The organism is Helicobacter sp. 11S03491-1, assembly GCF_002272835.1.
Taxonomy (GTDB): Bacteria; Campylobacterota; Campylobacteria; order Campylobacterales; family Helicobacteraceae; genus Helicobacter_J.
In genome coordinates, this window is sequence record NZ_MLAO01000003.1 from 57,672 (window position 1) to 115,342 (window position 57,671).

52 protein-coding genes and 1 pseudogene (1 of these 53 only partly in view) are annotated in these 57,671 nt (G+C 33.9%); 19 read left to right on the top strand and 34 right to left on the bottom strand.

Annotation, left to right across the window (positions count from 1 at the left end; genetic code table 11):
• From BKH45_RS02495 to ribD, 16 genes and pseudogenes are all read right to left on the bottom strand, one after another.
• Nucleotides 1-226, bottom strand: the start of a protein-coding gene (locus tag BKH45_RS02495; RefSeq protein WP_095273897.1) for a thioesterase. 242 nt of this gene lie to the left of the window's left edge; the window shows 226 of its 468 coding nt (coding positions 1-226); it begins with the start codon at nt 224-226; its stop codon lies beyond the left edge, outside the window.
• A complete protein-coding gene (cmoB, locus tag BKH45_RS02500; protein WP_095273898.1) occupies nt 219-1,139 on the bottom strand; it encodes a tRNA 5-methoxyuridine(34)/uridine 5-oxyacetic acid(34) synthase CmoB in 921 nt (306 codons plus the stop codon). The genes BKH45_RS02495 and cmoB overlap by 8 nt, the downstream gene beginning before the upstream one ends.
• Before the next feature lie 10 nt (nt 1,140-1,149).
• Nucleotides 1,150-2,151, bottom strand: a complete 1,002-nt coding sequence (locus tag BKH45_RS02505; protein ID WP_095273899.1) for a hypothetical protein — start codon at nt 2,149-2,151, stop codon at nt 1,150-1,152.
• Nucleotides 2,152-4,074 (bottom strand): annotated as a pseudogene (gene metG, locus BKH45_RS02510) (methionine--tRNA ligase); the annotation flags it as partial.
• A gap of 39 nt (nt 4,075-4,113) precedes the next feature.
• A complete protein-coding gene (locus BKH45_RS02515) occupies nt 4,114-4,362 on the bottom strand; it encodes a sel1 repeat family protein (RefSeq protein ID WP_095273901.1) in 249 nt (82 codons plus the stop codon).
• A gap of 318 nt (nt 4,363-4,680) precedes the next feature.
• Nucleotides 4,681-4,830: an SEL1-like repeat protein gene (locus BKH45_RS08805; protein WP_180675599.1), complete on the bottom strand. Its 150-nt coding sequence runs from the start codon at nt 4,828-4,830 to the stop codon at nt 4,681-4,683.
• 428 nt (nt 4,831-5,258) lie between these two features.
• Nucleotides 5,259-6,407: a capsular biosynthesis protein gene (locus tag BKH45_RS02525; RefSeq protein ID WP_095273903.1), complete on the bottom strand. Its 1,149-nt coding sequence runs from the start codon at nt 6,405-6,407 to the stop codon at nt 5,259-5,261.
• Nucleotides 6,404-7,108, bottom strand: coding sequence for a prepilin-type N-terminal cleavage/methylation domain-containing protein (locus tag BKH45_RS02530; RefSeq protein ID WP_095273904.1), 705 nt, complete (start codon nt 7,106-7,108; stop codon nt 6,404-6,406). The genes BKH45_RS02525 and BKH45_RS02530 overlap by 4 nt, the downstream gene beginning before the upstream one ends.
• Nucleotides 7,105-8,370 (bottom strand): glycosyltransferase family 39 protein, encoded by a 1,266-nt coding sequence (locus BKH45_RS02535; protein WP_095273905.1) that lies wholly within the window; start codon nt 8,368-8,370, stop codon nt 7,105-7,107. The genes BKH45_RS02530 and BKH45_RS02535 overlap by 4 nt, the downstream gene beginning before the upstream one ends.
• A gap of 14 nt (nt 8,371-8,384) precedes the next feature.
• Nucleotides 8,385-9,596, bottom strand: coding sequence for a threonine ammonia-lyase (gene ilvA / locus BKH45_RS02540; protein WP_095273906.1), 1,212 nt, complete (start codon nt 9,594-9,596; stop codon nt 8,385-8,387).
• 1 nt (nt 9,597) lies between these two features.
• Complete coding sequence (locus BKH45_RS02545; RefSeq protein WP_095273907.1) at nt 9,598-10,008, bottom strand: CoA-binding protein; 411 nt, start codon at nt 10,006-10,008, stop codon at nt 9,598-9,600.
• Nucleotides 10,001-10,909, bottom strand: coding sequence for a DMT family transporter (locus tag BKH45_RS02550; RefSeq protein ID WP_095273908.1), 909 nt, complete (start codon nt 10,907-10,909; stop codon nt 10,001-10,003). The genes BKH45_RS02545 and BKH45_RS02550 overlap by 8 nt, the downstream gene beginning before the upstream one ends.
• Nucleotides 10,910-11,251: 342 nt before the next feature.
• Nucleotides 11,252-12,007 carry a HugZ family heme oxygenase gene (locus BKH45_RS02555; protein WP_095273909.1) on the bottom strand — a complete coding sequence of 252 codons (756 nt, stop codon included), beginning with the start codon at nt 12,005-12,007 and terminating at the stop codon, nt 11,252-11,254.
• Between the two features lie 125 nt (nt 12,008-12,132).
• Nucleotides 12,133-14,523: a heavy metal translocating P-type ATPase gene (locus BKH45_RS02560; protein WP_095273910.1), complete on the bottom strand. Its 2,391-nt coding sequence runs from the start codon at nt 14,521-14,523 to the stop codon at nt 12,133-12,135.
• Complete coding sequence (locus BKH45_RS02565) at nt 14,523-15,275, bottom strand: methyltransferase (protein WP_095273911.1); 753 nt, start codon at nt 15,273-15,275, stop codon at nt 14,523-14,525. The genes BKH45_RS02560 and BKH45_RS02565 overlap by 1 nt, the downstream gene beginning before the upstream one ends.
• A complete protein-coding gene (gene ribD / locus BKH45_RS02570; protein WP_095273912.1) occupies nt 15,257-16,273 on the bottom strand; it encodes a bifunctional diaminohydroxyphosphoribosylaminopyrimidine deaminase/5-amino-6-(5-phosphoribosylamino)uracil reductase RibD in 1,017 nt (338 codons plus the stop codon). The genes BKH45_RS02565 and ribD overlap by 19 nt, the downstream gene beginning before the upstream one ends.
• A 253-nt stretch (nt 16,274-16,526) precedes the next feature.
• Here ribD and BKH45_RS02575 point away from each other — a divergent pair, with 253 nt between their 5' ends.
• On the top strand, nt 16,527-18,005 hold the full coding sequence (locus BKH45_RS02575; protein ID WP_095273913.1) for a SulP family inorganic anion transporter: 1,479 nt from the start codon (nt 16,527-16,529) through the stop codon (nt 18,003-18,005).
• Between the two features lie 44 nt (nt 18,006-18,049).
• Here the strand turns inward: BKH45_RS02575 and gltS are convergent, their stop codons facing one another.
• Nucleotides 18,050-19,279: a sodium/glutamate symporter gene (gene gltS, locus BKH45_RS02580; RefSeq protein WP_095273914.1), complete on the bottom strand. Its 1,230-nt coding sequence runs from the start codon at nt 19,277-19,279 to the stop codon at nt 18,050-18,052.
• 156 nt (nt 19,280-19,435) lie between these two features.
• On the opposite strand from gltS, the gene BKH45_RS02585 reads away from it, so the two are divergent.
• Complete coding sequence (locus BKH45_RS02585; RefSeq protein WP_095273915.1) at nt 19,436-20,635, top strand: saccharopine dehydrogenase family protein; 1,200 nt, start codon at nt 19,436-19,438, stop codon at nt 20,633-20,635.
• A 217-nt stretch (nt 20,636-20,852) separates the two neighbouring features.
• Here BKH45_RS02585 and BKH45_RS02590 read toward each other — a convergent pair whose 3' ends face one another.
• A complete protein-coding gene (locus BKH45_RS02590) occupies nt 20,853-21,995 on the bottom strand; it encodes a hypothetical protein (protein WP_095273916.1) in 1,143 nt (380 codons plus the stop codon).
• An 8-nt stretch (nt 21,996-22,003) separates the two neighbouring features.
• On the bottom strand, nt 22,004-23,170 hold the full coding sequence (locus BKH45_RS02595; RefSeq protein ID WP_095273917.1) for a class I SAM-dependent methyltransferase: 1,167 nt from the start codon (nt 23,168-23,170) through the stop codon (nt 22,004-22,006).
• 156 nt (nt 23,171-23,326) lie between these two features.
• Between BKH45_RS02595 and alaS the strand changes: the two genes are divergently transcribed.
• The 5 genes from alaS (at nt 23,327) to BKH45_RS02620 (ending at nt 27,986) form a co-directional block, all read left to right on the top strand.
• The gene (alaS, locus tag BKH45_RS02600) at nt 23,327-25,900 is read left to right on the top strand and encodes an alanine--tRNA ligase (RefSeq protein ID WP_095273918.1); all 2,574 of its coding nucleotides are present in this window, start codon (nt 23,327-23,329) and stop codon (nt 25,898-25,900) included.
• Nucleotides 25,897-26,448: a septum formation inhibitor Maf gene (gene maf, locus BKH45_RS02605; RefSeq protein WP_095273919.1), complete on the top strand. Its 552-nt coding sequence runs from the start codon at nt 25,897-25,899 to the stop codon at nt 26,446-26,448. The genes alaS and maf overlap by 4 nt, the downstream gene beginning before the upstream one ends.
• Complete coding sequence (gene ccoS / locus BKH45_RS02610; RefSeq protein ID WP_095273920.1) at nt 26,445-26,666, top strand: cbb3-type cytochrome oxidase assembly protein CcoS; 222 nt, start codon at nt 26,445-26,447, stop codon at nt 26,664-26,666. The genes maf and ccoS overlap by 4 nt, the downstream gene beginning before the upstream one ends.
• A complete protein-coding gene (locus BKH45_RS02615; protein ID WP_095273921.1) occupies nt 26,650-27,606 on the top strand; it encodes an NAD(P)-binding domain-containing protein in 957 nt (318 codons plus the stop codon). Before ccoS ends, BKH45_RS02615 begins: the two co-directional genes overlap by 17 nt.
• Before the next feature lie 149 nt (nt 27,607-27,755).
• A complete protein-coding gene (locus BKH45_RS02620; protein WP_095273922.1) occupies nt 27,756-27,986 on the top strand; it encodes a YdcH family protein in 231 nt (76 codons plus the stop codon).
• 12 nt (nt 27,987-27,998) lie between these two features.
• On the opposite strand, the gene BKH45_RS02625 is transcribed toward BKH45_RS02620, so the two are convergent.
• Nucleotides 27,999-28,424, bottom strand: coding sequence for a thiamine-phosphate pyrophosphorylase (locus tag BKH45_RS02625; RefSeq protein WP_257874479.1), 426 nt, complete (start codon nt 28,422-28,424; stop codon nt 27,999-28,001).
• Nucleotides 28,408-29,103 (bottom strand): Bax inhibitor-1/YccA family protein, encoded by a 696-nt coding sequence (locus BKH45_RS02630; protein ID WP_095273923.1) that lies wholly within the window; start codon nt 29,101-29,103, stop codon nt 28,408-28,410. The genes BKH45_RS02625 and BKH45_RS02630 overlap by 17 nt, the downstream gene beginning before the upstream one ends.
• A gap of 133 nt (nt 29,104-29,236) precedes the next feature.
• Here BKH45_RS02630 and gap point away from each other — a divergent pair, with 133 nt between their 5' ends.
• The gene (gene gap, locus BKH45_RS02635) at nt 29,237-30,232 is read left to right on the top strand and encodes a type I glyceraldehyde-3-phosphate dehydrogenase (RefSeq protein ID WP_095273924.1); all 996 of its coding nucleotides are present in this window, start codon (nt 29,237-29,239) and stop codon (nt 30,230-30,232) included.
• 62 nt (nt 30,233-30,294) lie between these two features.
• Here gap and BKH45_RS02640 read toward each other — a convergent pair whose 3' ends face one another.
• From BKH45_RS02640 to BKH45_RS02660, 5 genes are all read right to left on the bottom strand, one after another.
• On the bottom strand, nt 30,295-31,842 hold the full coding sequence (locus tag BKH45_RS02640; protein ID WP_095273925.1) for a phospholipase D family protein: 1,548 nt from the start codon (nt 31,840-31,842) through the stop codon (nt 30,295-30,297).
• Nucleotides 31,843-31,917: 75 nt separating this feature from the next.
• Entirely contained in the window at nt 31,918-32,667 is a 750-nt protein-coding gene (locus BKH45_RS02645) for a fumarate reductase iron-sulfur subunit (RefSeq protein WP_095273926.1), read from the bottom strand.
• Nucleotides 32,664-34,649: a fumarate reductase flavoprotein subunit gene (locus tag BKH45_RS02650; RefSeq protein WP_095273927.1), complete on the bottom strand. Its 1,986-nt coding sequence runs from the start codon at nt 34,647-34,649 to the stop codon at nt 32,664-32,666. The genes BKH45_RS02645 and BKH45_RS02650 overlap by 4 nt, the downstream gene beginning before the upstream one ends.
• Nucleotides 34,650-35,411 carry a fumarate reductase cytochrome b subunit gene (locus BKH45_RS02655; protein WP_095273928.1) on the bottom strand — a complete coding sequence of 254 codons (762 nt, stop codon included), beginning with the start codon at nt 35,409-35,411 and terminating at the stop codon, nt 34,650-34,652.
• 22 nt (nt 35,412-35,433) lie between these two features.
• Nucleotides 35,434-35,715: a hypothetical protein gene (locus BKH45_RS02660; protein ID WP_095273929.1), complete on the bottom strand. Its 282-nt coding sequence runs from the start codon at nt 35,713-35,715 to the stop codon at nt 35,434-35,436.
• A gap of 178 nt (nt 35,716-35,893) precedes the next feature.
• Here BKH45_RS02660 and BKH45_RS02665 point away from each other — a divergent pair, with 178 nt between their 5' ends.
• Together BKH45_RS02665 and lpxD are read left to right on the top strand one after the other, a co-directional pair.
• Entirely contained in the window at nt 35,894-36,592 is a 699-nt protein-coding gene (locus tag BKH45_RS02665; RefSeq protein WP_095273930.1) for a triose-phosphate isomerase, read from the top strand.
• 69 nt (nt 36,593-36,661) lie between these two features.
• A complete protein-coding gene (gene lpxD, locus BKH45_RS02670; RefSeq protein ID WP_095273931.1) occupies nt 36,662-37,639 on the top strand; it encodes a UDP-3-O-(3-hydroxymyristoyl)glucosamine N-acyltransferase in 978 nt (325 codons plus the stop codon).
• An 18-nt stretch (nt 37,640-37,657) separates the two neighbouring features.
• On the opposite strand, the gene BKH45_RS02675 is transcribed toward lpxD, so the two are convergent.
• From BKH45_RS02675 to BKH45_RS02690, 4 genes are all read right to left on the bottom strand, one after another.
• On the bottom strand, nt 37,658-38,497 hold the full coding sequence (locus tag BKH45_RS02675) for a protein-glutamate O-methyltransferase CheR (RefSeq protein WP_095273932.1): 840 nt from the start codon (nt 38,495-38,497) through the stop codon (nt 37,658-37,660).
• Entirely contained in the window at nt 38,487-39,050 is a 564-nt protein-coding gene (locus tag BKH45_RS02680) for a CheB methylesterase domain-containing protein (RefSeq protein ID WP_095273933.1), read from the bottom strand. The genes BKH45_RS02675 and BKH45_RS02680 overlap by 11 nt, the downstream gene beginning before the upstream one ends.
• Nucleotides 39,047-40,732: a methyl-accepting chemotaxis protein gene (locus BKH45_RS02685; RefSeq protein WP_095273934.1), complete on the bottom strand. Its 1,686-nt coding sequence runs from the start codon at nt 40,730-40,732 to the stop codon at nt 39,047-39,049. The genes BKH45_RS02680 and BKH45_RS02685 overlap by 4 nt, the downstream gene beginning before the upstream one ends.
• A gap of 169 nt (nt 40,733-40,901) precedes the next feature.
• Complete coding sequence (locus BKH45_RS02690; protein WP_257874480.1) at nt 40,902-41,483, bottom strand: phosphatase PAP2 family protein; 582 nt, start codon at nt 41,481-41,483, stop codon at nt 40,902-40,904.
• Nucleotides 41,484-41,634: 151 nt separating this feature from the next.
• Between BKH45_RS02690 and BKH45_RS02695 the strand changes: the two genes are divergently transcribed.
• The 6 genes from BKH45_RS02695 to BKH45_RS02720 all read left to right on the top strand — a co-directional run bounded on the left by BKH45_RS02695 (nt 41,635) and on the right by BKH45_RS02720 (nt 51,083).
• Nucleotides 41,635-44,217, top strand: a complete 2,583-nt coding sequence (locus BKH45_RS02695; RefSeq protein WP_095273936.1) for a TonB-dependent receptor plug domain-containing protein — start codon at nt 41,635-41,637, stop codon at nt 44,215-44,217.
• Nucleotides 44,214-45,275 (top strand): cytochrome c peroxidase, encoded by a 1,062-nt coding sequence (locus tag BKH45_RS02700; RefSeq protein ID WP_257874481.1) that lies wholly within the window; start codon nt 44,214-44,216, stop codon nt 45,273-45,275. The genes BKH45_RS02695 and BKH45_RS02700 overlap by 4 nt, the downstream gene beginning before the upstream one ends.
• Before the next feature lie 65 nt (nt 45,276-45,340).
• Entirely contained in the window at nt 45,341-46,384 is a 1,044-nt protein-coding gene (locus tag BKH45_RS02705) for an MraY family glycosyltransferase (RefSeq protein WP_095273937.1), read from the top strand.
• A 523-nt stretch (nt 46,385-46,907) separates the two neighbouring features.
• A complete protein-coding gene (locus tag BKH45_RS02710; RefSeq protein ID WP_095273938.1) occupies nt 46,908-48,572 on the top strand; it encodes an MFS transporter in 1,665 nt (554 codons plus the stop codon).
• Between the two features lie 33 nt (nt 48,573-48,605).
• Entirely contained in the window at nt 48,606-49,667 is a 1,062-nt protein-coding gene (locus BKH45_RS02715; protein WP_095273939.1) for an HlyD family secretion protein, read from the top strand.
• A 3-nt stretch (nt 49,668-49,670) separates the two neighbouring features.
• The gene (locus tag BKH45_RS02720; RefSeq protein ID WP_095273940.1) at nt 49,671-51,083 is read left to right on the top strand and encodes an efflux transporter outer membrane subunit; all 1,413 of its coding nucleotides are present in this window, start codon (nt 49,671-49,673) and stop codon (nt 51,081-51,083) included.
• A 16-nt stretch (nt 51,084-51,099) separates the two neighbouring features.
• On the opposite strand, the gene BKH45_RS02725 is transcribed toward BKH45_RS02720, so the two are convergent.
• The 4 genes from BKH45_RS02725 to rsmA are packed head-to-tail and all read right to left on the bottom strand — an operon-like array spanning nt 51,100 to nt 55,118.
• Complete coding sequence (locus BKH45_RS02725) at nt 51,100-51,339, bottom strand: DUF2443 family protein (RefSeq protein ID WP_095273941.1); 240 nt, start codon at nt 51,337-51,339, stop codon at nt 51,100-51,102.
• A gap of 8 nt (nt 51,340-51,347) precedes the next feature.
• The gene (locus tag BKH45_RS02730) at nt 51,348-52,310 is read right to left on the bottom strand and encodes a KpsF/GutQ family sugar-phosphate isomerase (protein ID WP_095273942.1); all 963 of its coding nucleotides are present in this window, start codon (nt 52,308-52,310) and stop codon (nt 51,348-51,350) included.
• Nucleotides 52,311-52,318: 8 nt separating this feature from the next.
• Nucleotides 52,319-54,328 (bottom strand): ribonuclease J, encoded by a 2,010-nt coding sequence (locus BKH45_RS02735; RefSeq protein ID WP_095273943.1) that lies wholly within the window; start codon nt 54,326-54,328, stop codon nt 52,319-52,321.
• Nucleotides 54,318-55,118, bottom strand: a complete 801-nt coding sequence (gene rsmA, locus BKH45_RS02740) for an rRNA adenine dimethyltransferase family protein (protein WP_343286789.1) — start codon at nt 55,116-55,118, stop codon at nt 54,318-54,320. Before rsmA ends, BKH45_RS02735 begins: the two co-directional genes overlap by 11 nt.
• 106 nt (nt 55,119-55,224) lie before the next feature.
• On the opposite strand from rsmA, the gene hisF reads away from it, so the two are divergent.
• The 3 genes from hisF to rlmN are packed head-to-tail and all read left to right on the top strand — an operon-like array spanning nt 55,225 to nt 57,643.
• Nucleotides 55,225-55,995: an imidazole glycerol phosphate synthase subunit HisF gene (gene hisF, locus BKH45_RS02745; protein ID WP_095273945.1), complete on the top strand. Its 771-nt coding sequence runs from the start codon at nt 55,225-55,227 to the stop codon at nt 55,993-55,995.
• A gap of 9 nt (nt 55,996-56,004) precedes the next feature.
• The gene (locus BKH45_RS02750; RefSeq protein WP_095273946.1) at nt 56,005-56,547 is read left to right on the top strand and encodes a purine-nucleoside phosphorylase; all 543 of its coding nucleotides are present in this window, start codon (nt 56,005-56,007) and stop codon (nt 56,545-56,547) included.
• 7 nt (nt 56,548-56,554) lie between these two features.
• Nucleotides 56,555-57,643 carry a 23S rRNA (adenine(2503)-C(2))-methyltransferase RlmN gene (rlmN, locus tag BKH45_RS02755; RefSeq protein WP_095273947.1) on the top strand — a complete coding sequence of 363 codons (1,089 nt, stop codon included), beginning with the start codon at nt 56,555-56,557 and terminating at the stop codon, nt 57,641-57,643.
• The last annotated feature ends 28 nt before the right edge of the window (nt 57,644-57,671 follow it).

Genomic DNA, 57,671 nt, shown 5'->3' on the forward strand with positions numbered 1-57,671 from the left:
TAGCGCACAAAGCAGCATAAGATGCCGCATTAAAAATAAATCCTGTGTAAATCATGCTTTCATCACAAACCATTGATTCTTTGGGGATAAAAAAAACTTCGGCTTTATTTTTTGATAATGAAATTAACTCCCCGCATACATTTGTATCTAATTGGGTACAAATAATAAGTTCCTCATTGTTGTTTGAAGCTTTTTGCTCTGTATTTTTTTCTAATTCTTCATCCATTTTTTATCCTTTTTAATTTAAAATATCCTCTTTTTGGGGCATCATAGCCTTCTATTGTTTTAGTACAATCACAAGGGTTCAAAAATGAATCCAGACTCAACCCCTCTATCCATTCAGTTTTTCTTTGTTCTAAAATTGTTGTCTCCTTTAGCGCCAGTATTTCGATTTCTTTAAATCCTGCTCGCATACACCAACCATACAGAGTCGGAATTGAAGGAATAAAATATACATTGGACATTTTGGCATAAGTATTTTTGGGGCAAAGAGAGATCTCTAATTGTGAATCAATAATCAATGTATCCAAAATTAATTCCCCATTCTCTTTAAGTCCGGAAAAAAGAGATTTTAAAGTTGCAATAGGATCGCTACGATGGTATAAAACCCCCAAACAAAATATAATATCAAACTTTTTATCATAAATTCTAAGATCTTGAACACCCAAAAGCTCATAAACGATATCTTGTTTTAAAAAATAATTTATAAAATCAAACTGACATTTATAAAGCCCATTAGGATCAAAGCCTGTAAGATTTTTTGGAGAAAGTTTTGCCATTTCAAATAAATAATATCCATTGTTGCACCCTATGTCAGCAACTTCCTTATCTTTAATATCAATATAAGGAGATAGCAATCCCCATTTAATGAAACTTCTCCATTCTGCATCAATCAATAAATTCTCTAAATAAAAAGGTCCTTTTCTCCAGGGTTTCAAAGCATAAGCCAAGTCTCTTATATAAGCAAAAGCCTGATTATCTAAGGGCTTATCAAATCTGATTATAATCCCATCATTACATTGATAACTTGCCTCAATATTAGGAATTATTTCATATAAAAAATTAATTTTTTCAACAAGTGGAGCAATTGTTTTTGAATGAAGTAGTTTTAAAGCATTTTCCCTGGCGCAAGCAAGCATTTTTATTTCTTTAAAAAAGAGGTAAAACAGGTTCTGTTTGAGGAGTAGTCAAAAGATGGGTCAAGCTTGTATTGTCCAACCCCAATATTAGAGCAAAGTTATAATTATATTTTTTAAGCAAAAAACTCAGGTCATTTTCCTCTTGATAAATTTCATTTTGTGCCATTACATCAAAAACTTCCTCATAACCTTTTGGCAAAAATAACATTAATTTACCCCATTTGGCATTTAATGCAATATAAGTAATGTATTTTTTAAATTTATTAATATCTTTTTCAGCAATGACTACCTTATCTGTTTGTCCATAGCCAACAAGCTTCGCATGAGCATTGATAAAATTAGGTTGCATATAAGGAATATGAGAAAAATATTTTAAATCAAAAGCAATTTGATGTGTGATGCATAAATCTATTACGCTACTTAATTCAGGCAAAAATAACCCCGGTAGTTTTAAATCATATTGGGCAAGTTTATAATGAATTTTACTCTCAAATAAAGTAGCCATGATCAATTTAAAGGGGTATTCCTGGGGTAAAATAGTTTGGGTATATTCTAAAATAAGCTCCAAAAGTGCTCTATCTCTAATAACGATCCCTTTTAAATCAGGATTTTTATCCATGAAACTTAAAAGATTTAAAAGATCTTCATCAAAAAAACTTATCGAAATATCTGTAACAATTTGATGGGCAATCTCATACTCAATTTCAGAAACAAAAAATACCTCAATTTTTTCACTCAAAAACTGATAACGGATAAGCCGGATAATAGCATCATCAAGGGAATTAACTTTAATCCATGCAATCTCTCCATCTACCATTTGAACATATTTATCATAAACAATTCCATACGCGCCTAACGCAATCGCTCCATCAATTTCATCAGAATTTTTGGCAATAAAAAGATAACCTTTTTTTACTTCCTCAATACAAGTTGCCACCCCTCTAAAAGAACTGATAGCCGGTGTGCTTGCCAGCTCACCATTGATAATCTCAACTGCTTCATTCACTCTCACTTAACTCACCTTGCTTCCATTTTTTTTAGATTTTTCTGTCCCCAAAAGAGAAAGCCCATCTTCATCCTTGCTTGCAAGTATCATTCCTTCACTTATTTCACCCATCATTCTGGCAGGCTTGAGGTTTGCCAATACGCATACTTGTTTGCCTATCAAATCTTGTGATTGATAAAATTTTGCGATTCCGGAAATGATCTGTCTAGGCTTATCTTCACCCATATCAATTTGAAGTTTAAGCAACTTATCACTTTTTGGAATATTAATAGCCTCCAAAATAGTTCCCATACGAATATCAAGCTTGGCAAAATCATCAACCCCAATGAATGAAAAATTTTTATTTTCCTTCTCTTGAATCTGTATTGTTGTCTCCGGTATTTTAAAAGCTTCAATTTTTGGAAATAAAGGCTTAGTTTTTTGAATCAAACAATCCTTGAGTGTTTCTTTATTGATAATAAGATCGGTAAAATTTTTGGAATCTATGGATATTTGAAGTGATTGGGCAATAATTCTTGCACTCTCAGGCATGATAGGATACAAAAACAGGCTTCCTTTGGCAAGAATACTGGCCACCAGCCCTAAAAGCCCCTGAGTTTGATCTGTCTTATCTTCTTTCATAAGGTTCCAAGGTTCATATTTGCTAATAACTCCATTGGCTAACACAAAAACTTTCCAAAGCTCTTCAAGGTATTTACTAAGCTGCATTTGTTTCATCAAATCAGGCAATTTTTCCAGAATATGATGGAGTGTGTCTAATTCTTGTTGATAAAATTTAGAAGTATGAGTTGTGCTAATTTTGGCACCAAAATACTTTTCACTCATCCCTATAAGACGATTCAGAAGGTTACCTAAATCATTACTCAAATCAGAATTAATACGATCTATGAGTGCTTTTTGTGAAAAATCTCCATCTTGTCCAAAAGGCACTTCACGCATCAAAAAATATCTCAAAGCCTCAATACCATAGGCATCTGCAACTTCTTTAGGATGGATTACATTGCCAATGCTCTTACTCATTTTTATCCCATCTCTTGTCCACCAACCATGGACATAGATATGTTTAGGTAAATCCAACCCTAAACTCATCAAAAATGCAGGCCAATAAATAGCATGAAACCTTAAGATATCTTTGCCAACAACATGAATAGCATTTTTCCAAAAATCCATATTTTTCTCATCACCTCCATAACCCAGCGCACTTACATAATTAAGGAGTGCATCCAACCATACATACATAACATGTTTTTCATCTTTGAGACTTTTTGGCAAAGGAATTCCCCACTTGAAGCTTGTCCTTGTGATAGACAAATCATTAAGCCCGGCTTCCACAAAACGAATAACTTCATTTTTTTTATGTAATGGCAAAATGCAATTCGGATGAGAGGCATACCACTGCAGAAGTTTGTCTTGATACTTGCTAAGTGCAAAAAAATAACTTTCTTCTTTTAAAATAATTGTATCCTTACCACAATCAGGACATTTTCCATCAATAGCTTGCATTTCAGTAAAAAAACTCTCACAACTCACACAATAACGCCCTTCATATTCGCCTTTATAAATATCTTTTTTTTGATACATAACCTCAAAGGCTTTTTGAACGCTTATTTGATGATAAGAATCTGTTGTGCGAATAAAATGATCATAATCAATACCAAATTCATCCCATAAACTTTTGAAAGCAGCGCTAATCTCATCGGCATATTCTTTAGGAGTTTTTCCTTTGATTCTGGCAGAATGTTCAATCTTTTGTCCATGTTCATCTGTGCCTGTAAGAAAAAAAACCTCTTCCCCCATTAATTGATGATATTTTTTAAGCATATCCCCAATTAAGGTTGTATAAGCATGCCCAATATGAGGAATATCATTCACATAATAGATAGGGGTAGAGATGAATGTTTTCATTTGTTTCCTTCTGAATTCAAATTTTTTATTATAACAAAACTTACTTTTGAGATTGTTTCATTTTTATTGATTTTGAATTTCCAAAACTTTATAAGCTTCGCACGCAGGAGTATATCCATTATCACATGCTTTTTTATATAAAGATTTTGCTTGAGCGAGATCTTTTGGAACACCTTGAGCGCTTTGGTATAAATACCCTAAATTTACGCAGCTTGCAAGATTACCTTGTTTGCATTCCTGATCCCAAGTTTGAGAAATATCGGCTTTGAGAATAAAAACTCCAACAACTAAAACACAAAATATCTTTTTCATTTATTGTTTCCTTAATATTTATTAAATACATTAGCAAAACTTTATCAAATTTATAGGATAAATTCTATTAAAATGGATATTCAAAAAATTAATCACGAATTTAATCAGATTCTTTAATTCTTTTATTTAATTTTTGATCATATTTACAACTCTCATTATTGCCCTTGCCACAAGTTTGATTAAATAATTGGCTTGCCTTTAAATAATCTTTTTTGATCCCTATTCTATGATCCGGAAAATACACTACTCTTTTACAAACTGATTCTCTCATAAAATTATTTGTATCCAAACAAGATTTACTATAGATATTCAATAGCTTTAAATTATCTTTGGGAATACTAAGCCCCTGTGCATAAATTTTTCCAAGATAGCCACACCCCCCTCTACATACAAAAAATTACAAGCCTTTTGATAAAGTTCTTTTGCCTTATGATAATCTTGTTTTACACATTTTCCATCAAAATACAATCCTCCATTTTTCCTTGATCGTAGGCTTGCTGATATAAAACCGGGGCTTGAAGAATATCTTGTCCATTTTTATAACCATTGCAAGATAATTATAGCCTTTGTGATATCTTTTTGATCGCAAGATTTTTTTAAAATTTCTTTGCTTTCAGGTTATCTTGAGCACACCCTTCCCAATGGCATATATTATTCCAACACTTACGTAACTTTGCATGTCTCAGTTATCGCATTTTTTCTCCAAAATCTTTAAGTCGCCAACCCCCAATCCAATAAAAAATGAAAATAAAAGATACTTTTCTTATAATTTATCCTTATTTATTTCTAAAAGTACTAAATACTTAATAAATTTATGTTAAAACTTAATATCTAAAAATCACTTAATTAATAATCTATATAATTATTTTATTCCATCATAAAATTCTAAGCTCATTTTAAATAAGCATAGATTCAACTATATTTAAAATTTTTGGAGTATTTGTTTGCATGCTAAAAGTTTTTGCTATTTTGCAAACAGCAAGCTTATAATCTAAAATATTTGTAACATCTAATGTATCCAGAGTTTCTATAATGCTGCTTATATCAAACCTGGCAGATGTTTTTCCAATACCATATTGAGAAATAAATTTCTTAATCTCAGGAATTGGGGTGCTTAGCACACATAATCTTGATTGAATATACTCAAAAAATTTATTAGGCATAGCATAAGTATTATTAAATCCATTGGGCATAAGAGTAAGAATACCAATATCAAAGGGATTGCAAAATTTAATAATATCCCCCATAATTACAGGAGACAAGAATTTGATAGAAGAAATGTTTTGGGCTTCTTGTTTAAGTTCTTCCAAATAATTTTTTTGATTACTCATAACCATCATATTTAAACGAAATTTATTTTTAAATGCCTTTGCGATTTCAAGTAAATTTTGCGATTCTCTATCAGGGCTAACAAATCCATGATAAATAATCTCAATAGGATAATCAATCTTTGAAGGAGGAAGAGAATGAAAAGGAGGAAGAGAATGAAAAACTTTAGCATCGATCCCAAAATCATACCAATAGCGTTTGGCTATCCCATCACTCACCGTGATAGCACCATCAATTTGAGGTAAGTATTTTATACATAAATATTTAAAAAATTCTCCAAAAGTTTCTAGCCACAATGGATTATTTTCATATTCAAGCGGGTAGTATTCTCTCAAGTCAATTAAAATTTTTGTCTTCGGATATAAATATTTATTATCCAAAGCAAAAGGCAAGAGTGCAATATCTTCTACCACAATCACATCAAGCGGCGATAAAAAATTCAAAATATCCCGGATAACTTTTCGATTAGATGTATAAATAAGGTTGTCAAATAATTTATTCCTACAATAATTTTTAATTTCCTCCTCTTCTTCTTTGGTGCGATCTTTTGAAGTTTTTGGCGAGGGAAATGAAAAACATTCAATACCCTCAATCAAAGAACACTCCCTCCCAATGCCAAAAACTTCATAATTTTCTTGCAACATCTTTACAAGACGAAAAGGTCTGGGACGCTTAGCTATATCAAAATCACAAAGAATTCCTATCTTTTTCTTCACACACATTCCTTGTTTTGGGAAACAAAGCTATAACCGGTTACAGGAAGAATACAAATGATAAAAGTTTCTTTCTTCTTCTGTAAGATGATCTTAAAAGGGTGTTCCAATTTTCTTTTTTCCTTACCGCAATAAGGGATTCCAAATCGATCAAAGTAAATACGTGCTGTTCTTCTTTCTCTACAAAAATCATCTCCTATAACGCTCAAGTTTTCTAATCCATAAGCTTCATGAAGTCGCACAAAAACACTTGAGTTATTTTTACATTCATCAGATATATTGGTATTATTATAGCCACTCAAACATTTTCTATCACCCCCGCTAATAGCGATAATATCTCCGGACATTGGACGACCATCATAATCAGTAGTAGGTGCGAAACGCGGCGTATCTACATAAAGACTGTAACTAAAAAGTGTGTACTTACCATTTAAATGAAATTGAATTTGCCACATTGGATTTTGATCAACCAGCTTATAAGGTTGGATACTTGGAAACCTCTTGATGAGCCATTGAGTTTGATTGGTATGAGTATAAGCTAAACTATCATTTAATGCCAAATGGCGCACATAAAGAATATGTTCTAATAATGAATTTGTAGCTATAGCCAATGCAGCATCTGTCTTGGGGATAGCAAATAAGACCAATATCCCTATAACAGAAACTGCAATCACCATTTCAAATAAGCTAAAGGCTTTTCTCATGATGACTTTATCTTAATAATATTATAAGAACGAATATTTCTATCCATATAGCGAATGCCAATATCTCCTTTTTTGCCATTAGGAATTTTAATTAACCTAAGATCTTTGCTAGTGTTAATTCCATAAAATTTAAGACGCATAGCAAGTTTTTGATCCTTTGTATAAATACTGGTAATCCCATATTGTTTGAGTGATTGGGCAATCTCTTTTGCAATATAATAATTGATGGCAAAGTTATCTTTGGGGCTAAAATAATAGCTCCATTTATTGCCAAAAATAGCAAAAGTCTCCAAAAACAAAGCTACAAATACAATAAAAAATCTCATCTGATAACGCGATCGAAAACGAGGCAAACGAATCCTTAAATCATTAAAAAAACTTTTAATCATTATGGGCAATCCTACAACACTCATAGGAACAAATATTTCAGAATCAATATTTTGGCGAATAGAAAGCATCAAAGCAAAAACCAAACTTACCACACTAACATAGGTCATCAAATTATTCTGATACTTAGTAATTGCCCAATAAAGCGTATAGTTATAATAAATAAATAAAAATGGTGAAAATAACATGGCCATTTCACCTAATACATCAAGAAAATGTCCTTGTGGTCTCCCTCCAATATCTAAATCAAATAAATTCATATTAATCGCAAACCCACACAAACAATAAATAATTGTCTTGGGCATTTTATTTTTGATGGCATAAAAAGCTACTGCGAGAAATAAAACACTTGAACTGCTATCAATAAAAATACTTAAAAAAAGCGTAATATAGGGAATTTTTTTATAACGCATATTGATATAACAAATCAAAAGAGATATAAAAATAATCAACCCACTTTTTACCAACAAGATAGAACTAAAATTAATCCCAGGTAACATGGCATAAATAAAAACGACAAAAAGACTATCTGTTGGCTTTTTAAGATAACTCCTTCCAATTGCATAAATCAAAATCATATTTAAAAAATGTATCAAAACAAAAGGCGATCGCAAAGCATAATCATTTTGTCCAAAAATCTGAGTGCTCAAACGCGCAATATCAAAGACAAAATTTTTTTCATAAAAAAATCCATAAGCCTCTTTATAGCTAATAGAGATTTGATCAATCATTACAAACTGCAAACAAACACTTAAAAATGCCGGTATCAAGAAAATAATATCTACAACATCAAAAGATCGTTTTGTTTGGCTATGTCTCTCCAACCAAAATCGTAGCCAAATAGCGATCCCTCCCAGTGTTTGTTTTGCCAACATTATTTTATTACCTGTTAAATAACTTCATTAAACTTATAGCCCCGTTCCAAAAGCTTAAATCTAATTTCTTCTTTGTGATCTTTGCCTTTTGTCTCCAGGGCTAGTGTCACACTTGCATCCCCATAATCTAAGCTTGTACTTACTCTATCGTAATCTATCTGAACAATATTTGCACCCACTTGAGTAAGAGTATCTGTGAGTTTTTGAAGACTTCCGGGCTTATCAATTAAAATAACTTTAAATTTCATTTTACGATCTGATTTGATCAAGCCCTTTTCAATTATCAAATTTAACATCGTTACATCAATATTACCGCCACTTAAAACTATCCCTACTTTATCAGTAAGTTTCAAGTCAATTTTTTTATGCAAAAGCGCTGCAACTACACTCGCTCCTGCCCCTTCAACAACAAGCTTTTGATTCTCAAGCAAATACAATATGCCACTAGCAATTTCTTCATCATCTACGGCAACAATATCACTTACCCCCTCACAAATATAACGATAATTTTTTTCATTTACATCTCTAACTGCAATTCCATCAGCAATTGTGCGAACAGAATCTACTTTTTGAATTGATCTGGCCTTAAAACTTTCTCGCATTGCAGGAGCTCCTTTGGCTGTAACACCAATGACTCTAACATCAGGCTTTAACGCCCTATATGCACTTGCAATCCCACCAATCAATCCTCCACCCCCAATAGGAACCAAAACAAGATTAATTTGGGGCTCTTCTTCGATCATCTCCAGCGCGATACTTCCTTGTCCGGCCATCACCTCATCATCAGCAAAAGGATGGATAAAATGAAGTTTTTGTTCTTGGGCAAGTTTAAGAGCATGAGCGTAGGCTTCATCATAATTATCTCCTGCTAATATTACTTCTGCACCTAATTTTTTTGTAGCAATCACCTTTAAAAGAGGCGTAGCCTCTGGCATAATAATAATTGAAGGGATGTTAAAATAACTTGCCGCATAAGCAACTCCTTGCGCATGATTCCCTGCAGAAGATGCAATGACCCCATTTTTGCGTTCTTCTTCATTCATATTTGCAATTTTATTAAAAGCGCCTCGTATTTTAAATGCCCCTGTGCGTTGAAGATTTTCCTTTTTTAAATAAATTTGAGCGCCAACTTCTTGGCTAAGTTTGGGTGCAAAAGAAAGTGGGTTAGATTCTATAACAGATTGAATCCGACAGCGAGCTTCTTGAATTTTTTTTAAATCTACCATTCTATTCTCCTAATATTCTTTGATGCTCAATTTTAATACATTTATTTTCTATAACTTCAATTCCTTTGGATTCTAATATATTTCTGGCATCCGGATTCCAAATTCCAAGCTGCATCCAAAAAACCTTTGGTAAAATCTTGGCTTTTAAGACTTCCAGGGCTATTTGCAAACATGCTTGAGCTTTACGAAATACCACAACGATATCAGGCTTTTGATCTTCTATGGCTTCTAAAAGTTCTTGATAAACTTTTTCTCCTAAGATATTCTCCCCTTTTGGATAAATAGGAATAATTTGATAACCTATTTTTTGTAGATATTTACCTACCTGATGACTATCTTTTGACTCATCCGGGCTCAAACCAACAATAGCAATCTTTTTGGCTTCTTGAAGTGCTGTTTTTATATCAAGCATTTTTCATCCTTTTTATATCTCGCAAAAATACGGGCAGGGCAATCAAAATCCCTGAAATCAAAATGAATACAATCCCTAAACTACTCACAAAATCAGGAATCTTATCTCCCAAAATCAACCCTAAAATCACCCCCCAAATAATCCGACTATAATCAATAGGAGCAACAATTCCTGCAGGAGCAAGCATATAGGCGCGTGTAAGAAATTGCTGCCCAAAGGTTCCTGATAAACCTACAGCTAAAACATAAATCCATTCAATCCCACTAGGAGAACTCCAACCATTTGAGAGATGAGGAATATTCATAAGCATCCCTATTCCTCCAATCAAAGTCATTGTAATTCCAAAAGCAAATACAACACTTTTTTCATCAAAATAGTCCCTCAAACTTCTGAGAGTAACAAACGCTAATGCTGCACTTACACCACTAAAAACACCTGCAAATATATTTTTAGCTCCCAATCCCCCAACGCTTGGATTTGAAATACAAATCACACCGACAAAACCAATAATAGTTGCTATAATAACGCCTATTCTAGGTCGTTCACGCAAGAATATTATTGAAAAAATAACCGTATAAATAGGCACGCTTTGAGCAAATGCTGTAGCTGTCCCTAAAGGAATTGTAGCAATATTATAAAATAAAGCAAGCATACTTAGCCCACCAATAATTGCTCGAAATGCTAACTTTCCCCAACCACCTTTCTTCTTGTTCTTATTATTTGGAGGAGAGAAAATAAATATCCCTAACACAAATAAACTCATCACAAAAGACCGAAAGAATATATTTTCCATTGGCGACAAACTAGGCGAAAGAACTTTTACAAAGGCATTCATCAATGCAAAACAAAACGATGAAGCTGCCATATAAATAATACCTAAACTTGACTGCGAATATTTCATAAAAATCCTTGATAAAAATCTTACAAAAGTATAAAACAAATTTCATTTCTAAGACTTAAAGAATACCTTATTGATACCAATGAAATTCAGAGAAATGACTTGAAATTTTATAAGACCCCAAGAAAAATATTTATAAAATGAAGATAGAATAAAATAAATGACCGGGAGTTCCCGGCATTTATTAAAAGGAAGATAATGCGAAGTTAAAACAATGGGAGACATTGCTCTAACTAAAAATCACGATTCACAAACTAAACAACCAAACTAAAGGAGACCCACACCACACCACAACCTATTCTCCTCTAGTTTATGAAACAACTAACAATTAGGAATTTTACTTTATTATTTTTTTATTTTATGTGGATTACCTGCACCTCCTATATAAGAGATTTCGCCATTGAGAATATCATAAGCTTGACCAAATCCCTTGACAAATCTACCTTTGCCAAATTCTAAAGCAACCAAATGAAAATCCATCATGTTTCGAATAGTTTTGATTCCTCCGCTTCCGCCTGTACGCTCCACAAATTTATCATAAACTTTATCAAATTCTTCTGTGCGATCAATAAACCTTGCTTTAGCCCTGTATCGCAAACGTTTTCTTAAAATAACAGACTTTGCTTTACATTCATCTTCTAAAAACATTACTTCAAGGTTATTTGGATTTGCAGACAAACTCGCATAATGCTCACTTACTTCACTAATATAAATATAATATTTATCTTTATATCTTAATAACGGGGCATAAGTGCAAATCACTTCATTTGAAGGATTTAAGCTTGAAAGGACAACCGAACCGGTCTCATCCATAAAATCCTGCATTTCTTTTTTAACCAAAGCAATATCAAGAGTTTTTGGAATACTTTGACAAAGCTCAATAATTGCATTTTTTAAGCCATGTTCTTTATCAGAAACTTTTTGAGGAAATTCTATTCGCAAATCTTTCCCGCCATTATAGGCAATATTAATACCCCCTATATCGACACCAATAAGCTTAACGTCTTTTGGGTTATCTATTTGCCCAAACTTTTTCAAAAGCCCTATAAGTTCGGCTTGATGATGCTCATTCATATGAATAAGAATAGTTCCTGTTTCCATTTTTTCTCCTTTATGGTTTAATACCATAAATTTAGCGTTTGTTTTTAAATTAAGAGCATTATAAATCATATAAACTTAAATGAACATTAAAAATAAGAATTATTCTTATTTTTCATAAATTAGGATTATTTTCTTAATCGGAAGCTATTCCCAACCACCAAAACAGAACTCAAACTCATGCTTAGAGCAGCCACGATAGGAATAACAAAACCCAAAATTGCCAAAGGAATCATTAAAAGATTATAAACAATACTCAAAGCAATATTTTGTTTGATTGTTTTGTAAGTCTGTGTAGAAATTTCAAATGCTTTCCGAAGACTTGAAAGCTTATCATCAAGAACCACCACATCTGAAGAAGCAATAGCAATATCACTCCCTGCTCCCATTGATATACCCACATCACTTTTGCTTAAAGCCAATGTATCATTAATCCCATCTCCAACCATTACGACTACTTTATTGTTTTGATGGTATATATCTACAATTTGTGCTTTTTCTTCAGGCATCAAAGAAGCATCAAAATGCTTGATACCTACCTCATTGGCAACACAAGATACAACTTCTTTTCTATCTCCGCTGAGAAGTCTTATTTCTAATCCTTTTTTTTGCAATACTTTTATCAATTCTTTTGCACCTTCTTTTAAAGTATCTCTAAGTAAAAATACAGCTGTAAGTACTCCATCAATACTATAGGCAAAAATCATATTCTGCCCTAATGTTTTTATCCCTGAGACATCGATACCATTGGCTTTGAGATATTCCAAACTCCCACCTAAAAGTTTTTTCCCATTTCCAACTGCTTCAATTCCTCTTGAAGAACTTTGGCTAAAATCACAAATCACCCCCTGCCCTTTTCCTAAAAAATTTTTGATACTTTGGCTGATGGGATGCATACTGCAAGACACAAAAGCACTCAAAAGTTTCTTGTCGAATTCTCCAAATTCTTGCATATCGACAACTTCAGGTTTGCCTACAGTCAGCGTTCCTGTTTTATCCAAAAGCACCACATCAGCTTTTGCCATACTTTCTAAAAAAGAAGCCTCTTTGAATACCAATGCTTTTTTATAAGCCTCACCCAACCCTATAATTGTAGCTATAGGAGTAGCTAATGCAAGTGCGCATGGACAAGAAATAACAATTACAGAAATTGCAATGACCAATGAATGTTCAAATCCAATCTCACCCCAATAATACCATCCTAAAAAACTCAAAACTCCTATCCCTAAAACAGACTTAGAAAAATACTGTGAAAGCAAATTTGCTAAATTTTGGATATGAGGTTTATGTGCGATACAATCTTCCATTAATTTAATCAGACGACTCATTAAAGAATCTTCAAAAAGTTTAGATGCTTGATAAATAAAACTTTTATTTGTATTGAGACTTCCGGACAAGACTTCTTCGCCCTTACGAATACTTAGAGGCATAGATTCTCCATTAAGCGCTCGCATGTCTAAAAGTGCTTCTTGGCTTTCCAAAATTCCATCAATCGCCAAAGCCTCTCCGGGCAAAACTTCAAGTCTATCACCAATTTTTACCTCTTGGGGTGTTTTTGGAATTTTAGTTTCTCCTTCCAGAACAATCACGCCGGCAGGAATTCCGGAACTCAGTTTATCCAGGGCATCTCCGGCATTTTTTCTAGATTTAATTTCTAAAAATTTTCCTGCAAATACGAAGGTAATAATCATTGCCACAGATTCAAAATAAGTTTCTCCAACTCCACTAATACCTGCATAAATTGAATAAATATATGTCAGACTTGCCCCTACACATACAAGCAAATCCATCCCTACAAAACCATTTTTTAATCCATAATATGCCCCTATAAAAAATACTCTACCGGTATAAAATAAAACCGGTGTACTTAAAGCAAAAGAAACAAGATTTAAAACATCTTTCATTTCTTTGCCCATACCCAAAAAATACCCGGCATATTGGGCAACAGCTATCCACATAATATTCATTGTGCAAAAAATCGCTATAACCATAGAAATATAGTAACTTTTGCGATCTTTTTTTGCTTGAAATTCTTGAATTTTTGGATCATAAACATAAGCATTATAACCAATAGAACGAATAAGAGTAATTATTTGTGAAGGGGCTATTTTTGAAATATCAAAAGTAATTTTTGCTTTATTATTTGTATAATTAATATTGACTTCATAAATACCTTCTTGAGAGTTGAGAACTTTTTCATTCAGCCAAATACATGCCGCACAATGAATCCCCTCTAAAATCAAAGCAATCCGGGAAAGCCCACTACCGGTAATGATATATTTTTGGGCAAATGCAGGGGTATCATATGAAGATAAATCTTGCTCAGAATAATCTCTTAAAGGTGGGGTAAGAGTTTTTTCTCCTACTTTATCATAAAACCCTTCCAAACCACTCTTTTGAAGTAAGAAATATACGCCCTCACAACCATTACAACAAAAATACAAATCTTTTCCTTGATATTCACATTTCTTCAAAGCATTATCCGGATATTCTAAATGACAATGAGAACAACGTTTCATCAAATACCTTTTTTAGATTCTATGCAAATATCTTCTGCAAATACTTTAATACTATAAGTATTTGCATGAGCATAAATTGCTTTTACCTCATCAGAATTGTCTGTTTGAAGTTTGGATTGATGTGTGATTAATGGAGGGAGAATTTTAAGACTTGATTTAGTGCGAATCCTTGCTTTACATAACAACAAGCTAGCCTCCTTGTCCAAACGCGGGTATACAAATCGCGCAATTTCGGCATTCAATCCCATATCTTTGAGCATATAAAAAATGCGATGAGATTCTTTTGCATCATAACAAAATACAAAACTGCCTTGAGGTTTCAACAATCTTTTTACTTGCATACATAGTTTTTCAAATGGCAAAAATTCTTCACTCCTAGCTATACAAATCCGTTTATTTCCGGCGCTTACAATACCCGATCGATAAAATGGAGGATTGGATACAATCATGTCAAATTTTTGGATACTCTGAAATTCTAAAAAATTCTTGCACACTATGCGGGCTTGGATACCTGCGCTTTTTGCATTCAACTCTGATAAAAACACCATAGAAGAATCTATCTCTATCATCATCAATTCTGCTCCACTCTCTCTAGCGCAAAGTAACCCTACAACCCCACTCCCTGAGCCTACATCCAAAATAGAATCAGTTTTTTTCACAAAACCCCTGGCAAAATCATACAAAAATAAACTATCACTATTGTAACAATACCCATCATGGAGTTGATAAATTTTTAAAATTTTTTTATCCATATTAATCCATCATCTCCTAATTTTTGGGTATGAAGCATTTTTCCTTGCCAAAAGAATCCGTTATTTGCGCTATTTGATATTATTGTTGGAGAAATATGGATTAAAACCATATCCACAAAAGAAGAAAGTGTCTCAAAAAGTTTCCAACCTCCCTCAATCAAATTAAATCCACAATCCAACCCAAGCTCAGATGGTTCCGAACATATTTGCACATGACGCTCATGCACATGAAAAAGAGGGATAGAAGAATCAAACTTTTTATGTGTGCTAAGAATTTTTATATTAGGCGCTTTTTTGCCATAAATTTCTAAACCATACCTGGCATCTAAAATAGGTTTATCTTCTCGTGCTGTCTTTCCTGAAATAATCATTGTATTGGCTATACTACGTTGATTATGGGTGAATTCTATGGATTCTCTTCCTGAAATCTTACCGCTTTGGTAATCTCCGTTAAGTCGTTGAGCAATTTTAAACAAATTAAAATGTCCTTTTTGTCTCAAACACAAAAAAGGATAAAGTAAATCTTCGCACCCGGATTCTAAAACCCCACACTCAACATTAATTCCTGCCTTTTTTAATCTCTGAGATCCTCCATGGGCTTCTCCTTGTCTCTCTAATGCCCCAATTACAATTTTTTTAGGTCTGATATTTTCTAAAAGCTCTGCGCATGGAGGAGTTTTGCCATAATGGTTACAAGGCTCTAAAGTAACATAAATGCTGCATTTCTCAAAAATACCTTGATGGTGATGTTGCAGATAATGATGGATATCTTGAGATTGGCTAAATGGGCATACTTTACCACTCAAAACCTCATAGGCATCTTTGAGCGCATTGATTTCAGCATGCGCATAACCACTGCGTGTATGAGCGCGAATTGAAAGTATTTCACCTCCCTCCCCTAAAACCATAGCGCCCACAGCAGGATTAGGAAGCGTAAGACTCTGGTATCGCCATGCCTCTTGTATGCACAAAGACAATAACTCTTCATCTGAATTCAATCTCTCTCCTTTAGAAAAACAATATTATAAGATAGGATTCAAACTCATCTTCATTTTTAAGAGTACGAATTCTACACAAACTAAAATTTTAACCTCCTTTAATATTGGCAATCTGTATGGAATTGAATATTTTTACTTGCAAATAGCCAATCTCAATAAGATTAATTTTGTTATGAGATAATCCTATTTTTTAATTTATATGGATTTTTACTAATTTTATAAAATTAGCTTTGCACAAGATTAAGGAAAAATAATGAAATTACCTGTTTTTAATTTCAAACAATGCAAAAATGATATACTTTCAGGATCTGTTGTTGCAGTTGCCCTCATTCCTGAAGCTACCGCCTTTTCGTTAGTGGCAAATTTTGATCCTATTGTAGGGCTTTATACTGCTTTTATTCTTGGACTCATCAGCGCACTCATTGGAGGAAAACCCGGCATGATTAGTGGAGCTGCCGGATCTATGGTGGTAGTCATGGTAGGGCTCTCCATAACACATGGTCTTCAATATGTCTTGTGGGCAAGCATTTTAGCAGGAATTTTCCAAATCTTTATAGGAATTTTCAAATTAGGAAAATTCATTCGTTTTGTACCTCAACCTGCAATTTTTGGATTTGTGAATGGACTAGCTATGGTAATTGCAATGAGTCAAATACAATTTTTTAAAAATGAAGGGCTAATTATGTATATCCTTGTAGGGATTACAATGGCTATCATGTTTATCCTCCCCCGTTTCACTCAAGCAATTCCGGCAGGACTTGTGGCTATCATTGGATTAGGTTTGGTATCTTATTATTTTCATTTGGATACTAAAAATGTTGCTGATTTAGGCAATATCAGCGGGAGTTTGCCTCATTTTTCTATCCCTCAAGCCCCTCTAAATTGGGAAACATTAAAAATTATTTTGCCTTATTCTGTAATTTTAGCACTTGTAGGCTTGATAGAGGCGCTCTTGACATTATCTGTCTTGGATGAACTCAATGCCAAAAGAGGCAATGGCAATAAAGAATGTATTGCACAAGGCATTGGGAATACAACTTGTGGATTTTTTGGAGCTATGGCAGGGTGCGCAATGATTGGACAAAGCATTATCAATTCTACCTCAGGAGGAACCACAAGATTATCTTCAGCCACTGCAGCAATTTTGCTTATCATTTTTGCTGTAAGCATCCCTAATATCATTGGAGAAATTCCAATTGGAGTCTTAGTGGGCATTATGTTTATGGTATCTATCAAAACCTTTGAATGGGCAAGCATCTCAAGATTAAAATCCATGAGCAAACCGGATGCCTTTATCCTTGTTGTTGTTACAGTGATTACTATCTTTGCAGACCTGGCTGTTGCTGTTATTGTTGGAGTGATTATCTCAGCTCTTGTTTTTGCCTACCAACAAGCTAAAATTAAAGCTTTTATAAGTTTTCAAAAAGATGGGACAAAAGTTTATAAACTTGAAGGTCCTTTGTTTTTTGGCTCTAGCACAGGCTTTCTCAACGATCTCTTTGATATCCGAACAGATCCAAATAATGTTATCATTGATTTTAGCAAAACTAGAGTCATGGATAGCACCGGGGTAGAAGCAATCGATAAAATTACAAAAAAATATATCTCTCAAGGCAAAACTCTCAAACTCCGTCATCTCAGCCAAGATTGCAAAAAAGCACTTCAATTAGCCCAAAAATATTGCACTTATGAACTCGATGATCCTGATTATAAAGTTGCAAGGGATATTTAAATCCTTTTTAATCCCTTAGAATATTTTTCTAAGGGATTAAAAACCTAATGAAAAAGAGGAAGTTGCAAAAATCCATTGATTACCAGTGCATTAATCAAATCAATAAAAAATGCTCCCACCAAAGGCACAACAACAAATGCCACGTGTGAATACCCATAGTGATTTGTAATTGTCTGCATATTTACCATTGCTGTAGGGGTTGCTCCTAAACCAAAACCACAATGTCCCGCAGCAAAAACGGCAGCATCATAATCTTTGCCACAAAATCTAAATGTTATAAAAATAGCATATAAGATCATCATAACTACTTGACACACAAGAATAACCAACATAGGCAGTGCCAAAGCCACAAGTTGCCAAAGGTTAATAGTCATCAATGCAAATGCCAGGAATAAAGACAAGCTTACATTTCCAAGAACAGATATTTCACGATCAAAAACTCTGTGAATATGCAAGGCTGAAAGAATATTCCTGATGATAACCCCTATAAAAAGACACCATACAAATGTGGGTAATGTAAAGCTTGAGTTTGCTTTTACCCATTCAGAAATACTTGTCCCTAAAAGCAAAGCTATAGCAATTAAAGCTAGAGACTCTACAAAGCTTGACGCTGTGATCAAGCGTTCTTTTTTAGGGGATTCAAATCCAACAGGGGCAATGGTATTGTCAGTTGTTTTTTCGGAATTATGTGGAGTTTTTAGACGATATTTTTTGATAAGATAACGTGCTACAGGTCCTCCAATAATCCCACCACTTACGAGTCCAAAAGTCGCGCATGCCATAGCCACTTCCATGGCAGCAGAAAAATCATAAGGGGCAGCTTTGAATACTCCTGCCCAAGCAGCTCCTGTCCCATGTCCTCCACTCATCGTAATAGAACCCCCAAGCATGCCTATTAATGGATTTACACCCATTATTTTAGCCACAGCCACGCCGATAATATTTTGCAAGAATAAAAGCCCTACAACGACTACCAAAAATATCACCAAGATTTTTCCGCCTTTTTTCAAGGAGGCAAAATCTGCACTCAGCCCAATAGTCGCAAAGAATGCAAGCATTAAAGGATCTTTAAGCGATGTATCAAATTTTAGTTCAAAATGAAACATCTTATAAACAATCAAAACTATAACCGCAGCTACTATACCACCCACTACAGGCTCAGGGATATTATAATCTCTTAAAAATTTGATTTTTTTAATAAAAAAACGCCCTAGCAATAACACAGCAACCATACATACTAAAGTCACATAAATATTTAGACTGATTGTTTGCATTTTTTTCCTTTCTCTTTAATAAAATATTATATATTAGGTTTTAATTTTAAAGAAGTTTAGCTTAAATTATGAGAAAAAATTTATAAGAAAAAACTGCTAATCCTAAGCATTTTCATCTTATAATTACGGACTTTAATTATTCTAGAGGAGTCTATGATGAATGTTGTCCTACAAATAGGTGCAGGTGGCGTAGGAGGGGTAGTAGCCCACAAATTAGCAATGAATAGAAAAGTTTTTGGAGAGATTGTCTTAGCCTCTAGAACGCTTAGCAAATGTCAAGAAATTGCAAAAAATATTGAGAAAAAAGGATATGGAAAAATTATTTGTGAAAGTGTTGATGCCAATGATGTAAATGCGCTTATAGAATTGATAAAAAAATATAAACCAACAGTTCTCATCAACGTTGCTCTCCCCTATCAAGACCTTACCATTATGGAAGCATGCCTACAAACCAAAACTCATTATATTGATACAGCCAATTATGAGCACCCCGATACAGCCAAATTTGAATACAAGGAGCAATGGGCATTTCAAGAATCCTATAAAAATGCAAGTATTTTTGGAATTTTGGGTTCCGGTTTTGATCCGGGTGTAACCAATGTATTTTGCGCTTATGCACAAAAACACTATTTTGATGAAATTCACTCTATTGATATTTTTGATTGTAATGCAGGCGATCATGGCTATCCTTTTGCCACAAATTTTAATCCGGAAATCAATCTCAGAGAAGTAAGCTCCAAAGGCAGATATTGGGAAAATGGCAAATGGATAGAAACAAAACCTATGGAAATTATGCAAGTATGGGCATATCCTGAGATTGGAGAAAAAGACTCTTATCTCCTCTATCACGAAGAACTTGAATCATTAACTAAAAATATTAGAGGTCTTAGACGCATACGATTTTTTATGACATTTTCACAAAACTATCTCAACCATATGCGATGTCTCGAAAATGTTGGCATGCTCCGAATTGATGAGGTCCAACACAATGGAATAAAAATTGTTCCTATTCAATTTCTCAAAACTCTTTTACCCGATCCTGCAAGTCTGGCAGGCAAAACAACAGGGAAGACAAACATTGGTTGCTATATGCAAGGCACTAAAGAAGGCAAAGAAAAAACCGTTTATATCTATAATGTATGCGATCATCAAAGTTGCTACAAAGAAGTCAATGCACAAGCTGTGAGTTACACCACAGGAGTGCCTGCTATGATTAGTGCCAAACTTATTTGTGAGGGTAAATGGGGCGTTAGGTCTGTAGGTCCGGGTGTATTTAATATGGAAGAACTCGATCCTGATCCTTTTATGGAAGAGCTTAAAAAACAAGGTCTTCCATGGGAAATTATTGAGAGATAAAAACTCCAAATTAATAAATTCATTCGTTTTTTATTAAAAAATAGGGCAATCTCTAGAGTTTCACGGACACTATAATAGAGCTATAAATTTTGGAACAATATTGATAGGTTTTATAATTATTATTTTAAAATATAATTTTCATTATAAATTATATTCAAATAAAAGCCAAATAAATATTTATTTGGCTTTTGGATATCTCAAGATCTATTTAAATATTTTAATCTATCGCTAAAACATTTTGGATATACTTTTTATCTTTATCAAAATTAAACTTCAAATTACCAAACAAATGATCATAATCAGGCTTATAAAGTGCAGCTATTTTTACTCTGGAGCACAAGTCTTTTTTGCTGGAGTCAAGATAGTCTTTTAAACTTATATAATCTTCTCCATATTTTCCCACACAATAAGCCTTTCTTTTTGGCATACCAAAGTGAAACCAAAAGCACCCAAGAGTTCTAATCCCTGCTGCACCGGCTGTTATTAATATTTCTACTTGGTGATCAACAAGATACTGATAAATATTAGAAGAATTAGGAGCAAAAATAGCAGTATCCATGCCGCCATTATAAATATTAAATAATCCAAGAGAAGCTTTCAGAGACTTTAGAGGTAAATAATAATCCAAAATACATTTTAAACTATTAATTTGACCCCCCCCCCCCGGATGTTGTTGGGTAAGATTGATACCACACAAACCATAAGCACATCTTCCATTAATAATAGTCATTAATTTGATAAAATTTTTCATAGAAAGTTTAGATGATAGAATGTTATAAAATTTCCTACATAACCTACCGGCTATCTTATGAAAAATATTTCTTTTAGGCTTAGCATAACAATCAGCAGCCAAAATAGCCTCTCTGATCTCTTTAAGTTTAGAAGTGAAATAAATCTGATCAGCATCAATTTTCATGCAATATTTATAAGTAATCTTTACAAAACTATAGTTACAATAATGAGCATAATTATGGATAGATTGATTATCACTATTTAATTCTTTTGTCCTATCAGCACAGTGAGAATTATTCCATGGAAGCACTTCAGGAGTATAATAAAAAAGCTTAATTTTATCAGGATATTTTTTTAGCTTTTCTTGGCATATTTCATAAGTATTGTCATCGCTTGGCTGCACAGTAATGACAAGCTCATCCAACCCATCAATACAAGTTTCAATAGAAAGTCCAATTGTATTAGCTTCATTTTTTGCCCTCAAATGACCGCTAATCCCTAAGGGTCTAGGGTCATCAAGTTTTTTTATCTCTGAAGATAATATTGCAAAAGGAGAATCCTCTTCCTTGGAAAAAAATTTTTTTGTCAAATCAAATGTTTCAAGTTTTAAGTCAGGTCCTTTTTTCACTAATATCCTTATTTATAAATATATTCTTTAGTTAAAGGCAAATCATTATTTACATCTTTTGTAAGTAATAACTGAAATAAATCCACACTCCCCACCCGAAAAGCTGAAGCGCAACTATCAAGGTATAATCCCCACATACGAATAAATTCTTGACCATATTTTTGGGATATCTTATCTAAATTGTGATTAAAATTTTTATACCAAATATCTAAAGTTTTGGCATAATGGATTCGCAAACTCTCAGCCATCAAAAGATGAAAATCTGATTCACTCATTATTTTAACAACTTCTGTAAGTGAAGGCAAGTAGCCGCCCGGAAAAATATATTTATCAATCCAAGCATTCGTTTCACCCTCAAAACAACACATAATTGAATGAAGTAAAAACATGCCCCCGGGCTTAAGCACTTCTTTGACTTTTTTGAAATAAAATGGGATGTTTGCTTTCCCTACGTGCTCAAACATGCCTACGCTTACAACTTTATCAAATTGATACTCTGTGCTATCTAAATCTTGATAATTCATGAGTTTGATTGTGATTTGTTTTTCAAGCCCTGCTTGTTTTACGCGCTCTAGAGCGGCTTTATATTGTTCCTCGCTGATAGTAATCCCCATTACATCAACCCCATAAGTTTGCGCAGCACGGATTGATAGCCACCCCCACCCACAACCTACATCTAAAAGTTTTTCGCCTTTTTTAAGATCAAGTTTTTTCAAAGTGTGATCGAGTTTTTGAATTTGAGCTTGATGTAGCGAATCTTGAGGAGTCTTAAAATACGCGCATGAATAACTCCAAGTCTCATCTAACCAAATTGAATAAAAATCATTCCCTAAATCATAATGACTTGAAATATTTGATTTTTCTTTGGCTGTGCTTAATGCAGGCTTTATATTATCATATTTATGAAGATAGTCATAATTACCATGCAAATACAAAACTCTGGCAATTTCATCCATTGATCCCTCAATATCAATCACTCCATTCATATAAGCCTCAGCAACAGTTAAAGACATATCTTTTTTTAAATCACTTAATTTTAATGCCCGATTGATTTTAATTGTGAATTTGGGGGGAGTTGAACCATTACGATAAACATCTCCATCCCAGAATTTAACTTCATAATTCCCGACATTCCATTTTTTTAATGCAAATTTTAATAGCATTTTTGATAACATTTTTTAACCCTTCATCGCAATTTTTATCTCATTATAGCACTTCGAGTTCAAAATATTTTAAACCTAAATTAAAATTTATTTTGTTTTTACTCTAGATTCATGGGGACATTTTAGATAAAATTTTGATTTATCAATATTAAGCAAATCGGGGAAAAAATGAGTACAGATATACGAGCAAAATTTTTAGATTTTTTCAAATCCAAAGGTCATCAAGTTTATGAAAGCATGCCCTTAGTTCCTGATGATGCAAGCTTGCTTTTTACAAACGCAGGCATGGTGCAATTCAAAGATATTTTTACAGGCAAAATTCCTGCCCCCAATACCAAAAGAGCTACTTCTGCTCAACTGTGTATCCGTGCAGGAGGAAAACACAATGATTTAGAAAATGTTGGTTATACAGCAAGGCATCACACGCTTTTTGAGATGTTAGGAAATTTTTCTTTTGGAGATTATTTTAAAGAAGAAGCTATTGCTTATGCATGGGAATTTATTACGCAGGTACTTGGATTTTCTAAAGATGTGCTTTATGTAAGTGTCCATGAAAATGATTTAGAAGCATTTACTATTTGGACCCAATACATAGATGCATCTAGAATCAAAAAAATGGGAGACAAAGATAATTTTTGGCAAATGGGAGATACAGGGGCGTGCGGTCCTTGCAGTGAAATATTTGTCGATCAGGGAGAAAAATATTTTCATTCCCAAGAAGACTATTTTGGAGGAGATGGGGATAGATTCTTAGAAATTTGGAATCTTGTATTTATGCAATATGAACGCAATAGCGATGGGATACTGACTCCATTGCCAAAACCCAGCATTGATACAGGCATGGGATTAGAAAGAATACAGGCTCTATTAGAAGGCAAACATAGCAATTTTGATTCTTCCATATTTATGCCTCTTATTGAGGAAGTTTCTATACTTACAGGCAAAAAATACACCTATGAGGGAGGAGCAAGTTTCCGAGTAATAGCCGATCATGGAAGAGCAGTAGCTTTTTTACTTGCACAAGGTGTAAATTTTGATAAAGAAGGCAGAGGATATGTTCTTAGAAGAATTCTTAGAAGAGCGCTGAGACATGGCTATTTATTAGGACTAAATAAGCCTTTTTTATACCAAATCGTCCAAAAAGTATGCGATCAAATGGGCGGGCACTACCACTACCTCTCACAAAAAAAACAAACCATCATGGAACAATGCAAAATGGAAGAAGCAAGATTCTTTGAAACCATAGAATCAGGAATGGAAATGTTTAAAAAAGAACTTGATTCTCTTCCAAAAAATACAAAATTTAGCGGTGAGGTTGCTTTTAAACTTTATGATACCTATGGCTTCCCTCTTGATTTGACCCAAGACATGCTAAGAGATAAAAAAACAGATATTGACATAGAACAATTCCAAACCTGTATGCTCCAACAAAAACAACGCGCCAAGGCATCCTGGAAAGGAAGTGGGGATGAAATAAAAAATGGAGATTTTTCAAAATTACTTCAAAAATTTGGCGAAAACCAATTTAATGGCTATGAATACTCATTTGCTACAGCAAAAATATTAGCTTTGCTTGATAGTTCTTATCAAGAAATCAACACTCTTGATGAAGAAGGTTTTGTCTTTTTTGATACAACCCCGCTATATCCTGAATCCGGTGGAGCTATAGGTGATGAAGGCGAACTCTATCTAAAAGGGAAAAAAATCGCTGATGTATTAGACACTAAAAAATACTTTGGTCTAAATATTTCCAGAATACGCCCTTTTCAAAAAATACACATTGGTGATATTGTAGATATACTTGTAAGCCCCAAAAGAATTGAGACTGCCAAGCACCATAGTGCTACACATCTTTTGCATGCCGCGTTACGAAAAATATTGGGTCCTCATATTGCCCAAGCAGGCAGCCTTGTAGAACCTTCAAGATTACGATTTGATTTTTCTCATCCTAGCGCTTTAAGCACCCAAGAACTTATAAATATTCAAGAAGAAGTCAATCGCATTATCCTCAAAAACATTGAAACAAAAACCGAACTTTTACCTGTCGAAGAAGCTAAAACAAAAGGTGCGATGGCTCTTTTTGGAGAAAAATATGGAGAGATTGTTCGGGTCGTAAGCTTTGATGAAGAATCTTGTGAATTTTGCGGGGGAATCCATGTGCAAAATACAGGCAATATTGGAAGTTTTTACATCCTTAAAGAATCCGGAGTAAGTAGTGGTGTGAGAAGAATTGAAGCAGTTTGCGGAAAGTCCGGTTATGAATATGGAAAAAATGCTCTACAAACTATTGAAGAAGCCAAAACAATACTCAAAAATCAAGATATTTGTTCAGGTATCCACAAGCTCAAAGATCAAATCAAAGAGTTTAAAGACAAAATTTCAAAATCTCATCAAACTTCTGATCTCCATGTATTTGAAGAAATCAAAGGCATTAAACTTATCGTGCAAAAATTAGAGTCTGGAAATATTAAAGAAATTATTGACAATGCTAAAAATACGTATGATAAAATTGCTATTTTACTTATTTTATGCGAAAATCAAAAAATCTCATTGGCTTGTGGAGTTAAAAATGCCCCTATCAATGCAGGAGAATGGGTCAAAAAAACTGCTCAAATCCTAGATGGAGGAGGAGGAGGGAGAGAAGATTTTGCTACTGCAGGAGGGAAAAACATTTCCAAACTCGCTGATGCATTAGAATTTGCAAAAAAATTCTTAAAACAAAAGCTTGAGGAGAATATTTGATTATTTTAGCCTCTAATTCACCTATCCGAGCAAAATTATTGCAAAAATTTGGGATTAGTTTTATACAAAAACCCTTAGATTTTGATGAAGACTCTTTGCAAACAACAATCCCTCAAAACTTTGCATATCTGGCGACTATGGGAAAATATAAAAAAGCTCTTCAAAATTTTGGCTATCAAACTCCAATATTAGCCGCAGATACAGTCGTAAGTGTGGCAGGAATTTTACAAAGAAAAGCCAAAAACAAAATTCAAGCCCAATCTTATTTGGAATCACAAAGTAATCAAACAATTGAAATCATCACTTGTATGATGTATCGAACTACAAAACTTGAATTTATTGATATTTCATCTACAAGATATCAGCTAAAAAACTTCGACAAAAAACATCTCCATAATTATTTGGCGTCTAAAGAGTGGATGGGAAAAGCAGGTTGTGTGATGATAGAAGGTTTTCACAAAAGTTACATAAAATCCCAAACCGGACTAGAAAGCACAGCTTTAGGGCTAAGCATAGAAAAAATCTTGCCATTTTTGGAGATAATATGAATACAAGCGTGTTAATCGTTATGCTTATTGTTTCTATTTTAATAGGTCTTTTGGGGCTTATAGCTTTTTTGTGGGGGCTAAAAACAGGACAATTTGATGATGAGAAGAAAATGACGCAAGGCGTGTTATTTGATGGAGTAGATGACCTCAATGAAGCTGCAAGAAAAGAAGAAAAACAAAAAAATATCAAAAGGAATAAAGATGAACAAAATCTATGATATAGCTATTATTGGTGCAGGTCCCGGAGGTATATCTTGTGCTGTTGAAGGCGTTATTAGCGGCATTAAGAATATCATCATGTTTGAAAAAGGCGAAGAACATTCCATGACTATTAGAAAATTTTATAAAGATCACAAACGCGTAGATAAAGACTACAAAGGACAAAAAGTAGAACTCAATGGTAATATATTTTTCAATGATGGGACCAAAGAAAGCACATTAGAATTATTTGATGAAATTCTTAAAAATCACAATATTGATACTAAATTTAAATCTGAAATTGAATCAATTAAAAAATCAAATAATAATTTTTTACTTACTACTACAGATAACCACACTTATCATGCTAAATATATTGTTGTATCTATAGGAAAAATGGGACAACCCAATAAGCCTGCTTATAAAATTCCTATTGCATTATTAAAAAAAGTACTCTATAACATCAATGATTGCCAACAAGGAGAAAAAATTCTTGTTGTTGGGGGAGGAAACTCTGCTGTGGAATACGCTTGTTATTTGGCAACCATCACAGATACAACACTCAATTATCGTCGTACCGAATTTAGCCGCATCAATGAATCAAATGCCCAAAATATCGAAGAATTAATCAAGCAAAAAAAGCTCAAAACAAAATTTGGGATTGACATTGAAGCACTTGAAGATGAAGAAGAAAAAATTAAAGTCCTCTTTACAGATAAAACTAGTGAGATTTTTGATAAAATAGTTTATGCTATTGGAGGTGTGGCGCCAATAGATTTTCTCAAGAAATGCGGCATCTCATTAGATGCGAATAATATCCCTATTATCAATGACAAACTTGAAAGCTCGATAAAAAATCTTTTTATTGCAGGGGATATTTTATTCAAATCCGGAGGTTCTATCGCAATAGCACTCAATCATGGACATGAGATTATTAAAGAAATTCAAAATAGAGCATAATCATTTTCGCAAATATTTATTTTGTTTAATAAAAAAATATCAATAACTTTTGTTTCCATCGTAGTACTTAAAAATTTGAGTCTTTAAGTGGTTTGTTGGTAAAAGTAGTTTAAAATTAAGAATAATCTAATTTTTATGAGGAGTATCCAATGTTTCATGAATACCGAGAAGAAATCTCTCAATTAAAAGCTAAAAATGCACATTTTGAAAAAATTTTTGATGAGCACAATGAATTAGATCAAAAAATCACTAATGCTGAAAACGGTCTCAACCCAATCTCAGAAATTGAAATTGACAAAATGAAAAAACTCAAACTCAAACTCAAAGATGAAGTTTATGCAATGATTATGGATTATCGAAAAAATCCTGATGTTAGATAAAAGCTAAGTCTCTTATCTGGCAAAATATTTTAAGATAAACTCTTTTTCAATCTCATAAAGCTCATAACGAATATTTTTAAAAATTTCGCTATTTCCAAAATCTTTTAATTCTTCATATTTGAGGTATTCTTCAAGCACTCTGGAACTTTCTTGTGCACGTTTAAAATTGGCGCTAACAATAGCCTTTATATCTTGACGTTTGGCTTCACTTGAGATAGTCTTTTTCAAAACATCCCCAATGCTATCACGACTATTTAGAAGTGAGTTAAAGTGGTTTAAAGTAGCTGTATGTCTTAAATTCTTAAGCCTGGAAGCAATTTTTTTATCATCTTGAAGATACCTGGCAGTATCTTCAATAACTCGAATCCCCTCTTTAAGGCGATTTAAATTAGCATCTAAAATCCTTTGAATGCCTTTATCTTTAATCGTCTCTTCCACCAAATATACCAATTAGTTGCAAAATAGATATAAAGATATTTAAGAAATCTAAATATAAGCTTAGGGCTGCATCTATGGGACTATCATATAGTCCTTTCATCATATTTTGGGTGTCATAAGCTACATAAACACTAAATAAAATTGCACAAGCCCCGGCAATAATTGCTTGAAAAGCAGGAGAACCCAAAAAGATATTAACCAATGAGCAAATGACCACAACAATCAATGCAATAAAAAGCATTTTTCCCATGTTGGCTAAATCTGTTTTGGTTTTAAGAGCAAAAATACTCATAATTCCAAAAATAATCGTTGTCATACCAAGCGCTTGCCAAATAGCACCTGCACCTGACTTAGCAATAACAAATCCCAACAAAGGCACCAGCGTAACACCTGATAAAAACGTAAAAATAAACAACATAGCCACATTTAATCCCGGCTTGCTTTTTGAAAACATCAAACCAAAAAATGCAACAATTTCAGCAATAAAAATTGCCCATTTGTATTGCAAAACCGCATCAAAATATTGAAACCCTATCAATGCACCAATTGTGGCAAGCAACAAACTTCCGGCAAAAAATTTATAAGTTGTTTTCACAAAGCTTACCAATGCACTCTCACTCATAGTGCTACTATAACTTTGTGTTTTGTTATTTATATAATCTCTGTCATATAGACCCATTTTTAACCCCTTAGTTTAGATTAATACTCCAATCATACATTATTTGTGTCAAGAAATTGTAAATTAAGTAAATCACTTTTGAATCCACTATGAGATAAAATATTATTATAATTTTAAGCCTTAAGGAGTGTGTATGTCTAAACTAAAAATCGCTATTAATGGCTTTGGAAGACTCGGCAGAAGCATAGCAAGAGTCATTGCCAACAGAGATGATGTAGAATTAGTAGGGATTAATGATACAAGTGATTGGGAAATACTTGCCTACTTGCTTGAGCATGATAGCACACATGGACATTTTCCTGATTGTATTTCTTATAAGAATAAACAACTTTTTGTTAATTTTAAACCTGTTCAAACATTTTCTTGCAAAAATCCTCAAGATTTAGACTTCTCTATCTGTAATGCTGATGTTGTTATTGAGTCATCCGGTTTATTTCTAACCCAAAAAGAAGTCAAGCACCATCTTCAAAAAGGCATCAAAAAAGTCGTATTTTCTGCACCTACAAATGATGAAACTCCAACTTTTGTCATAGGGGTTAATCATCAACTCTATAATGGAGAAAAAATTATTTCAAATGCATCTTGCACAACAAATTGTCTAGCGCCTATTTGCAAAATTATAGATGACAAGTTTGGGATAGAAGCAGGCATCCTTACTACAATTCATAGTTATACCAACGATCAAAATTTACTTGATTGTGCCCACAAAAAAGACAAAAGACGTTCACGTGCTGCTGCAGTTAATATTATTCCCACCACCACAGGAGCAGCCAAATCAATCTATAAAATTCTCCCTAATCTCAAAGATAAACTTGATGGTCATAGTGTTAGAGTTCCGGTTATTGATGTATCTATGGTAGATTTAAACCTTCAACTTAAAGAAAAAATCTCTACTCAAGATATTAATAATGCCTTATGTGAAGCTTCCAATAACAATTTCAAAGGAATTTTGGGTATTGATAAAAAATATGGTGTAAGTACTGATTTTCTCAATGATTCCAGAAGTGCTATTGTCGCAGAGGATCTGACTTTTAGTATTGGCAAAATGGCAAAAATCATGGCATGGTATGATAATGAATGGGGTTATTCTAATCGTATTATCGATTTATGTGTATTTATCAACCAATAAGACTTACTTTTAGATCCTTCCAATTTTTGAATCACAAAATGATGACAAGATAAAAGTCTAAATTAAATTTGGCTTTCAGGGAAAATTTTTGCAAGGAAATTGACAAATCGAACAAACCAACTTGTGTCCGGAGAATGTTTTTCATCGATAACTTTACCATCTTCAACACCCTCCCATATAACCTTATTTTTTCTCAAAATAAGATGCCATGATTTTTGCATTTCTATTTGCATAAGCCTTTTGGTTTCTTTGGCAAAATCACTATTATCAAATACAGCTATAACTTCAGTGTTGATACTTTCAGAACGCGGATCAAGATTAAAACTCCCCACCCAAGTAATCTTATCATCAAATACAATAGTTTTACTATGTAAAGAAGCTCCTGAGCTTAACTTTCCTCGAATTTTAACCTTACCCTCATTGCGCTTGTATTCATAGACATTCACACCCAATTTTACCAATTCATTACGATATTTTTCCCAAGCGCTATAAACAACTAAAGCATCTGTGGAAGATAAAGAATTAGTCAAAATACTAATGTCAATTCCTTTATTTACTGCATTTTCAAGGTGTTTTATCCCTTTTTCTCCCGGAACAAAATAGGCTGAGGAAATATAAATTGAATCTGTAGTTGATTTCCAGATTTTACTCAATGCTTCGGTAATAGGGCTTTTATTATCTTCTTGTATTTTTTCAGGAAGATCGGCGATTAATTTTGCATGTCCCCAATATACAATGTTTTGTCTATTTTTATATCTGGATATGAAACCCTCAATTGCACGATGATAAATTTCCCAATCTTTTGGAGAACCTTCAATTTTTTTTAAATATTCAGGGTATTTTTTCAAATACTTTTTTATTTTAGATTTTGAAGGTAATAAAGCAACAGGAATAGAGCGATGAAAATTCCAATATGCATCAAAACTATCGTGGGCTTCTTGAGCAATCTTACCTAAGAAAAAAACATCTGTATCTGAAAAATTGACATTCAAATTATTATCAAAGTAGTTATCTGCAAGGTTCCTGCCTCCGATAATCAAAGCAATATTATCGACAATAAAAAGCTTATTGTGCATTCTCTTATTGATTCTACCAAAGTCATACACCATTTCAGGGAATCTAAAAAATCGAATTCTATTTTTATAGGGATTGAAAATTTTAACACTAATATTGGGGTGATTATCTAAAGCAATCACATCAGAAAAGTCTGAGTCAAGCCCATTATCATCAATTAAAATTCTAACTTTCACACCACGATTTGCAGCTTCCCATATCTCATGCATCAAAATACGTGAAGCAATATCATTTTTGTAAATATAAGTTTGAATATCAATGCTTTTTTGGGCCATTCGTGCCAATCCGGCTCGGTGCAAAAGCGCATAAGAACCATCTTTGATATTCATTGCAGCGCTTTCTTGAGGAGATTTGAGAAGTTCTTTAGCATAAACTTTTCCAATCTCTGTTTGGATGGGATCAAAATTTTGGACAAATACTTGTGGGGGTAACCTATCCTTAGGTATCCCTTTTGTAGATGCGATAACAGATGAACACCCACTCAAAACAAAAAATGCCACAAACAACATAACAGCAATATTGGTCTCGCTCAGCATACCCTACCTAAAATAGAAGAAAATTTTATGGGTCTAATTCTACATTATCTTCTATTAATTTTTTGTTTGAAAGGGTTAAGATTTTTTACAACCTACCGAAAGCATTTTACGCCTCAAATAAGCGATTTTAGTCTGTAATGGCAGCTCCTTTGGACAAGTATCATGACAAGCAATCAAACTCATGCATCCAAAAACCCCATCATCATTGCCCACAAGCTCATAGAAATCATCATCGCTTCGTTTGTCATGGGGATCAATCATAAATCTTACAACACGGTTCATGCCTGCTGCACCAACAAAATCTTCTCTCATTAGTTTGGTTGCACAACTTGCAATACAACACCCACATTCAATACATCTGTCCAACTCAAATATATCTTGGGCAACATCAGGATCGACTTTTTCTTCAGGTTTAGAAATATCAATAGTTTCATTAGTATGAATCCAACTCTCAACACGTTTAGTCATGCCTGCAAACCATTCCCCTGTATTTACACTTAAGTCTTTGATAAGTTTAAAAGCAGGCAAAGGCATCAAGGTAATCACATTTTCAGAAAAACTTTGAGTTAGAGTCTTACAAGCAAGTCTTGGACGACCGTTAATCATCATCGCGCAACTCCCACAAATCCCTGCGCGACAAACAAAATCAAAACTCAAATCAGGATCTTGATGTTCTCTAATTAAATTCAAAGCAATAAAAATTGTCATTGAGTGGGTTTCTTCTAATTGATATTCTCTAAAATGAGGTTTAGACACAGCACTTTGAGGATCGAACTTTAAGACTCTAATGGTAATCACTCTTCCTTTATTTTCTTGCGTACTCATTTTTTATCTCCTAATCGTTGATTTCTAGCTTTATATTTAGGCAGCAAATCAAATGGCATCAAAGCATCTTGAAGATCATACCTATCCCCACCTTTTGCCTGAATTTCTTCCACAATTTTTTTAATCTGGGCATCTCGTTTCTCTTTTAAGGGGTGAGGGATAAAGTTCCCTTTAGCACCATATCCTCTAAAATCAGGCGTTATTTCCATTGTCATCACATCTAAATCTTCGTATTCCAAAGTAGGCAATGTTTGTTCCGGATCTGCCCATGATGCCAATGTTCTGTTAAGCCACTTTTCATCATCTCGTTTGGGATAATCCATTCGCGTATGGGCGCCTCTTGATTCTGTTCTATCAAGTGCGCCTTTTGCTACACAAAGAGCAATTTTTAACATTTTAGGGACTCTATAAGCATCTTCTAACTCAGGATTATTATGCATTTTCTTATTCTTAACATTGATGTTTTTAGAACGTTTATAAAGCTCTTCAAGCTCCTTAACAGCTTCCTCCAAAATAGGACCATCACGAAATACACCAACTTTTTCATCCATAATGACTTTCATTTTATTCTTGATTTCATAGACATCTTCATTGCCACTATTGTTCAAAAGAGAGGCAAGGTATTTTTCTTCTTTTTCAAGAAAAGATTGGATTGTTTTTGTCTGCACATCGACATTAGCGCCCACACAATATTCTGCAAAATAATCCCCAATAATCATGCCGGATACTATGGCTTCACTTACAGAATTTCCCCCCAACCGGTTAAACCCATGCAAATCCCAACAAGAAGCCTCACCCGCGCAAAATAATCCTTTTAGATGGGTCTCTCCTTTATAATTTGTTCTTACTCCTCCCATTGAGTAGTGTTGCATAGGCTTAATAGGCACCCATCCCTTACTCCCCTCATCAGCAGGATCTATGCCCGTAAAAGTTTTGGCAATATCTTGGACATCACGTAAGTTTCTCTCAATATGAGCACGACCCAATATAGATATATCTAACCAAACATGATCGCCATAAGGAGATTTGACACCCTTACCACTTTTGATATGTTCCAAAATTCTTCTAGAAACGACATCACGACTTGCAAGTTCTTTTTTCTCAGGTTCATAATCAGGCATAAAGCGGTAACCATCTTTATCTCTCAAAACACCCCCATCGCCACGACAACCCTCTGTCATTAATATGCCGCTGGGGACCAGGCAAGTAGGGTGAAACTGAACTGCCTCCATATTGCCAAGCTTTGCAATCCCTGTTTCCATCGCAATTGCCGCACCTATTCCCTCACAAATTACAGCATTTGTAGTATGCGCATAAATCCTGCCATAACCACCGGTAGCAAGCAAAGTACCTTTTGAAATGTAGGCTGAAATTTCTCCTGTAATCAAATCTCTCACAATAGCCCCATAGCATTGACCATCTTCATAGATAATAGATACTGCTTCTTTGCGATCACGAATATCCACGCCATATTTATAAGCTTCATTGGCCACTGTGTATAACATAGTATGCCCTGTAGCATCAGATGTAAAACATGTCCTCCATTTTTTAGTCCCTCCAAAATCTCTTGATTGAATATAACCATGCCTATCAGCATCTTCAGTAATAGTTACATGCTCACCATTAATAACTGCAGGTCTATCACCTTTTTTGATTCTCGTCCATGGCACACCAAATGCGGCTAATTCTCTAATTGCCTTAGGAGCAGTTGTAACAAACATTCTGGCAACATTTTGATCACAACCCCAATCGCTTCCTTTTACGGTATCCAGAAAATGCACATCTTCATTATCCCCTTCACTCATTTTTCCATTTCCAAGACTTGCTTGCATGCCTCCTTGAGCGGCAGCAGAGTGACTTCTACGAACAGGAACCAAACTCAAAACAATCACACTAAGCCCTCTTTGTTTGGCGGAAACTGCTGCTCGAAGCCCGGCCAATCCACCACCAATAATTAATGAATCACAATATGTTACTTTCATTTATTCTCCCTTGCCATATAGTTGTGTATCAATGTGTTTGTAGTTTATTGTTGTATCTGTTTGAGTAAGACCTTTTTTAATATATGCTCCAAAAGTCAAAAGCCCTAAAACAATAAAAAATACACTCATAAACCACTTAATTCTACGCAAATTTATAAGACCCAATTTCTCAAACCAACCCCATTTGATACACAATCTATAAAGACCAATAGATCCATGTAATTCCACTGCAAAAAGCAAAAATAAATAAAGAATCCAAAAATGCTCACTTACAAATCTATATGCAGAACCATTAGGCCCAATTGTATGAGGTTGTGTAAGCATCACAAACAAATGCACGCTTGCCAAAAAAAACATTGCAAATCCTGTGGCAGCCTGAACAAACCATAGGCTTGTATCGCTATGTCTCATGAGATGTTTATGGGTTTTTAACACAATAAATTGCTTATAATTAATAGGAAATTTTCTCATTGCCAACAAAGCATGCACCACAAGCGCAATAATAATGACAACCGCAACACCACTTACAATTGCCGGATGCCCTGCTTTAAACAAAAAACTCCCCTCAAAAAATTTGGTTACTTTATACATAGCTTCATCACTAATGAGTATGCTGGATACCAAAAACATATGCACTATCATAAAAATAGCCAAAAATAATCCTGTCGCACTTTGCCAAAAATCAAGTTTGGCCGGCATTTTGCTTTTTTTGCGTTCTGGGGTGATGCCCAAGTAACTTTCGATGATTTTATCTTGTTGCATTTATCTCTCCTAGTTTATAAATTCAAACCTTTAAATCGAGCAAAGTTCTGGTTACCAAATCATTGCTTTTAATTGCCACAGCATTTGCTTGTATTCCTTTTTGACCAACAATGAGATTGGGGATTTGTGTATCTGGAGTAGGGGAATGTTTTGCAATAGTTGTGAGAGCACTAACGCTACGATTATTGTCTATAAGATTGGTGTTGAGGGTGAGAGCTTGTTTGTTGTTTGTATTCGCAATATTAAAAGCTGTATTTGCCATAAGTGTCATATGTGCACCCATTGAGGAAACATTTACTCGCATTCAATCTCCTAAACCATAATTGCGTTGCTCATAATTATAAGACAAATTTTGTTAAAAAATGTCTTAAAATTTTTAAATTTATTGAGAAATAAACCTCTTGAGATGATTATGATACTTTTTGTAAATAATTGCTACAATATCCTATAAAATTTTATTACTCCATAAATAATGAGGTATTATGCAAAAAATTATTGCTGCAAATTTTAAAACAAATCATACAAGAGCCAGCACAAAAACTTATTTAGAAGCGCTGGATAAAAAAATTGATCAATCAGATAGGATCTATGTTTTCCCTACTTCAAGCGCCTTGTGTAAAAACAACTTTCAACATTTAAAAATAGGTGTTCAAAATGCCTATCCTGTGATTAATGGAGCATTTACCGGCGAAATAGGGTTAGAAGCACTTCATGAATTTGATATTCAAACAATCCTGATTGGACATAGCGAAAGAAGAAATATTTTAGGTGAATCTCAAAAATTTTGTGCTGATAAATTTAATTTTTTTGCTAAAAATGGATTTGAAATCATTTATTGTGTAGGTGAAGATTTATCTATTAGACAAAAGGGATTCAACGCCCTCAAGAAATTTATCCAAACACAATTTGCCGGCATTCCCACTAATTATGATAAGCTTATCATTGCTTATGAACCTATTTGGGCAATAGGAACAGGATTGAGCGCCACAACAGAACAAATTGAACAAGTTCATCAAAGTATCAAAGATATTTCCCCTGCTCCCCTGCTTTATGGAGGAAGCGTTAATGCAAAAAATGCAGAAGAAATCCTTCATGCAAAAGCTGTAGATGGAGTACTTGTAGGGAATGCTTCTCTTGATGCAGATAGTTTTTATCACATTATTGAACAAGGAAGAAAATAATGTTTTTTGAAATTAAACAAAATAAAATCCAAAATCTTAGCTTTAAAAATAACAACAATAGGAGAAATGATGAAACTTTCTGAAATGCTTCAAAAAATCAATTTACAACCCTCAATAACTAGAGATTTTGAAGTTGCTACTCTAGCACCACTCGATCATGCTTCTCAAAACGATATTAGCTATATTGATCAAAATAAATATCTCAAAAACTTATCAACCTCACAAGCCGGAGCTGTGCTTATTAGAGAAAAAGATGCATACGCAGTGCCAAGTCATATACAAGCTATTGTCGTGAGTGATCCCCATTTAGCTTTTGCAAAACTTTCTCATTTTTTTGCCAAACCTCAATTCTGTTCTCCTTGTTTTCAAGATAATGATGCCCATGACCAAAATATAGGTAAAAATACTATTGTCATGCCTCATGTTTTTTTGGGAAAAAATGTAAAAATTGATGAAGGGTGTTTGTTGATGCCCGGAGTTGTCATCAGTGATAATGTTCATATTGGAAAAAACTGCAAAATATTCCCTAATGTAGTTATTTATAGAGATACACAAATTGGCAACAATGTTTATATTCATGCCGGAAGCGTAATCGGAAGCGATGGTTTTGGCTATGCCCATACTCAGATGGGAGAACATATCAAAATTGAACATAATGGATGTGTGGTAATTGAAGATGATGTAGAAATTGGTGCTAATAATACCATTGATCGTGCAGTATTTGGAGAAACCAGAATCAAAAAAGGCACAAAAATTGATAATCTTGTTCAAATTGGTCATAATTGTGTTGTTGGAGAACATTCACTTATTGTATCTCAAGTAGGCTTAGCCGGTTCTACGACAACAGGACGCAATGTTGTCATGGGTGGTCAAGCAGGAACGGGAGGACATATCCATATTGGAGATTTTACACAAATCGCAGGTCGTGGAGCTGTGGGGAAAAATCTACCGCCTAACACTAAATGGGGAGGGCATCCCTTGATGGAATTAGATGAATGGATGAAATTTTTTGTAACATTACGAAGAATGGTGAAGAAAAAAGATTGATTTCAAATAACTTGATCCCTAAAGTTTTTGGTAATAGATAATACGATCTGCCATGTTCTTATTGAAAAGATCTGTATTTGGGATCAAATCTGCATGCCCAACATAAAGTCTCCCATGAGTATTTAAGATTTTATGAAACCTTTGAATTGTTTTGAGACGATAAGTGGCATCAAAATAAATCATCATATTCCGTGAAAACACAATATCAAAAGTACCCAGATTTAAAAAGTTTTCATCAAAAATATTCATCTGTCTAAATTCGCATTCAGGTAATAATCTTTTTTTTATCTTAAAATCATTGCCGACTACGTCAAAAAACTTGCTTTTGAGATTATCATTTAAACGATGTAAAGACCTTGAAGAGTAAAGACCTTGCAGGCTTTTTTCAATTGCATCAGAATTAATATCAATCCCATAAATTTTAATTTGATTTAAATTTAAACCCATTTCATAGGCAAGCATTCCAATTGAATAAACTTCTTCTCCACTTGAACATGGGGCTGAAAGAATTCGAATGTTTTTTTGTAAAGTTTTAGCAAAGCCTATTGCTCCTTCAAGTTGAAGCAATTCTCTATAGAAATAAGTTTCATTCACTGTGATAAGATTCAGAGTCTCTTGTCTTAGGAGATGATCGCTTAAAATTTTGTCATTAAGCGCCTTGAAACTGCTGATATGATGAACTTGTGCAAAATTTCCCAATCTTTCTTTGATAACTTCTTGTTTGGGTCTTAAATCAACTCCTGAAGTTTTTTTAATTGTATCAATGAATTCAATTAAACCTGATTCATCATCCGGCAAGGGAGTTGGAATTGATTTTTTATCTTTGGTAATTTCTTTTTCTTTTTTTCTAAAAAACATACAAAAATCTCTCTAGCCTTGCTTTAATATCATCTAAATGCAAAATATTCAAGTTAGGATTGATTTCTTTAGCTTTTTTTGGCATTCCATAGACAATTGCACTTGCTTCACTCTCAGCCATACATGTTGCGCCTGCCTTATAGAGTTCCCACAATCCTTGTGCTCCATCATCTCCAATCCCTGTTAAAAGTATGGCTAAAATATTTGTAAAACTACAAACATTAACACCGGATTGAAATAAGACATTAATATTGGGGTTATAAATACTTTGTATTTCTTGTGGAGCTATTGCAAGAGGAGATTCGGGCATTAAGGCAGAAGTTTTATCACAAATAAAAATACCCCCACTCAAATATTGTTTTTGTGAAATTTCAATGACTTCCATATTCATTTCGCGTCCAAATTGTGCAACAAAATAGGGAATAAACACTGTATTCATATGTTGAGCTATCACGATAGGTATCCCTTGATTGGGGATACCCCTTAAAAGTTTGTTAAGATGTCCCGGACCTCCCGTAGAAGCCCCTATCAATACAAGCTTGGAAGTTTTCAAGTCTTAAACTCTGCTAATTTATTGTTAAGAATTTCAGTCATTTTATTAAGATGTTCAGCTACGCTTGCAATTTCTTCAACACTCCTTGCATTTTCTGTAGAAATATCATTAATCCCTGAAACTCCTTGAATAACACTTTCAATACCCTTTCCGGTATCAATATAATTATCAACTGTCTTGTCAGCTGTTGCGATTGCTCCACTCATGATCTTATTCATGCTTACAATTTTATTTTGGACTTCACTGGAAATATGAGTAAGTTCCTCAATTTTTTGAGAATTTTCATTCATTTGTCCGCTAACATCTGATATTTCTTGAACAATCACATTGATGGTTGAATTAATTTCAGTTAAACTTTTTTGCGTTCTTTCTGCTAAGTTTCTTACCTCATCAGCCACAACAGCAAAACCTCTTCCATGTTCGCCTGCCCGTGCCGCCTCAATAGCCGCATTAAGCGCTAACAAATTAGTCTGATCGGCAATATCATCAATAATATAAAGAATAGATTTAACATCATCGGCATTTTTGCTGAGACGCTCTATCTTGATAGCAAGCTCTGATTCTGTTTTTGCAGATGCAACAATCTGATTAGAAAGATTCTCAATAGCTTCATTTGCAGTTTGCACATGTTCTCTAGCTTCTTGCAAATCTCTTTTGCTATCCTGAGCAACCCCTATGGATACATCCATTTCATCTTTTATAGACTTGCTTTTTCCCGTTACATTTGCGACAATATTAGTAGATTCCTCTACTCTATTTCCGGTTTGCAATGAAGTAGAGCTTAACTCATGGGCTATAGATGAATTTTCACTGGAGAGCTGTTTGGCTTCCACAATCAACACCCTTACTTTTTCAATAAAGTCATTAATAGCAGCACTTGCTTGGGCTACCTCATCTTTCCCTTTAATTTCAAGCTTCCCGGTAAGATCGCCATCTCCGCCAGAAAGATTTCTCGCTCGCACAATGAGACTCTTGAGGGGATTAATAATACTATGGCGGATATAGAAGAAAGAAGCCAAAATAATAACTAACACAACAACTATAGCAATAATAAGGAATTTTATAGAACCGTTATCAATTTTTTGACCAATTTCATCTTGAACTTTTTGTATAGATGCTTTGATATCGCCAACATAAGCTGTTATGACAACAATATAACCGGCATCTCTATCAATTTGAGCATAGGCAATTTTTTTCTCCGGCACTCCTCCGGCAACCTTAGGCATCTTGTATTCAATAAACCCTCCACCTTTTTTTGCCGCCTCAATAAACCCTTTAATATAGGCAATACCATCAACAGACACAGCACTAATAGCGTTTTTACCTTGCATCTCCGGGTTGATTGGATCAAACAAAACTATTCCGTTAGATTTAATAATTAAAGGATAAGTTGTATTTTTACTATCATTAACGCTTTGTAATATTTGTATAATATCTTTTTCTAAATACCCTATTCTCCCATCTCTCGCATAAGCTTGATACATGACATGTGTAGCCTGGTCAATAATATCATAAGCATCTTTTAATTGTTGCTTTCTCTCATCAATAGCAGTTTTATCAAGTTTTTCTATCAAAAAACTTTCAACTTCATCATTCAGACGAAAAGAACTAAAAACAATAATCGCTGTTACCAATATCATTGATACAAATAATATACTCAATATACGCGAAGCTATTGTCATAAATACTCCTTAGACTTAAATTAATTTCAAAAGAGAAAATCAGACAACATATTAGCTATATTTAAATAAAAACATTCTAAAAAATTAAATTAATGAGCATAATAAATATACACTAAATTCACTATCAATCTAAAACTTTATATAAAATTAAAAATAGATATTCCAAAAATTAAAAACGATAAGCAACCCTTACATTATAAGTTGCATTGCCTTGTATATCAAAATCAACATCAGGGGTAATCACCCAATTTTTAGGCTTATACTTGCTTGTAAAAAACCATGCAAATCCCCAACCAATTGCACTCCCTACAAGTACCTGCCAAACGCTATGCTTTCTGGCATAAACTCTTGAGGCATCTGTAAGGGCTGCCAACACAATCACAGGGATAGCAGGCTTCCAACCATATCGATAAAATACAAAACCGGCTGCGCTAAATGCCCCTCCCGCATGCCCACTGGGCATCCCTTTGTAATCTTCACAACAAGGTCGTTTTGCAAAGGCGATATTATGTCCATTTTTATGAGCAGCATAAAATCCCCATTTGATACCTTCTATCACGCCTTGAGTAACCAAACTCCCCAAAGCAAGCTCACCAAAACCACGATAATCTTCCATCCCCAAAGAAACAACTCCTACAAATACAGGCAACAATCTAAATACATCACCAAACCGCTCAAAATTATCTTTTGCTACTATTTGCCCTGTTGTAATTGTCCAAAAAAATATTCCGGCTAGTATCCATTTTTTCATCTTCATTCCTTTGTTATACAAAATTATATAAAAAATCCTGATAAAAACTGATTTCATTTTTTAAATGGCATGTTATTTTAATAAAATATAAAGCTAGAAATCATTATGATAATTATTATTAATATAAAAATATAATTAAGGATTTTATAAAATGAATAAGTATTTTTTATTAATTGGTTTATTATTTAGTTTTTCGGAAACTAAAGATACTAAAATTTTATCAAAATATTATTATTTACCTCCAATTACTGTGTTAGGCAACAAAGTAGATACTTATAATTTAGGGGGAGGAGGAAGTATAGATAAAAAATTTATTGAAGAGTTTCCCTCAGGAAATGGCGATATCACCAGTCTTTTAAAAATCAATCCTAATGTTCAGTTTAGCAATACCCAACAAAGTTCCAAAATTCCGGGAGAAATTGATCCTGTAAATATTTCTATCAATGGAGGGCTTTATTATCAAAATCTCTTTAGCATTGATGGGATAAACATCAACAATGATCTTGATCCCGTCTCCAATAATCCCAATAGCATTACAAATATTCCGGGACGTTCTCAAGGAATTGCAATTGATTCTTCAAATATTGATACAATCAATGTTTATGATAGTAATATTTCTGCCAAATATGGAGGATTTGAAGGTGGGGTAGTAGATATGCGCACCAAATCGCCCTCTAAAGATTTTCAAACAAAAATTTCCTATCAAACCACCGGTTCTGCACAAACAAAATATCATATTTATCCTTCCCAACAAGAAGATTTTCTAGAATCTTACACCCAAAATGCGCAACCGGAATTTTCGAAGCAAATCATTCGCGCACAGGCTTCTATGTATATTACGAAAAATTTTGGACTTTTTGGAAGCTTTTCAAATACCTATGCAAACATTCCCTTAAAAGGTTATAGACCCGCTTATACCCATCCGGTTGATAAACTTTATAAAGATAATTATAGAAATATTTCTAACTATTACCTCAAAGCATATTACAATCCCATGCAAGATCTTTATATACAAGCAAATATTTCGTATTCTCCCCAAGATAATCACTATTTTATCCAGAGTTCTAAAAATTCAGAATTCTCTATTCTCTCAGGAGGACTTTTGGCAAATCTCAAAACAACCTATCAATTCAAATGGGCAGAGTTTGGTAATTCTATTAATTTTAGCAATTTAACAAATTCCAGAAGAAGCCTAGAGAACGTCTATAGAAGCTGGTATTACTCAAGTGAAAAAAACTATTCCGGAGACCCAAAACAAAGCAGCGCTGAAGGGGGTTGGGGAAACATTGATGAAATCCAAAGAAAACTTGATTTTAAATCCTATCTTGATTTTGAAGAATTTAATTTATACAAAACTTCTCACAATATCTCAACGGGAATAGACTTAAATTACACAAATGCCTATTATCAAAGGCTTCAAGATACCTTTAGCGCATCTTCATTGAGTACTATAGCAAGCCTAAGTGATATTTGTGCAGAATCAGAATTTTGCTCCAATGCTCCTGCATATGCTTATAATCCAAAAACAAAAACTTATTCTGACAATAATTATGGGCAATTTTTTAAACTTATTAGCCTTTACCAAAAAGGTAAAATTAATTTAGATAATTTTGCCTATGGTGCGTATTTAGAAGATGACATGACTCTATGGAGAATGCATCTTCGAGTGGGGATAAGGCTAGATGGAGACACTTATATGCAAAAACTTACCCTTGCCCCAAGAATAGCTTTGCGTTACGATGTGCTAGCCAATCATCACACTAATATTATTCTAGGCTACAACAGATATTATGGACGCAATCTTTTTGCTTATGCCCTCTATGATGGCAGAAGCGCACTCCAAGAAAGCTATCTGCGAACCAAAGCTACGCAAGATTGGAGAAATGGCGCTCTTACGACCTACAAAAATAACACAAAATTTCAAAAACTCAAAGTTCCCTATAATGATGAATATGTTGGGGGTATTGCTCAAAAATTCTGGTATTTAGAAAGTAGTTTTAAATATGTCCATAGAGAAGGCAAAGATGAGATTATTCGTGTCAATAGTCTCACAGCCAAACTTCCTGCTGATCCAAACTATGGCTCAGGTTCTAAAAGCACTCTTTATTATACATATTTGAATAAAGGTCAAACCCGATCAGATATTTTTACTCTAAGCATTTCAAATTTTAAACCGCTAAAATTTCTTAACACTCTCCATTCTGTTCTTTTTGCTCTCGATTATAGCAGTGTTAAAAGAGGCTATAATGATTATCAAAGTGCTCTCAATACGATTCAATATCAAGACTCTGATATTTTATTTGACAATAAAATAATCAAATATGCTCTCCTCCCCGCAAATAATTTTAACAAACCCTGGACAGGCAGACTCACCACTATCAGCCAATTTAAAATTCTAAACTTTTTATTTACTTGGACAAATTTTTTACGCTATCGCTCCGGTTATCAGGCTATTGTTTCTATTGGAAAAAAACCCTTGGAAGATGGGAAGAATATAGATGAATATAAAACTTTTGATTTTCATAACGCTTTTAATTGGGATACGCGAATGGGAGTCAAAGCAAAATTAGGGAGTAAAAATACTTTATTCCTCAATCTGGACGTTTTTAATCTTTTGGATAATATCAATATTGCTCAAGCAAGTGTTGTGCGTGCCAAAGATGGCACTACTACATCTATCCCCACCTATGAAACCGGACGATCTTTTTGGATAGAAATGGGATATGAATTTTGAAATGCCTTATTTGTATTATTCTAAGCGCATACACTGTTTATGGATTGCCAAATGACATTAATAAAATTAAAGAAATGTATCAAAAACCTTCTCAGTATTGGGAAAAACCATTTGTTGATACCTATATTATTTATGAAGAACTCGCACCATTGCCCAAAATACCACCATTTCCGAAAGATAACCCCTACACAAAATCAAAAGCACAATTAGGGGAAAAATTATTCAACGATCCTATTTTGTCATTATCAGGACAAATTTCTTGTGCAAATTGCCATAAAAAAGAATTTGCTTATAGTGATAATAAAAAAGTCTCTTATGGGCACAACCATCAAAAAGGAAAAAGAAAATCACCAAGCTTAATCATGAGTGGCTTTGGTAAAGAAAAACTCCGGGATGGGAGAGCTAAAAATCTTGAAGAACAAGTGCTATTTCCTATCAAAGACCCCAAAGAAATGGCTTTAAATCTTGATTTATTGCTTCAAAGACTCAATCATATGCCTAAATATCAAAAAGAATTTCAAGCCGTCTTTGGCAAACCCACTATCACTCTCCAAGCAATTACTCAAGCTATTGCCACCTACGAAAGGACACTTTTACCAAATCCCACACGTTTTGATCAATTTTTGCAAGGATCAAAAAATGCTCTCAATGATGAAGAAATATGGGGATTACATCTCTTTCGAACCAAAGCAAGATGTATGAATTGCCACTATGGCATTAGTTTGAGTGATCAAAAATATCATAATTTAGGTCTCACTTATTATGGAAGAAAATATGAAGATTTAGGAAGATATGAAGTAACAAAAAATCCTCAAGATATCGGATCGTTTAAAACACCTTCCTTAAGACAAATCTCTAGAACATCACCCTATATGCACAATGGATTATTCCCTACAATAAGGGGCATCTTAAATGCCTATAATGCAGGAATGTTTCACCCCAAACCCCTCCCCAACCAAAATAATCTTTTTTTTCCAAAAACATCACCCCTGCTTCAAAAACTCAATCTCAATCCTGATGAAATTAAAGCTATAGAAGCATTTCTTAAAACCCTTTAGCCCAAAAATTTAAAAAATAATTTTTATCAATATTTTGCTAAAATGCGATATTTAAAAGGCAAAAAATGGAAATTTTTAAAAATCCTGCAATATTAAGTAATATTTTATTGCTATTTTCAATTTCATTTTTAATTTCACTAATAGGCGTGATAAGCATGAAATTTTTGTCAAAAAAATTTCATATCTTCATAGATAAAGCCGATAGCAACAAACCTCAAAGAATCCACATTGCCCATACTTCCAGAGCCGGAGGTGTAGGTATTTTTTTAGCTTTTTGTCTTATATTTTTTGCCGGAGATTATTTGAGTTTGAATCTATACTTTTTCATAGCATTTACAATCGTTTTTATCAGTGGATTATCAGAAGACTTCTCAGCATCTCTTAGCCCTAAAACCAGACTTTTAATACAGCTTTTAGGCGTATGTATAGGGATTTTTGGAGTCGGGGCAGTCATCACTGATTTATCTCCAATCATAAAATTACCTTATTTTCTTGGAATTGCTTTTAGTCTTTTTGGAATTATAGGGGTCTGCAATGCTATTAATATTATTGATGGACTCAATGGACTGGCAGGAGGTATTTGCATCATGGCATTTACAGCTATTGGCATAGCCGGCTTTATTGTAAAAGCAGATTTTATCCTCCTTGCCAGTATTATTGGAGCAGGTGGGGTCATGGGATTTATTATACTTAATTTCCCAAAAGGAAAAATTTTTCTAGGCGATGGGGGGGCATACATGTTAGGTTTTATCCTCGCAATTCTTTTATCTGTGCTAACTCAAAAAAACACTTATGTATCAACATGGTTTGGATTGACGATAATGATTTATCCTGTGTGGGAAGTGCTATTTTCAATTTATCGTAGAAAAATCAAACGCAATCTATCCCCTATGCAACCTGATAGAATGCATTTGCATATGCTTTTGCATAAAAGAGTTTTTAAGAATAATCCCTTGAGTTCTGCAATAATTTGGCTTTTTAATCTTCCATTTATGATCCTTGGTGTTATTTTTATGCACAGAGCATGGGTTCTTATGGGAATCTGCATCGTATTTATCATAATCTATATGATTATTTATCGTCGTTTAGTGAAATTTAAATTTTTTTAATCTATTAAAGTTATTTCTTATTATTAGATAATTTTATTTATTCTTTTTTCAATCTTATAATCTTGGCATTCATAATTCTAATCTCTGCAACAGAAATAATCTGCACTCAAAATTCTGCAATTATCCCGGAAAACTCACCAAAACTCTAAAACCTTGTTTGGCAAAAACTATTACTACAAAGTAAAAATTGGGATTGGCTTAAATAATTTTAATTATATTTATATAAAATAATATTTTTTTAAAATCTATTAAAAACTAAATTTATTAGAGAAAATATTGATAAGTTATATAAAGATTTAGCAAAAAAAGTTATAATAAGCATAAAAATATAAAGGGTTTATGCAATGAAAACCCTTATGATAACAAGCAATCAGCTTCCTTAAAATATTTAAAATCACGCCGCAGAATTACAGAATGGAAAAATGATGAAAGATCGTCTTCTAGAAAATATTGTCTCTTTATTATCATCTAAAAATATGCCACATAATCAACTTATTGCAATCTTTAATAGCGAGGATAAATAATGCCTCGAACACAAAATTTAAACAATATACTCAAACCCAATGAAATGCCTTTTTTTTGGGGAGCTGTAGGTCGCCCTGAATTGCCCTCTAAAATACGACTTATTTATGCTATAGGTTGGTTTGTTGCTCTCATGGCCGGGGGATTGCAAAATAATCTTACTATTGCTAATATTAATGAGATCCAAGGCTTTTTAGGAATCACTCCTACACAAGGAGCTATTATTACTTCTTGTTATTATATGGGGTATGCTTGGACAAGTGTAGTGCTTTTTAAAATGCGCCAGCATTTTGGCATGAAAATATTTTTTGGTATTGTAATGGCGATTTTACTAACAGCACATGGGTTACAAATGTTTCATGATACATTTTATGTTGCTGCTACCAGCCGTCTTTTAAATGGACTTGTAGGGAGTGGGCTTTCTACACTTTGTGCTTATTTTGCTCTACAGATGCTCCCTACTTCCAAAAAATATCTGGCTATGTGCGTAAGTGTTGGCTTAATGCAAGTAGGTTCTCCGGCTGCAAGATGGCTTGAACCCTATTTGATGCTTAATGAGAATGCGCATATGACTGTATTTATTGATGTTGGAACGACTCTTTTTGTATTGGGCGCTTACTTGGCAATAGAATTGCCTCCTTCTCAAATAGGCAAGTCTTTTTCAAAAAAAGATATTCCCTCTATTGCTCTTTATGCAAGTGGGACAGCAATTTTTTGTTTGATTTTTAGTATTGGAAATATTGTTTGGTGGAACCAGGCATGGATAGCCTATGGTTTATGTATAGGGCTTATTTGCCTAATATCTTTTTTTATCATAGAAATCAATCGAAAAAAACCACTCATTAATTTCTCTTTTGTAGGTTCATTTCAAGTGATTAAACTTGCGCTTGCAGGTGCTTTTGCTCGTATGTGTTTAGCCGAGCAAACAACAGGGGCAACAGGATTGTTTCGGGATGTCTTGGGCTATACAGATTATCAATTGGTGCATTATTATGGAATCATTACCCTTGGAGCATTATTTGGAGGGATATTTTGTATAGCTATTATGAGTTATAAACGTATTTCTTTGCTTTTGGTTCTTTCTTTTGCCATGCTCATAACAGGTTCTTTTGCTTCTACAAATCTTTCTCTTTTTATCATGCCCAGTCATTTGTACCTTTCACAATTTGTCATCGCTGCTGCAAGTGTTATCTTTATAGGTCCTTTGTTTGCAGAAGGAATGGCTATTGCCATGCCTAGGGGAACAGGATATGTATTGACTTTTATTGGAATATTTAGTTTTTCACAAAGTGTCTTTGGCTTATTGGGCTCTGCATTGATTGGTTATTTTATAAAATTCCGTACTCTTGAACATCTTCAAAACCTCATCAACCGATCGCCGGACACAATGGCAATAGTACAAAATTCCACAAATCTTTCAGCCCGGCTTATAAAAGAAGCCGGGGTACTTGCTTATGGCGATTTGTTTTTTACAGTTGGATGGGTAGGATTTGGAATTTTTATTTTGCTTGCGCTCCATTGGCTATATTATGTATTTTTAAGAGCTACCCCTATTGATCGTGAACTCAAAATTATTGGACGCAGAAATGTAGTTGCCAATCTCAAAACAAAAACTCTTTTAGAACAAATGCAAAAAGAAGGTCTTCATATTGATAAAGAACAATAAATCATTGCATGATTCAACACGAAAGGATTTTATATGCCATTTCTAAAATCTTGGACACCTAAAAAACCAAGTTTAATAGTAAGTATTTCTACAGGTATCATTGCTATTTTTGGAGTCTTAGCTATTTTATATGCATGGGAATTACCTCCCTTTTTTAGAAATGTTGTAAGCACCAATGATGCTTATGTCGAGTCTAAAACAACACTTATTTCACCCAGAGTAAGTGGCTATGTTACACAAATATATGTCAAGGATTATAGTGTTGTCAAACAAGGTGATCCTATTTTGCAAATCGATAAAAGGATCTTTGTCCAAAAAGTCAATGAAGCCCAAGCAAATTTACAAATTGCCCAAGCTGCACTTGCAAGCTACGATCAAAATTACCAATTGCGTCAAGCCAATGTTGATGAACAAAAAGCAATCATTGCTACCAATGAAGCAACTCTTGAGAATGCAGCAAGCCAAAATTCACGTGTAGCAAAACTTGTCAAAAAAGGCTCTGTCAGTGCAAGAGAATATGAAGACACCCAAACAGATCTAAAGAAAGCAAAATATGCACTTATACAATCCCAAGCGCAATATCACAAAGCATTAGAAGAATTAAAGGCATATCAGGTCAATAAATCTGCCCTTGAAGCAGAAGTCAAGCGTGCGGATGCGCTTTTGGAACTTGCTAAAATTGATTTAGATTATTCGCTTATCAAAGCTCCTATTGATGGAAAACTTGGTGAAATAGGGACAAGACTTGGACAATTTCTTTCCCAAGGAACGCCTATTGTTTTTTTGGTCCCCAAACTGAGATGGATACAAGCCAACCTCAAAGAAACCAAAATGAAAAATGTCCGTATAGGTCAAAAAGCTACTTTTAGTGTTGATGCACTAGGGGGGAGCATTCTTCAAGGAACGATAGAAAAAATATCGCCCGCTACAGGAAGTGAATTTAGCGCCATAAAAGTCAATAACGCTACAGGAAACTTCATCAAAGTTGTCCAAAGAATCCCTGTGCGTATCAAAATAAATGACGATAATCCCCATGCACAGGATTTAAAACCCGGAATGAGTGTCGTGGTTACTATCCACACAAAAAAGGATTAACGGATGAAATATCATCATTTTTACTGGGCAATAGGAATAGGATTTTTACTCTGTGGGTGTATGCCAAAAATTCCTGAATTACCTAAAGATAGTGAAATAACAATCAAACTTGATGGTAAAGCAAATGAAGAAATAAACAAAAATTGGTGGAAAAATTTTAATGATGAAAATTTATTATTTTTAATTCAAAAAGCACGCAATTACAATAGCGATATTCAAATTTCAAAAACACGCATACAAGCTGCTATGGGGGCTTTAAAAATTGCTAAATCCACTTTATTTCCAAGTTTCACACTAAATATGAGTCCTCAATACACTCAAAACATGCTGACACCTATTTTTGGATTTACAACCCCTATTGGAATGATAGACCCCACACTTAATATTGCTTATAATTTTGACATATTTGGCAAAAATACAAATGAGCGCAAAAGCAAACTGTATCAAACTCAAGCCATTATTGCACAAAGCTATGGCGCAAAATTATCCATTGATGCGACTGTGGCAAAAACTTATATTAATTTAGTTGCCCTCAATGATCATCTGGCACTACTTAAAGATATTCTCAAAGTCCGCAAAATAGAATTAGAAATTGCTCAAAGCAAAACAAATGTAGGCTATATTAGCGAATATGACAAGCTCCAAGCAAGCATTCAATATGAAGCTGCAAAAGCCAAAATATCCCCAACCCAACTTGCCATCACAAAAGCACAAAATGCCATGGAAGAGCTTACAGGTATTCAAGCAAGCCATTTGAGAATAACCCAAAGCCTTAAAATGCTAAAAGAACCTTCTCTTCCTAAAAAAATACCTTCTTCAATTCTAAGAAACAGACCCGATATTGCTTATGCTGAATTTGAATTGGCTGCGAGTAGCGCTACCCTTGCAAAAGCTAGAAAAAACTTTTTGCCTGATTTTAATCTGGTTGCTAATATTGGGGGGGCTCTTTTTTCTAATTTTCTCGGTATTTCCGGAGGACTTGCAACAGGCGCAATAGGTGTCAGTATCCTAACCCCTTTATTTGAAGGGAATAAACTTAAAGGAGAATTTGCTATAGCAAATGCCAAAAGAGATGAGGCTGCCTATACTTACAAAAAAATCGTCTTAAATGCTTATAAAGAAATCAAAAATACACAAGCCGGCATAGAATGGTTAAAACACCAACAAATTTCCCTAAATGCAGAATACCAAGCAGCAATTCAAACTCTTGATTATGCAAAAAATCGATATACCGACGGATATTCTTCTTATCTTGAAGTTATAGGGGCAAAACACTCTTTGTTAGGACTTGAAGAACAAATTATTAATCTCAAAACATCTTATCTTGAATCTCTTATCAATCTTTATCAGGCGCTTGGAAGTGGGTTTAAGACAGAAGAAGTTAAAATACCAAGTAAAAATAACAAAAAGAAATGATAAATATTACCAAATATTAAAATACCAATAATTCCCTTTTTAATTTATTAAGTGCATCAATTTGTTTTTTGAGTGCATCAATTTGGTCATTAATTTGATAAAACAAAGACATATTAAGATCTTGGGGCATATCTTGAGAGCCTCTTTTAATCATAATATAATCAACTAGAGTAATTTTTGCCATATTCAATAAAATTTGAATCTCATCTCGAATAGATTCAATATTTCTAAAAATTTCATCTATTTTTTCAAACATCTTACTTCCTACCGAATCCCCGCACTAATAAGGGCATGCAAATGGATAGCACCTTGTATGGTTTTGTTGGTATCAGTAATTACAAGAAATTGTATTTTATTTTTTTCAATATATTTGAGTGTTTCTACAGCCAACCAGTCAGAATTTTCACAATATTTTGGATTCATTGAAGCATAATTTTTTACCGGATACTCCAGACTAAAGTCTTTTTTCATCATCGCTCTTCGCAAATCCCCATCACTAAGCACGCCCACAAGCTTATCATTTTCAGCAAGAATAGCATTTCCCAATCTTGCTTCACTCATTTTAATAATAGCTTCTTTAAGTGTTATATCGGGGCTTATAATAGGAAGATTTTCTGTTTGCATCAAATCTTTAACCTTTACAAAAAGCCTTTTACCCAAACTTCCTCCAGGATGAAATGAAGCAAAATCCCCTTCTTTGAAACCTCTTTTTTTCATCAAACAAACTGCCAAAGCATCTCCTAATGCAAGCGTTAAAGTAGTCGAGCTTGTAGGAGCAGCATTTAAAGGACATGCCTCTTGAGAAATAGGAATAGGAATAAAATAATCGCCCATTTTTGAAACAGAACTTTTGGCATTTTTACTCATCGTAATAATCCCTCTGCTGAGTCTCTTTAGGTGAGACATAATAGCAATCAATTCTTGGCTTTCTCCACTATAGCTAATAGCAAGAATAACATCTTCCTTGCCCACCATACCCAAATCACCATGCATAGCCTCTGTTGGATGCAAAAAAAAACTTGGTGTGCCTGTACTTGCAAATGTAGCTGCGATCTTAGCGCCTATTAACCCACTTTTACCTACTCCACAAACAATCAATTTTCCTTTTGCTCCCATAATCAAATCAATTATTTCATGCCATAAAATATCTTTAGATTTTATAGCAGCTTGATTCAACTCTCTTGCTTCGATTTCAAGCACTTCTTTGGCAATATTAGCAAAATCCATACAAACTCCTAAGATAAAAATACGTTTGTTACAATAGCAGGATATTTTTTTAATCTTTTAAATAAAATTTTTCGTGCAATATTCCTTATTTCATTCTCTAAAGTTCTTTGATTCTCTAAAACTTCTTTTTTGACTGTTTTTATATACATTTCTAAGGCATTTTCGATTTCTTTTGAAAGTTCTTTTTCTTCCTTAGGGCTTACAATTCCCAGTGTAGTTATTTTAGTATTTTTAAGAATCTTTTGTTCTCCGGCAGAAACAAATATCATCAACATAGCAATCCCGCAATCTGCCAAAGCCTGTCTATCTAAAACCACATTATTATCAATCTGTCTATTGATTTGATTGTCAATATAGGTTTTACCGCTTTTTATAGTGCGTACTTTGCGGATATAGCTTGGATTAACTTCAATTTGATCGCCATCCTCCATCAAATAAATATTTTTTTCCAATACCCCACACTTAATGGCAGTATCTCTATGTTTAGCAACATGATTATATTCTCCATGAACAGGGAGGAAAAATTTTGGCTTGATCAAACGCAGCATAAGTTTTTGCTCTTCTTGAGCTGCATGCCCACTCACATGAATCTCACTAAAATCCTGGTAGGCAACTTTTGCGCCTGCTTTCATTAAAAAATTAAGCACCTTAGAAACCGATCCTTCATTACCGGGAATAGCCTTAGCAGAAATAATAATCATATCTGTAGGTTTGATTTTAATATGCCTGTGTTCATCTGTCGCCATTCGATACAGTGCACTCATTGTTTCTCCTTGACTACCTGTAGTTACAATCAAAATTTCCTCATCAGGATATTTCATGACCTCATGTGCTTCAATAAAAATATTATGAGGTAAATCAATATAGCCCAATTCCCTTGCAATATCAAGATTTTTTTCCATCGATCGTCCAATGACAGCTACTTTTCTATTATATTTAATCCCATAGGTAATAGCCTGATACACACGATGAATATTAGAAGAAAATGTACTCATAATCACTCTTCCCTCTGCGGTTTTAAATAGCGTATCAAAAGTAGGACCCACGCTTGCTTCACTTGCAGTAACTCCTAATTTATGGGAGTTTGTAGAATCACTTAAAAGCAACATAACTCCCTCTTCACCATAATGAGCTAAACGATGCAAATCAGTAGGTAAATTATCAATAGGGGTATGATCGATTTTAAAATCTCCGGTATGGATAATAATACCTGCTTCTGTCCTGATTGCCAATGCAGAGGCATCGATGATAGAATGGGTAATATGTATCCATTCTATTTCAAAATCTCCTATTTTGATAGGGTGACGCTTTTCTACTATTTTAAAAAATGAACGAAACTTTTTTAATCCATGTTCATCAAATTTATTTCCTATCATTCCTAATGCTAAAGGAGTACCATATAAAGGAAATTGCATTTGTTTATACAAATAAGGCACCGCCCCAATATGGTCTTCGTGTGCATGTGTGATGACAACCCCTGCAATCTTGTCCTTGATAACATGCAAATAGCTAAAATCCGGGACTAAAATATCTACACCATGCATATTTTCTTCAGGAAAACTCATTCCGACATCTATGATAATCGCGGATTCTTCTGTTTCCATAATCATCATATTCCCACCTATTTCACCCAACCCCCCCAAAGGCGTAATACGAACCTTGGCTTTAGTGTTAAGATTGAGTTTATAATGAGGATTGAGACTATTTTTTTGAATACGAGTATTGGCTTCTACTCCTTTCTTGAGATCTTTATGAAATCCCAAATTTCCCTTTTCATTCACACTTTGAATATCACGAACACCATCTTTAGAATCTTGAGTTGCATTTTGTGAAGGATTGGTGCTGACATTTTTATTTTTTCCTACCCATTTTCTAGGTTTTTGATATTGATTTTGCGTTGGTGTTTCATTGCTTTCTTGTTGAGGTTTTTTAAATCTTGGCTTAAAAAATCTTCTTTTTTGTCCTTCTCCATTTGAGGGGCTTGAAGTCTGATTAGTATTGTTATCATTATTTTCCATAGTTTTCTACCTTTAAATTATTGAATATTTGGTGATAAGTTGGCGTTGATATTTCATGTGCTCTTACATTCATTTTAATGCAAAGTTTTTCAAATAAATCCTCTAAAATTTGCTTATTGTATCTGCTTGAAAGGTTGTTTATCAACTTCTTTCTAGGAGAACAAAAAGCAATTTTGAGCATTTCTTCAAAATTATTTTCCAGCAAATCCCGGTTTTTTCTCATTCTAAATACCGATGAGATTACTTTAGGGATGGGATTAAATGCTTCTTGTGGGACATCAAACAATATTTGGGCTGCTCCAAGAGTTTGGGTTATCACACTCAAAGCACAAAAATTGCTATCCCCACTTTGAGCACAAAATTTTTGAGCAACTTCTTTTTGAGTCATCACTACAAAACCCCTACATTTAGAATCTCGCAACACTCGCAACAATATATTAGAAGCAATATAATAAGGCAAATTAGAAATCAAAACATAATCTTGATTATCCAACCACCCATGGGTATTAGACAACTCTAGCACATCTTGGGGAACAAGCATCAATCTCCCCGAATCTATCAAACTGCTGTATTTTTGCACAAGAAAAGAACACAAATCCTTATCAACTTCATAAGCTTTTAATTGATAAAATTTAAGCAACTCGTCTGTTAAATCACCCAAGCCAACCCCAATTTCTATAAGTTTCTCACCACAAAATACTTTGGGAATGGATTGGACAATTTTATGTATATACACAGAATCCTTTAAAAAATTCTGTCCGAATTTCTTTTTGGCTTTGTGTCGGATAATTTATCTCCTAAATTTTACTCAAATTCTATCCATTTTTTTGTTATTTGTAAATAGTGAAGTTAAGGTAGGAAATACTATAATAATTACCATAATTTTGGAGATAATAATGAGTAACTTCGCAAAACGTATCATTCCTTGCTTAGACATTGATAATGGCAAAGTTGTAAAAGGTGTTAATTTTGTTGGACTCAAAGATATGGGGAGTCCATCTGAAATGGCAAAAAAGTATAACGATGGGGGAGCTGATGAACTTGTCTTGCTGGATATCAGCGCAACGCACCAAAATCGGAACACAATGATAGATGTTGTAACTTCTGTAGCCAAAGTAACTTTTATCCCACTAACAGTAGGGGGAGGGATAAAAAATCTTCAAGATATTTCTCAACTTCTGTGTGCAGGGGCTGATAAAATTAGCCTCAATAGTGCTGCGGTTAAAAATCCTAATTTAATTACTGATGGAGCAAAAAAATTTGGCACACAATGCATTGTGGTTGCTATTGATATCAAAAAGCATCCTCAAAAACCCAATAAATGGGAAGTATATGTGCAAGGAGGAAGAGAAAATACACATAAAGATATGTGTGAATGGGTAAAAGAAGTTTATGATAGAGGGGCAGGAGAGATTCTTTTGACAAGCATGGATACAGACGGAACTCAATCCGGCTATGATACAAATGCCCTTCAAACAATTAACTTGCTTACGGATATCCCTATTATCGCTAGCGGTGGTGCAGGTCAAAAGAAACATATTTTAGAAATTTTTAAACTTGAAATTGCAGATGCTGCACTTGCGGCAAGTATTTTTCACTTTGAGAGCATCTCAATTGGCGATCTTAAAAATTATCTCCACAGACATCACATTCCAATAAGACTCTAGGGATCATAGATGTTTATTTGTGCAGGAAACATTGAAAATTTTAGCTTTGCCAAACCTATTGGCATTGGTTTGATTGAAAGCGCTATCAATTTAAGTAAAATTTGTTCTTATGAATGTGTAAATCATCTTATTTTTGTAGGCACAGCAGGTGCATACACTTACAAAATTAAGCCTTTTGAAATTTATCGAAGCACAAAAGCTACACAAATTGAAATGAGTTATGTCCAACAAAACTCTTATAGCGCTATTGATAATCAAATTGAAATAGCCACTCAAAAAGTTTCACGTGAAACAAATATTGCCGTCAATTCAAGTAATTACATCCATACCGATATGGAATTTTCAAATAAAATGGTTCAAGCAGGGATTTTTCTTGAAAATATGGAATTCTTTTCTATTTTGAAAACAGCACAAATGTTTGATATAGAATGTTATGGTATTTTTTGTGTTACAAATTATTGCGATGCAAATGCACATGAAGATTTTCTAAAAAATCATCAAAAAGCCAAAATAAAACTTGAAAAATTTATTAGAGAAAACTACACACTATGAGGCAATAATGAAAAAAAATATTTATGATTACACTTTAGATGAGCTTAAAGAATCCATAAAACCACATTTTCGCGCTAAGCAAATCTATCATTGGCTTTATATCCGTTATGAAAATGATTTTTTCAAAATGGAAAATCTTCCTAAAGAAATGCGTGAAAATCTCAGCAAAGAATATCAAATCAAAAATCTAGAAACCATTCGTATCCAAACAAGCAAAGATGGGAGTAAAAAATATCTTTTCAGAACAAATGACGGACTCAGTTTTGAAAGTGTCTTTATCAAAATGAGAGATAAAAAAAGAAATACTGCAGGCAAAATTATAGAAAGTGAAAAATGGACATTTTGCCTCTCAAGTCAAATAGGCTGCAAGGTTGGTTGTGTTTTTTGCTATACTGCAAAAGGAGGATTTGTAAGGAATTTAAGCAGTGGTGAAATTGTAGAACAAGTGGTTTGGCTCAAAAAAGACAACCGGATACCTCCGGAAAAAAGGGTTAATATTGTTTATATGGGAATGGGCGAACCACTAGACAATATACAAAATGTAACTCATGCTATCAAAATCTTAAGCGAACTCGATGGATTGTCTATATCCGCAAGAAGACAAACATTATCAACCAGTGGCATTGCTCCAAAAATTATAAAATTAGGGGCAATGAATCTGGGGGTACAATTGGCAATCTCTCTTCATGCCGTAGATGACAATCTTCGCAGTAAACTTATCCCGATGAATAAAGCCTACAATATTCAAAGTGTCATCCATGCAGTGAAGACATTTCCTGTAGATGAACGTAAAAAAATTATGTTTGAATATCTTGTTATCAAAGATATTAATGATGATATTGAAAGCGCAAAAAAACTTCTTAAATTACTTGATGGAATTAAGGCAAAAGTCAATCTGATTTTATTCAATCCCCATGAAGGCTCAGAATTTCAAAGACCTGATCTTAAGCGCGTAAAAACTTTTGCTGATTACCTGATCAACAAAGGACTTCTATGCACTATCAGAGAATCAAAAGGGATTGATATTAGTGCTGCTTGCGGGCAATTAAGAGAAAAAGAGCTTGAAGATTCACTAAAATTAAAATGTTTCACATGAAACAATCTCAATAATAAGGAATGTCAAT

What these genes read in the sequence shown, in the direction of transcription:
- lpxD (WP_095273931.1), top strand. Translation starts at nt 36,662, where the DNA reads ATGAAACTTTCTGAAATGCTTCAAAAAATCAATTTACAACCCTCAATA.
- BKH45_RS02575 (WP_095273913.1), top strand. Translation starts at nt 16,527, where the DNA reads ATGAAATTACCTGTTTTTAATTTCAAACAATGCAAAAATGATATACTT.
- BKH45_RS02620 (WP_095273922.1), top strand. Translation starts at nt 27,756, where the DNA reads ATGTTTCATGAATACCGAGAAGAAATCTCTCAATTAAAAGCTAAAAAT.
- BKH45_RS02665 (WP_095273930.1), top strand. Translation starts at nt 35,894, where the DNA reads ATGCAAAAAATTATTGCTGCAAATTTTAAAACAAATCATACAAGAGCC.
- BKH45_RS02660 (WP_095273929.1), bottom strand. Translation starts at nt 35,715, where the DNA reads ATGCGAGTAAATGTTTCCTCAATGGGTGCACATATGACACTTATGGCA.
- BKH45_RS02515 (WP_095273901.1), bottom strand. Translation starts at nt 4,362, where the DNA reads ATGAAAAAGATATTTTGTGTTTTAGTTGTTGGAGTTTTTATTCTCAAA.
- BKH45_RS02550 (WP_095273908.1), bottom strand. Translation starts at nt 10,909, where the DNA reads ATGAAATATTCGCAGTCAAGTTTAGGTATTATTTATATGGCAGCTTCA.
- BKH45_RS02735 (WP_095273943.1), bottom strand. Translation starts at nt 54,328, where the DNA reads ATGGAAAATAATGATAACAATACTAATCAGACTTCAAGCCCCTCAAAT.
- BKH45_RS02695 (WP_095273936.1), top strand. Translation starts at nt 41,635, where the DNA reads ATGAATAAGTATTTTTTATTAATTGGTTTATTATTTAGTTTTTCGGAA.
- BKH45_RS02535 (WP_095273905.1), bottom strand. Translation starts at nt 8,370, where the DNA reads ATGTTGGCAAAACAAACACTGGGAGGGATCGCTATTTGGCTACGATTT.
- BKH45_RS02675 (WP_095273932.1), bottom strand. Translation starts at nt 38,497, where the DNA reads ATGTTTTTTAGAAAAAAAGAAAAAGAAATTACCAAAGATAAAAAATCA.
- hisF (WP_095273945.1), top strand. Translation starts at nt 55,225, where the DNA reads ATGAGTAACTTCGCAAAACGTATCATTCCTTGCTTAGACATTGATAAT.
- BKH45_RS02560 (WP_095273910.1), bottom strand. Translation starts at nt 14,523, where the DNA reads ATGAAACGTTGTTCTCATTGTCATTTAGAATATCCGGATAATGCTTTG.
- BKH45_RS02585 (WP_095273915.1), top strand. Translation starts at nt 19,436, where the DNA reads ATGAATGTTGTCCTACAAATAGGTGCAGGTGGCGTAGGAGGGGTAGTA.
- BKH45_RS02715 (WP_095273939.1), top strand. Translation starts at nt 48,606, where the DNA reads ATGCCATTTCTAAAATCTTGGACACCTAAAAAACCAAGTTTAATAGTA.
- BKH45_RS02725 (WP_095273941.1), bottom strand. Translation starts at nt 51,339, where the DNA reads ATGTTTGAAAAAATAGATGAAATTTTTAGAAATATTGAATCTATTCGA.
- BKH45_RS02650 (WP_095273927.1), bottom strand. Translation starts at nt 34,649, where the DNA reads ATGAAAGTAACATATTGTGATTCATTAATTATTGGTGGTGGATTGGCC.
- BKH45_RS02710 (WP_095273938.1), top strand. Translation starts at nt 46,908, where the DNA reads ATGCCTCGAACACAAAATTTAAACAATATACTCAAACCCAATGAAATG.
- BKH45_RS02690 (WP_257874480.1), bottom strand. Translation starts at nt 41,483, where the DNA reads ATGAAAAAATGGATACTAGCCGGAATATTTTTTTGGACAATTACAACA.
- BKH45_RS02555 (WP_095273909.1), bottom strand. Translation starts at nt 12,007, where the DNA reads ATGGAAACAGGAACTATTCTTATTCATATGAATGAGCATCATCAAGCC.
- BKH45_RS02615 (WP_095273921.1), top strand. Translation starts at nt 26,650, where the DNA reads ATGAACAAAATCTATGATATAGCTATTATTGGTGCAGGTCCCGGAGGT.
- rlmN (WP_095273947.1), top strand. Translation starts at nt 56,555, where the DNA reads ATGAAAAAAAATATTTATGATTACACTTTAGATGAGCTTAAAGAATCC.
- gap (WP_095273924.1), top strand. Translation starts at nt 29,237, where the DNA reads ATGTCTAAACTAAAAATCGCTATTAATGGCTTTGGAAGACTCGGCAGA.
- BKH45_RS02545 (WP_095273907.1), bottom strand. Translation starts at nt 10,008, where the DNA reads ATGCTTGATATAAAAACAGCACTTCAAGAAGCCAAAAAGATTGCTATT.
- BKH45_RS02685 (WP_095273934.1), bottom strand. Translation starts at nt 40,732, where the DNA reads ATGACAATAGCTTCGCGTATATTGAGTATATTATTTGTATCAATGATA.
- ccoS (WP_095273920.1), top strand. Translation starts at nt 26,445, where the DNA reads ATGAATACAAGCGTGTTAATCGTTATGCTTATTGTTTCTATTTTAATA.
- BKH45_RS02565 (WP_095273911.1), bottom strand. Translation starts at nt 15,275, where the DNA reads ATGGATAAAAAAATTTTAAAAATTTATCAACTCCATGATGGGTATTGT.
- BKH45_RS02705 (WP_095273937.1), top strand. Translation starts at nt 45,341, where the DNA reads ATGGAAATTTTTAAAAATCCTGCAATATTAAGTAATATTTTATTGCTA.
- BKH45_RS02750 (WP_095273946.1), top strand. Translation starts at nt 56,005, where the DNA reads ATGTTTATTTGTGCAGGAAACATTGAAAATTTTAGCTTTGCCAAACCT.
- BKH45_RS02655 (WP_095273928.1), bottom strand. Translation starts at nt 35,411, where the DNA reads ATGCAACAAGATAAAATCATCGAAAGTTACTTGGGCATCACCCCAGAA.
- ilvA (WP_095273906.1), bottom strand. Translation starts at nt 9,596, where the DNA reads ATGGTAGATTTAAAAAAAATTCAAGAAGCTCGCTGTCGGATTCAATCT.
- BKH45_RS02630 (WP_095273923.1), bottom strand. Translation starts at nt 29,103, where the DNA reads ATGGGTCTATATGACAGAGATTATATAAATAACAAAACACAAAGTTAT.
- BKH45_RS02645 (WP_095273926.1), bottom strand. Translation starts at nt 32,667, where the DNA reads ATGAGTACGCAAGAAAATAAAGGAAGAGTGATTACCATTAGAGTCTTA.
- BKH45_RS02730 (WP_095273942.1), bottom strand. Translation starts at nt 52,310, where the DNA reads ATGGATTTTGCTAATATTGCCAAAGAAGTGCTTGAAATCGAAGCAAGA.
- alaS (WP_095273918.1), top strand. Translation starts at nt 23,327, where the DNA reads ATGAGTACAGATATACGAGCAAAATTTTTAGATTTTTTCAAATCCAAA.
- BKH45_RS02595 (WP_095273917.1), bottom strand. Translation starts at nt 23,170, where the DNA reads ATGTTATCAAAAATGCTATTAAAATTTGCATTAAAAAAATGGAATGTC.
- BKH45_RS02530 (WP_095273904.1), bottom strand. Translation starts at nt 7,108, where the DNA reads ATGAGAAAAGCCTTTAGCTTATTTGAAATGGTGATTGCAGTTTCTGTT.
- gltS (WP_095273914.1), bottom strand. Translation starts at nt 19,279, where the DNA reads ATGCAAACAATCAGTCTAAATATTTATGTGACTTTAGTATGTATGGTT.
- BKH45_RS02720 (WP_095273940.1), top strand. Translation starts at nt 49,671, where the DNA reads ATGAAATATCATCATTTTTACTGGGCAATAGGAATAGGATTTTTACTC.
- BKH45_RS02640 (WP_095273925.1), bottom strand. Translation starts at nt 31,842, where the DNA reads ATGCTGAGCGAGACCAATATTGCTGTTATGTTGTTTGTGGCATTTTTT.
- cmoB (WP_095273898.1), bottom strand. Translation starts at nt 1,139, where the DNA reads ATGCTTGCTTGCGCCAGGGAAAATGCTTTAAAACTACTTCATTCAAAA.